Origin of the sequence: Nitritalea halalkaliphila LW7 (genome assembly GCF_000265075.1) — a bacterium.
Lineage (GTDB): Bacteria > Bacteroidota > Bacteroidia > Cytophagales > Cyclobacteriaceae > Nitritalea > Nitritalea halalkaliphila.
This window is the reverse complement of the sequence record NZ_AJYA01000022.1, coordinates 1-54,058: the sequence shown is the minus strand read 5'-3', so window position 1 is coordinate 54,058 and position 54,058 is coordinate 1. Positions and strand designations below refer to the sequence as shown.

The 54,058-nt window shown below is 47.4% G+C and carries 49 protein-coding genes and 4 pseudogenes; 31 read left to right on the top strand and 22 right to left on the bottom strand.

All coding sequences use genetic code 11. The annotated features are described in order from the left end of the window. Positions 1 to 94 precede the first annotated feature (94 nt). Positions 95 to 844, bottom strand: coding sequence for a DUF6733 family protein (locus tag A3SI_RS08790; RefSeq protein WP_009055182.1), 750 nt, complete (start codon positions 842 to 844; stop codon positions 95 to 97). Between the two features lie 339 nt (positions 845 to 1,183). On the opposite strand from A3SI_RS08790, the gene A3SI_RS08785 reads away from it, so the two are divergent. The 6 genes from A3SI_RS08785 to A3SI_RS08760 all read left to right on the top strand — a co-directional run bounded on the left by A3SI_RS08785 (position 1,184) and on the right by A3SI_RS08760 (position 10,747). Continuing rightward, on the top strand, positions 1,184 to 2,572 hold the full coding sequence (locus A3SI_RS08785; RefSeq protein ID WP_009055179.1) for a hypothetical protein: 1,389 nt from the start codon (positions 1,184 to 1,186) through the stop codon (positions 2,570 to 2,572). A gap of 475 nt (positions 2,573 to 3,047) precedes the next feature. After that, positions 3,048 to 3,677 (top strand): hypothetical protein, encoded by a 630-nt coding sequence (locus A3SI_RS08780; RefSeq protein WP_009055177.1) that lies wholly within the window; start codon positions 3,048 to 3,050, stop codon positions 3,675 to 3,677. Between the two features lie 160 nt (positions 3,678 to 3,837). Next, entirely contained in the window at positions 3,838 to 5,373 is a 1,536-nt protein-coding gene (locus A3SI_RS08775) for a M20/M25/M40 family metallo-hydrolase (RefSeq protein ID WP_040670523.1), read from the top strand. A 193-nt stretch (positions 5,374 to 5,566) separates the two neighbouring features. After that, entirely contained in the window at positions 5,567 to 6,724 is a 1,158-nt protein-coding gene (locus tag A3SI_RS08770; RefSeq protein WP_009055173.1) for an acyl-CoA dehydrogenase family protein, read from the top strand. Between the two features lie 281 nt (positions 6,725 to 7,005). After that, positions 7,006 to 8,685 (top strand): AMP-binding protein, encoded by a 1,680-nt coding sequence (locus A3SI_RS08765; RefSeq protein ID WP_009055171.1) that lies wholly within the window; start codon positions 7,006 to 7,008, stop codon positions 8,683 to 8,685. Positions 8,686 to 8,869: 184 nt separating this feature from the next. Continuing rightward, positions 8,870 to 10,747 (top strand): PLP-dependent aminotransferase family protein, encoded by a 1,878-nt coding sequence (locus A3SI_RS08760; protein ID WP_009055169.1) that lies wholly within the window; start codon positions 8,870 to 8,872, stop codon positions 10,745 to 10,747. Positions 10,748 to 10,767: 20 nt separating this feature from the next. Here A3SI_RS08760 and A3SI_RS08755 read toward each other — a convergent pair whose 3' ends face one another. Next, positions 10,768 to 11,280: a nuclear transport factor 2 family protein gene (locus tag A3SI_RS08755; RefSeq protein ID WP_009055167.1), complete on the bottom strand. Its 513-nt coding sequence runs from the start codon at positions 11,278 to 11,280 to the stop codon at positions 10,768 to 10,770. Positions 11,281 to 11,306: 26 nt separating this feature from the next. On the opposite strand from A3SI_RS08755, the gene A3SI_RS08750 reads away from it, so the two are divergent. Continuing rightward, entirely contained in the window at positions 11,307 to 11,732 is a 426-nt protein-coding gene (locus A3SI_RS08750) for a hypothetical protein (protein WP_009055166.1), read from the top strand. A 75-nt stretch (positions 11,733 to 11,807) separates the two neighbouring features. Here A3SI_RS08750 and trpS read toward each other — a convergent pair whose 3' ends face one another. Then, positions 11,808 to 12,779 carry a tryptophan--tRNA ligase gene (trpS, locus tag A3SI_RS08745; protein WP_009055165.1) on the bottom strand — a complete coding sequence of 324 codons (972 nt, stop codon included), beginning with the start codon at positions 12,777 to 12,779 and terminating at the stop codon, positions 11,808 to 11,810. Between the two features lie 73 nt (positions 12,780 to 12,852). Between trpS and A3SI_RS08740 the strand changes: the two genes are divergently transcribed. The 3 genes from A3SI_RS08740 to A3SI_RS08725 all read left to right on the top strand — a co-directional run bounded on the left by A3SI_RS08740 (position 12,853) and on the right by A3SI_RS08725 (position 15,849). Then, positions 12,853 to 13,965: a DUF1573 domain-containing protein gene (locus A3SI_RS08740; protein WP_040670539.1), complete on the top strand. Its 1,113-nt coding sequence runs from the start codon at positions 12,853 to 12,855 to the stop codon at positions 13,963 to 13,965. A 156-nt stretch (positions 13,966 to 14,121) separates the two neighbouring features. Further along, on the top strand, positions 14,122 to 14,379 hold the full coding sequence (locus A3SI_RS08735) for a YtxH domain-containing protein (protein ID WP_009055163.1): 258 nt from the start codon (positions 14,122 to 14,124) through the stop codon (positions 14,377 to 14,379). 774 nt (positions 14,380 to 15,153) lie between these two features. Next, a complete protein-coding gene (locus A3SI_RS08725; RefSeq protein WP_162098440.1) occupies positions 15,154 to 15,849 on the top strand; it encodes an SIMPL domain-containing protein in 696 nt (231 codons plus the stop codon). Positions 15,850 to 16,076: 227 nt separating this feature from the next. Here the strand turns inward: A3SI_RS08725 and A3SI_RS08720 are convergent, their stop codons facing one another. The 13 genes and pseudogenes from A3SI_RS08720 to A3SI_RS08660 all read right to left on the bottom strand — a co-directional run bounded on the left by A3SI_RS08720 (position 16,077) and on the right by A3SI_RS08660 (position 28,830). Beyond that, the gene (locus A3SI_RS08720) at positions 16,077 to 17,288 is read right to left on the bottom strand and encodes a hypothetical protein (protein ID WP_009055160.1); all 1,212 of its coding nucleotides are present in this window, start codon (positions 17,286 to 17,288) and stop codon (positions 16,077 to 16,079) included. Further along, on the bottom strand, positions 17,285 to 18,301 hold the full coding sequence (locus A3SI_RS08715; protein ID WP_238531682.1) for a hypothetical protein: 1,017 nt from the start codon (positions 18,299 to 18,301) through the stop codon (positions 17,285 to 17,287). The genes A3SI_RS08720 and A3SI_RS08715 overlap by 4 nt, the downstream gene beginning before the upstream one ends. Before the next feature lie 149 nt (positions 18,302 to 18,450). After that, positions 18,451 to 18,777, bottom strand: a complete 327-nt coding sequence (locus A3SI_RS20640; protein ID WP_009055157.1) for a hypothetical protein — start codon at positions 18,775 to 18,777, stop codon at positions 18,451 to 18,453. Positions 18,778 to 19,179: 402 nt separating this feature from the next. After that, positions 19,180 to 19,782: a DUF2911 domain-containing protein gene (locus A3SI_RS08705; RefSeq protein WP_009055156.1), complete on the bottom strand. Its 603-nt coding sequence runs from the start codon at positions 19,780 to 19,782 to the stop codon at positions 19,180 to 19,182. Positions 19,783 to 19,818: 36 nt separating this feature from the next. Then, positions 19,819 to 20,511 carry an SIR2 family NAD-dependent protein deacylase gene (locus A3SI_RS08700; RefSeq protein ID WP_009055155.1) on the bottom strand — a complete coding sequence of 231 codons (693 nt, stop codon included), beginning with the start codon at positions 20,509 to 20,511 and terminating at the stop codon, positions 19,819 to 19,821. Next, positions 20,508 to 21,842: an argininosuccinate lyase gene (argH, locus tag A3SI_RS08695; protein WP_009055154.1), complete on the bottom strand. Its 1,335-nt coding sequence runs from the start codon at positions 21,840 to 21,842 to the stop codon at positions 20,508 to 20,510. Before argH ends, A3SI_RS08700 begins: the two co-directional genes overlap by 4 nt. Continuing rightward, positions 21,839 to 22,911, bottom strand: a pseudogene (locus A3SI_RS08690) (M20 family metallo-hydrolase). The gene argH and the pseudogene A3SI_RS08690 overlap by 4 nt, the downstream one beginning before the upstream one ends. A gap of 22 nt (positions 22,912 to 22,933) precedes the next feature. Beyond that, entirely contained in the window at positions 22,934 to 23,734 is an 801-nt protein-coding gene (gene argB / locus A3SI_RS08685; RefSeq protein WP_009055153.1) for an acetylglutamate kinase, read from the bottom strand. A gap of 81 nt (positions 23,735 to 23,815) precedes the next feature. After that, entirely contained in the window at positions 23,816 to 24,763 is a 948-nt protein-coding gene (locus A3SI_RS08680) for an N-acetylornithine carbamoyltransferase (RefSeq protein WP_040670519.1), read from the bottom strand. 41 nt (positions 24,764 to 24,804) lie between these two features. Further along, the gene (locus tag A3SI_RS08675; RefSeq protein ID WP_009055151.1) at positions 24,805 to 25,965 is read right to left on the bottom strand and encodes an aspartate aminotransferase family protein; all 1,161 of its coding nucleotides are present in this window, start codon (positions 25,963 to 25,965) and stop codon (positions 24,805 to 24,807) included. A 9-nt stretch (positions 25,966 to 25,974) separates the two neighbouring features. Then, positions 25,975 to 26,946: an N-acetyl-gamma-glutamyl-phosphate reductase gene (gene argC, locus A3SI_RS08670; protein WP_009055149.1), complete on the bottom strand. Its 972-nt coding sequence runs from the start codon at positions 26,944 to 26,946 to the stop codon at positions 25,975 to 25,977. Next, positions 26,933 to 28,130, bottom strand: a pseudogene (locus A3SI_RS08665) (argininosuccinate synthase). Before A3SI_RS08665 ends, argC begins: the two are co-directional and overlap by 14 nt. Before the next feature lie 10 nt (positions 28,131 to 28,140). Next, positions 28,141 to 28,830: an N-acetyltransferase gene (locus A3SI_RS08660; RefSeq protein WP_009055147.1), complete on the bottom strand. Its 690-nt coding sequence runs from the start codon at positions 28,828 to 28,830 to the stop codon at positions 28,141 to 28,143. A gap of 432 nt (positions 28,831 to 29,262) precedes the next feature. Between A3SI_RS08660 and A3SI_RS08655 the strand changes: the two genes are divergently transcribed. After that, positions 29,263 to 30,816, top strand: coding sequence for an AbgT family transporter (locus A3SI_RS08655; protein ID WP_009055145.1), 1,554 nt, complete (start codon positions 29,263 to 29,265; stop codon positions 30,814 to 30,816). 77 nt (positions 30,817 to 30,893) lie between these two features. Here the strand turns inward: A3SI_RS08655 and A3SI_RS17370 are convergent, their stop codons facing one another. Further along, entirely contained in the window at positions 30,894 to 31,424 is a 531-nt protein-coding gene (locus tag A3SI_RS17370) for a hypothetical protein (RefSeq protein ID WP_050977458.1), read from the bottom strand. 195 nt (positions 31,425 to 31,619) lie between these two features. Then, complete coding sequence (locus tag A3SI_RS17365) at positions 31,620 to 32,477, bottom strand: hypothetical protein (RefSeq protein ID WP_156810238.1); 858 nt, start codon at positions 32,475 to 32,477, stop codon at positions 31,620 to 31,622. Between the two features lie 16 nt (positions 32,478 to 32,493). Here A3SI_RS17365 and A3SI_RS08640 point away from each other — a divergent pair, with 16 nt between their 5' ends. The 9 genes from A3SI_RS08640 (at position 32,494) to A3SI_RS08605 (ending at position 40,678) form a co-directional block, all read left to right on the top strand. Further along, complete coding sequence (locus A3SI_RS08640) at positions 32,494 to 33,609, top strand: oxygenase MpaB family protein (RefSeq protein ID WP_009055139.1); 1,116 nt, start codon at positions 32,494 to 32,496, stop codon at positions 33,607 to 33,609. Between the two features lie 117 nt (positions 33,610 to 33,726). Continuing rightward, positions 33,727 to 34,023, top strand: coding sequence for a DUF2752 domain-containing protein (locus A3SI_RS08635; RefSeq protein WP_009055137.1), 297 nt, complete (start codon positions 33,727 to 33,729; stop codon positions 34,021 to 34,023). A gap of 2 nt (positions 34,024 to 34,025) precedes the next feature. Beyond that, the gene (locus A3SI_RS08630) at positions 34,026 to 34,388 is read left to right on the top strand and encodes a TM2 domain-containing protein (RefSeq protein ID WP_009055136.1); all 363 of its coding nucleotides are present in this window, start codon (positions 34,026 to 34,028) and stop codon (positions 34,386 to 34,388) included. Between the two features lie 26 nt (positions 34,389 to 34,414). Beyond that, the gene (locus A3SI_RS08625; RefSeq protein WP_009055134.1) at positions 34,415 to 34,606 is read left to right on the top strand and encodes a hypothetical protein; all 192 of its coding nucleotides are present in this window, start codon (positions 34,415 to 34,417) and stop codon (positions 34,604 to 34,606) included. Further along, on the top strand, positions 34,603 to 35,370 hold the full coding sequence (locus A3SI_RS08620; RefSeq protein ID WP_009055133.1) for a DUF4097 family beta strand repeat-containing protein: 768 nt from the start codon (positions 34,603 to 34,605) through the stop codon (positions 35,368 to 35,370). Before A3SI_RS08625 ends, A3SI_RS08620 begins: the two co-directional genes overlap by 4 nt. Positions 35,371 to 35,591: 221 nt before the next feature. Beyond that, a complete protein-coding gene (locus tag A3SI_RS08615) occupies positions 35,592 to 38,570 on the top strand; it encodes a SusC/RagA family TonB-linked outer membrane protein (RefSeq protein ID WP_009055132.1) in 2,979 nt (992 codons plus the stop codon). Between the two features lie 14 nt (positions 38,571 to 38,584). Beyond that, the gene (locus tag A3SI_RS08610) at positions 38,585 to 39,583 is read left to right on the top strand and encodes a RagB/SusD family nutrient uptake outer membrane protein (protein WP_050977456.1); all 999 of its coding nucleotides are present in this window, start codon (positions 38,585 to 38,587) and stop codon (positions 39,581 to 39,583) included. Further along, complete coding sequence (locus A3SI_RS17360; RefSeq protein WP_156810237.1) at positions 39,525 to 39,917, top strand: RagB/SusD family nutrient uptake outer membrane protein; 393 nt, start codon at positions 39,525 to 39,527, stop codon at positions 39,915 to 39,917. The genes A3SI_RS08610 and A3SI_RS17360 overlap by 59 nt, the downstream gene beginning before the upstream one ends. A 59-nt stretch (positions 39,918 to 39,976) precedes the next feature. Continuing rightward, a complete protein-coding gene (locus tag A3SI_RS08605) occupies positions 39,977 to 40,678 on the top strand; it encodes a class I SAM-dependent methyltransferase (protein ID WP_009055131.1) in 702 nt (233 codons plus the stop codon). Here the strand turns inward: A3SI_RS08605 and A3SI_RS18195 are convergent. From A3SI_RS18195 to A3SI_RS08595, 3 genes are all read right to left on the bottom strand, one after another. Continuing rightward, entirely contained in the window at positions 40,647 to 40,850 is a 204-nt protein-coding gene (locus tag A3SI_RS18195; RefSeq protein ID WP_156810236.1) for a hypothetical protein, read from the bottom strand. The two genes, A3SI_RS08605 and A3SI_RS18195, sit on opposite strands and share 32 nt — an antisense overlap. Then, a complete protein-coding gene (locus tag A3SI_RS08600; protein ID WP_009055129.1) occupies positions 40,844 to 41,836 on the bottom strand; it encodes a PAS domain-containing protein in 993 nt (330 codons plus the stop codon). Before A3SI_RS08600 ends, A3SI_RS18195 begins: the two co-directional genes overlap by 7 nt. Before the next feature lie 356 nt (positions 41,837 to 42,192). Continuing rightward, the gene (locus tag A3SI_RS08595) at positions 42,193 to 42,714 is read right to left on the bottom strand and encodes a hypothetical protein (RefSeq protein ID WP_009055127.1); all 522 of its coding nucleotides are present in this window, start codon (positions 42,712 to 42,714) and stop codon (positions 42,193 to 42,195) included. Positions 42,715 to 42,952: 238 nt separating this feature from the next. Here A3SI_RS08595 and A3SI_RS08590 point away from each other — a divergent pair, with 238 nt between their 5' ends. The 10 genes and pseudogenes from A3SI_RS08590 (at position 42,953) to A3SI_RS18895 (ending at position 53,380) form a co-directional block, all read left to right on the top strand. Further along, positions 42,953 to 43,981, top strand: a complete 1,029-nt coding sequence (locus A3SI_RS08590) for a TolC family protein (RefSeq protein ID WP_040670515.1) — start codon at positions 42,953 to 42,955, stop codon at positions 43,979 to 43,981. Next, positions 43,969 to 44,256, top strand: a complete 288-nt coding sequence (locus A3SI_RS21585; protein ID WP_083836469.1) for a TolC family protein — start codon at positions 43,969 to 43,971, stop codon at positions 44,254 to 44,256. The genes A3SI_RS08590 and A3SI_RS21585 overlap by 13 nt, the downstream gene beginning before the upstream one ends. After that, positions 44,253 to 45,347: an efflux RND transporter periplasmic adaptor subunit gene (locus tag A3SI_RS08585; RefSeq protein ID WP_009055124.1), complete on the top strand. Its 1,095-nt coding sequence runs from the start codon at positions 44,253 to 44,255 to the stop codon at positions 45,345 to 45,347. The genes A3SI_RS21585 and A3SI_RS08585 overlap by 4 nt, the downstream gene beginning before the upstream one ends. Beyond that, a pseudogene (locus tag A3SI_RS08580) lies at positions 45,344 to 48,470 on the top strand (efflux RND transporter permease subunit). Before A3SI_RS08585 ends, A3SI_RS08580 begins: the two are co-directional and overlap by 4 nt. A gap of 447 nt (positions 48,471 to 48,917) precedes the next feature. Further along, a complete protein-coding gene (locus tag A3SI_RS17355) occupies positions 48,918 to 49,604 on the top strand; it encodes a protease inhibitor I9 family protein (RefSeq protein WP_162098438.1) in 687 nt (228 codons plus the stop codon). Next, positions 49,574 to 50,140 (top strand): S8 family serine peptidase, encoded by a 567-nt coding sequence (locus tag A3SI_RS17350; protein WP_083836467.1) that lies wholly within the window; start codon positions 49,574 to 49,576, stop codon positions 50,138 to 50,140. The genes A3SI_RS17355 and A3SI_RS17350 overlap by 31 nt, the downstream gene beginning before the upstream one ends. A 324-nt stretch (positions 50,141 to 50,464) precedes the next feature. Then, entirely contained in the window at positions 50,465 to 50,707 is a 243-nt protein-coding gene (locus tag A3SI_RS08570) for a hypothetical protein (RefSeq protein WP_040670513.1), read from the top strand. A gap of 92 nt (positions 50,708 to 50,799) precedes the next feature. Then, complete coding sequence (locus tag A3SI_RS08565) at positions 50,800 to 51,996, top strand: DUF4221 family protein (RefSeq protein WP_162098437.1); 1,197 nt, start codon at positions 50,800 to 50,802, stop codon at positions 51,994 to 51,996. 353 nt (positions 51,997 to 52,349) lie between these two features. After that, on the top strand, positions 52,350 to 53,138 hold the full coding sequence (locus A3SI_RS08555; RefSeq protein WP_009055122.1) for a hypothetical protein: 789 nt from the start codon (positions 52,350 to 52,352) through the stop codon (positions 53,136 to 53,138). 77 nt (positions 53,139 to 53,215) lie between these two features. Next, positions 53,216 to 53,380, top strand: coding sequence for a hypothetical protein (locus tag A3SI_RS18895; protein WP_156810235.1), 165 nt, complete (start codon positions 53,216 to 53,218; stop codon positions 53,378 to 53,380). Positions 53,381 to 53,611: 231 nt separating this feature from the next. Here A3SI_RS18895 and A3SI_RS23550 read toward each other — a convergent pair. Further along, a pseudogene (locus A3SI_RS23550) lies at positions 53,612 to 53,814 on the bottom strand (ATP-binding protein); the annotation flags it as partial. 51 nt (positions 53,815 to 53,865) lie between these two features. Between A3SI_RS23550 and tnpA the strand changes: the two are divergent. Next, on the top strand, positions 53,866 to 54,058 hold a 193-nt coding region (tnpA, locus tag A3SI_RS20620; RefSeq protein WP_009055121.1), incomplete at its 3' end, for an IS66 family insertion sequence element accessory protein TnpA.

Below are 54,058 nucleotides of genomic sequence, written 5' to 3'. Positions count from 1 at the left end.
AAAAATATATTAACACAAAGGGTGGTTTGGTTTGGGAAAAGCGGAGGGTGAAAGGAGACGGCGCTGTGCGGTTTATTTTGCGCGTAGCGCCAACCTAAAAACGAAACCCAGTAGCCAGGCGGTAAAAGGACTCGTTTCCTACATACAGGTCAGTGCCAAAGGTGAAGCGGACAAAGGCACCTCCTTTAGGGTCTTTAAACTGCACGTAGGCACCTAGCCACTGTAATTCTGTGGAGGCACTTGCGATGGCTGATCCCCCGGTGTTTATTAAATGCTCATAATGTGCCCCGAAAGAAAAAAAATCGGTGGCTTTATAGCCATAATAGGCCAGATAGTGCAAGTAGGAGAGGGTGGTCCCACCCAAAGGGGCTTCATTTCGCAGAGGGGCATAGTACCAGACAGCGGCCTCCCCCTCAGTTCTAGCCTTTTTTAGCGTAAGCGTTACATTTGGAACGATGCCATCCCCGAGGATACCTGCTCCATCAGCGCCCTTAGAAAGCAAGCTTCCGCCCAAGATGCCCAGTTGAGGGCTTATATAAACACCTTCTGCAGCCTGAAATCCGATACCCACACCGAACTCGGTCCAGTTACCCCAAGCAGCTCCTTCACCTCCAGCCCACATGATTCCATAAAAAGTCAGATCAAAGGTATCATTGAGCTTGTAAGCTCCAGAAAAATAGGGGTAGAAACCCCAAAACTGGTCTGAAAATAGGGTTACATCCAGAGTAAAGCGATCCTCTTCATGGGTTTTTTGCTGCGCAAATCCTGCGGATGTGCCTAGGCATAAGAAGCAAATCAAAAGGAGCGAGGCTCCTAAAATAAGGGGTGTAAAGTTGGTGTTCATTTTGTCCAGTAACTATTTTGCTGAGCATAAAGCCCCTATTTATTTTTTATTGGAGCGCAAAAATAACTTTGAAATGGAAAGAGCGGTAATGAAAAAAAATATTTTTTGAAATTAAATCCAGCGCTATAGCGATCTGCGGCAACTTGTTCTTTACTTTACCACTTGCTTTTGGTTATATTTCTGCGGGTTTATCAGCTATAAGCTTTATTTTAGAACGTTATAATTCTTAGGCGATGTCTTCTTTTTTTTCTTTTGCTAAACGTTTGGCGCTCAGTATAGGTCTTTTTTTTAGCCTCCAGTGGAATCGCTTTTACCCAGCAGGCTAAAGGCCTTTCAAAGGTGCAGTTCTCCTATCAGGAGGGTAAAGAGGTGGTCAGCATCCCCTTTTTACCTGTTTATAATCAATCAGGAGAGGTGGAAGCGTTGGCAGATGAAACGGGTACTGCACTTCTGCCAGTTGGTGAAATTTTTCTAATACAGAGTTTATTTTTTCGCGATACGCTCTTTCAAGTTCCGAATGTAACATCTTCTACCTTTTTTTTACAAGTAGAGGACCTTGCTTTGGAAGCCGTACATGTAACTTCCTTTGCGCAAGCGGATTCCCATGTTCAAGCGCTAAGTCAGTCTATGCAGAAGAAATATATTCAGACACCTCATCTGGGAACCTTCACTGGTTATTCTCTAGTGACGCAAAAGGGCCAAGTGCTTGATTTTTTCGAAGCAGCAGGATTGTCTTTGTTATCAGGTAATGTCAAATGGAAACCTTGGGATTTTTCTACGGATAATACTTCTGGTAGCGCTTATAATCGTTTTGTTCCTATGGAACAAAGACGGAGCTTTCACTGGACGCTCGCTGGCGATACCCTTCCGAGTAAGGCAGTGGACTATGAAGATCGTACGAAAAGTTATGTGCTCACCCCTTTTTATGCACGAGAAATCTACAGAGCCTTAGAGGTGTCGGGCCCTTTAGATGAGAAAAGCAGCGCCTATTATGCCTTCAAGTATGGTGCTGAAGGAGAAGAGGGTGTCATTTATTTTACGATAAAAGACCGCTTGAAAGCAGATGAAAACTTACCTGTCTTTTTGGTAGGGGAAGGAAAAATTTATCCAAGCAGCAGTGGGGATCGTGTAGAAAAGGTACGCTTCTCATTTTCAAGTTATCGGTACATAAATTTTGAGCTGGGCAGAACGCTGCGTAATCGTGAGATGAGCGGTCAGCTCGAGGTGATTTATGGACACAAGGAAAACCTGATCTATCCTAAAGAGATTTCCTTAGAGGCTAAATTTTTCGGACAGTTAAATCTAGGGCGCCCGCGGCCCTTTGAACCTGGCGAAGCGGTCAGTATTTCTGAAAAAATTTACTTGGAGGGATATACGCCTCTCGAAAAAGAGGAAGCTAAGGTCTTAAACGCTGCTATGGGGTACATAGGATTAGAAAGTATGGTGGCCTATGCCCCTGCTTATTGGTCGCTAGCTTCCACTGTCCCTAAGGAGCAGTTTAAAAAGATCGCAGCAGACCTGAGGAGGCGACTCCCCCTGGAACAGCAGTTTCAAGAAAATTCTGGAAAAAGACTACATCCTTTTACACAGCAAGAGGAAATGCGTGGGCGTAACAAAAAAGGCAAAGAGGGGGATTTCAGCGCTCAGTTTTTGGCCTATATAGAAAAAACGATGCCTGTCCTGCGTCAGCTTTGGATCGATGCCCAAAAGCCTTCGGCAGAAAAGTGACCGCGTGCAGATGCTTAAGGATTTTCTCTTGGACGGGCAGGAAAAAGTCTTTCCCCCTTGTTCATCTACTACGCTGCGCTACCATCATTAGCCCTGAGGATACCGCAGTCTCTCTGAAAAGCGCTCATTTTTAACCCCTTTCTGTTCGGTAGCGAACAGCGAACGGAGGTGAGAAATGTGGCCTGCGGCAAATAAAAATTTATTTTTTTAATTTTTTCTACTTTTCAGGCGGCCTTTTGGGCCACTTATGCATGCTTCTGCTGCATCATGCTGTCTCAAAATAGAACATGCCCCTGACCGCTTGTTGCATTTTTGTCCATTTTCGCTCTCCTGGCGCTCCGAGGCTAGCGTGCCAAAAAGTAGTAGCTCCTGTTGGCCATGTCCACGGCCAGACTCCCGCTATCCGCTGGCCAAAGATTCGCATATAACCTGATCAAACAAAGAGCTTATTCCAAACAATTTAAACAAGAGCCGCATGAAAACTTCCATCTTCACTTTCGCCTTAATCCTTTCTTTGGCACTACGTCCACTGGCTGCCAGCACATCCATTTCTTCATCCACTTCTGCTCATGATGCAGAAAAAGAAGCTAAAATGGAGCGCTTCGTAGAAGCACATTCACGCATTTACTGTTCGGTGGACCGACTGTATGTCCAAGCGGATGCAGCGCTCGGTGCTTTTAAGGTCGAAATTCTGAGCACTTCAGGACAGTCGATGGCCAAGCGCCATATTCACAAAAATCCAGGAGGAGTCGTACAGCCCTTTCGCTTTGCCGAAGGCAAAAACCAAGCTGCCCAGGTGCGCATCACACATCTCGAAAGTGGTGCACAGGTACTCCATCCAATCGCATTTAGAACGGTTCCACAAAAAGAAGCGGTGCAGGCAAAAGTGGAGTTAAGCGATCACGCGCAGTTTCAGGTGGTCATCGCCTCAGCAGGAGCGGTGCAGGTCGAACTGTTCCATGCGGATGGGCGACTACTCCATCAGGAGGTCGTACAGGATGGCGAAAAACGGGAGCGCCGGTTTCGTCTGAAGGGTAATCAGCTGCGCGGACATCAACTTGTCCTAACCCAAGCGGGAAAAACAAGTTTTTACCACACCTTTTAATTCCTATTGCTTCTTTCGCAGAAAAGCCAGGGCAACATACCGACCCTGGTTTTTCCTTTTTCTTTAAATTATATGAATGGTTGGTCAGATGTGAGAAGATTTTAGAATTTTGTCTTACCGTGTACTTCACACGTTTTTCACTAAAGATAACGCACATACAATGACACGATTAACACTTAGAGGGTATTTTTTACTCGCTTGCTGTATGCTGAGCAGTCTGGCTTTCGCCCAGGAAAAGCTGGAGCTAGATGCTGTGTACAAAATTAAAAATGAGGGCAAAACCAACTCTCAGGTAGAAGATTTAAGCTTTCACCTCACTGATTTTCTGGGCCCACGCCTTTCGGGTTCCACTAACTTGCGGAATGCACGCGAGTGGACTGCCGAGAAATTTAAGGAGTGGGGATTGCAAAATGTACGCATCGATAGTTATGGAGAGTTCGGCCGTGGCTGGGATGTAAAAAAGTCTTACATCGCCATGAAAGCGCCTTACTATGCGCAGATTATCGGTTACCCAAAGGCTTGGACCGAGGGCACCGCTGGCTTTATCGACTCAGAAGTAGTCCTGGTGGAGGTGAATAAAGCAGAAGATTTAGAAAAGTATAAAGGGCAGCTGCGTGGCAAAGCGGTGATGGTGGCTCAGGCCCCAGTTTCGCTGACTCCAGGCTTCGATCCGCAGGCGCGCAGGTTTACCGACGAGCAACTTGAAGCACTTAAAATGGTGAATTTAGGCGTCTTTCGTGGTCGCTACACCCCAGCACAGCTGGAGGCCATGCGTGCCCAGCGTGCCTTAGATGCGCAGCTGTCCAGCTTGCTTTTAGAAGAAGGCGTAGCGCTAAAAATTACAGGGACACGGGGTTCTTTTGGAACTGTTTTCCACACGCGCGCGGGTTCTTTTTCTACGGACAAAAAGCCTACGCTTCCTGAAATGGAAATCGCCATGGAGCATTTCGGCCGCATGCAGCGCTTACTCCAGAATGGTAAGGAAGTGCGCATAGAAGCGGAGATTCAGGTGGAGTGGTTAGACGATGATTATAAAGGCTACAATGTTTTAGCCGACTTTCCGGGTACGGACCGTGCACTTAAAGAGGAGATCGTGATGATCGGTGGCCACTTAGACAGCTGGCACGCTGGCACTGGAGCGAATGATAATGCTGCCGGTGTGGTGGTGATGATGGAAGCCATGCGTATTTTAAAGGCCATTGGCTTTCAGCCAAAGCGTACCATTCGGATCGCTTTATGGGGAGAAGAAGAGCAGGGACTTTTCGGTTCTAGAGGCTATGTAGAAAAATATGTAGCTAACCGCTCTACGAAAGAAAAGAAGGCAGAATGGGATAAAATATCCGCCTATTATAATATAGATAATGGGTCTGGAAAAATCCGTGGGATTTACCTCGAGGGAGACGATCAACTGGTCCCTATCTTCCAAAAATGGTTTACTCCTTTTCATGAAATGGGTGCTAACACGGTGACCACGCGTAACACGGGCTCTACGGATCACGTGGCATTCCAAGCAGTAGGCGTTCCGGGTTTCCAGTTTATTCAGGATCCGATCGACTATGGTATTGGGTATCACACGAACATGGACCTGTATGAGCGTATGCAGATGCCTGACATGCAGCAGGCGGCGATCATCGTAGCGGCGATGGTCTATCACACCGCACAGCGTGACGAGAAACTGCCACGTAAACCTTGGTAAGCGATAAGGCTGTAGCTAAAAAAAGCTGTTTCTTCGGAAGCAGCTTTTTTAGCTACTGGGGATCCTGCTTAAGGTAAGGAAATAAACGGCAGATTATTTTTTATATGTGCTAATTTCCTTATATTTATGCTTTTTAGGGCAAGTTCGTTCCCTAAAAGATAGAAAAAATTCCGCAGCTATAAACCCGATTATAATGAACAGTTTTCCACGCAGCATGTATGGCGAAGAACACGAAATGTTTCGCCAGTCCGTACGGGAGTTTATCGCCCGTGAGATCATTCCGCATAATGCAGAATGGGAGAAGAATAAAATGGTTTCCCGCACCTCTTGGGAAAAATTAGGTGAAAATGGGTTCCTTTGCCTTCAGGCACCTGAGTCTTATGGAGGCATGGGCATCGATGATTTCCGCTATAATGCCATCTTCGTGGAGGAGCTGGGCCTCAGCGGTTGTGCAGGGCCCGCCATCGGGTACCCACTGCATAGTGATATCGTGTTTCCGTATATTTTGCACTATGGTACCGAGGCCGCTAAGGCACGCTACATTCCAGGTATGGTGCAGGGTAAATTAATCAGTGCAGTGGCCATGACGGAGCCGGGCGCTGGGAGTGACCTCCAAAATATCCGTGCCACAGCCGAAGACAAGGGCGATCACTATCTGATAAATGGTTCGAAAACGTTTATCACGAACGGCTACCTAGCAGATGTGGTCGTGGTGGCCGCTAAAACAGACCCGACTAAGGGAGCAAAGGGAATCAGCTTGTTTATCGTCGATAAGGATATGGCAGGCTTTAGTAAGGGCAAGCCCTTCGAAAAAGTAGGACTACATGCTCAGGATACCTGCGAACTGTTTTTCGAAGATGTACAGGTGCCTAAGGAGAATCTTTTAGGAAACGTAGGGGAGGGCTTTAAATACCTGATGACCGAACTCGCACAGGAGCGCCTGATCGTGGCCTTTGCAGCGCTGGCGCTGGCCGAGTTTACCTTCCGCGCCACAGTAGACTATGTGAAATCTCGTCCGGCCTTCGGCAAAACGGTGGCAGATTTCCAAAACACGCGATTTAAGTTAGCCGAGATGTCCGCCAAGCTGGAGCAAGCGCGCATCTACTGTGACCAGCTCGTGCTCATGCACCAAAACAAGCAAGTAGACGCGGCGATGGCTTCTGCTGCCAAGTACACCATGACCGAGCTGCAGTGCGATGTGGCAGATGAATGTGTGCAGCTACATGGTGGTTACGGTTATATGTGGGAGTATCCTGTCGCACGTGCTTATGCGGATGCGCGGGTACAACGTATCTATGCAGGAACAAATGAAATTATGAAGGAACTGATAGCTCGAAAGGTCCTGCAGTAGGCCCTATTCGGGAGGAGCACAGGAGCTTGTAAGCGCTTATCCTTTTTGCTTTTATCCATGCTTGAATGAAAACCTCTTGCCAGAAGGCGGAGGTTTTTTTTGGTCCCTGGGTTTTTGCATGCGGGTAGAGCAACGAGTGGAAGATAATTTTCAAATCCATTTCGTCCATTTTTGCGTTAGCTAAAGAAAAATGGGCCCCGTAGGCCTGAATTCGATACTTTTTCCTATATTGGAAACTGTTTACTGCTTATTAAGTGTCTAAAACCCAAAATACAGGAGGAATGGAACAATATCCGTGGTTGAAATTTTATCCCAAGTCCGTCGATAAAGAAGTTGACGTTCAGGCCTATACGTCCGTAACAGCACTTTTCGAAGAGTCGGTGCGCAAGTTTGGCGCTGCTACTGCCTACGAGTGCATGGGCAAAACAATCAGCTTTAATGAGCTGGATACGCTTTCCCGCCAGTTCGCGGCCTTTTTACAAAATGATTTGAAATTAAAAAAAGGTGCCAAAGTAGCCATTCAAATGCCCAACTGTCTACAGTACCCGGTAGCCATGTTTGGGATTTTACGTGCCGGAATGGTAGTCGTAAACACCAATCCACTCTATACGGCCTCAGAAATGAAGCATCAGTTTACCGATTCACAGGCAGATGCTATCGTGATTTTGGCAAACTTCGCTTTTAACTTAGAAAAAATCCGCAAGGATATCCCTGCCAAGCATGTGATCATCACAGAGTTAGGGGATCTACTCGGGGGATTAAAAGGGGGAATCGTCAACTTCGTCGTGAAGTACATCAAGAAGATGGTCCCTACTTATAGCTTACCGGGTGCGATTCGCTTTAAAGAGGCTTTGGCCAGGGGCCAAAACAGTACATTCCAGCCTACCGAGATGGGGTTAGGTGATGCCGCCTACCTACAGTATACCGGGGGCACTACTGGGGTGTCGAAGGGAGCGGAGCTTACGCACGGAAATATCGTGGCGAATATGCAGCAGATTTCTTCTTGGATGAAGCCGAAGCTAAAGGAAAAAGAAGAAATCGTCATCACTGCGCTGCCACTTTATCATATTTTCGCTTTGACAGTGAACTGCCTGGCGATGCTGAAAATCGGAGCGCATAATGTTTTAATTACCAACCCACGCGATATGCCGGCTTTTATTAAGGAGCTGGGCAAGCATAAATTCTCTGTGATTACCGGGGTGAATACGCTCTTTAATGGCCTCTTAAACCAAGAGAGTTTCCGTGCTTTAGACTTCTCCGGCTTGAAAATTACCGTGGGGGGTGGCATGGCTGTGCAGAAGGCTACTGCTGAAAAATGGCAAGCGGTGACGGGTACGCCTCTGGCAGAAGGATATGGCTTAACGGAGACCTCGCCCGTAGCAACTTGTAACCCGATCGATGGAACAGAGCGCATCGGAACTATCGGGGTGCCTTTACCGAATACAGAGGTAAAAGTAATCGACGATGCAGGGAATACGCTAGGAACGGGAGAAAAAGGGGAGCTCTGCGTGAAGGGCCCTCAAGTCATGAAAGGCTACTGGAACCGACCAGATGAGACCGAAAAGGTGATGGATGGAGAATGGTTTAAGACGGGTGATATCGCCATTATCGATGAGGATGGCTACGTGAAAATCGTCGATCGCAAGAAGGAAATGATCCTTGTCTCTGGCTTTAATGTCTATCCAAATGAAGTAGAAAATGCCTTAGCCTCTCACGAGGGGGTGTTAGAAGTGGGGGTAATCGGTATGCCAGATGAAAAATCTACCGAAAAAGTGGTGGCCTATGTGGTGCCAAAAGGAAACCCTACCGAAAAAGAGTTGATCGCTTTCGCGAAAGAAAACTTGACCAACTATAAAGTACCGCGTGAAATTTATTTTACTGAGGAGCTGCCGAAGTCGAACGTGGGCAAAATCCTGAGACGTAAAATTAAGGAAGCGCATGAGGCCAAATTAAAGGCATAAAAGCTATAGCAGCTGCATGCCTGCGGCTTTTAAAAGGGAGGGTCTAAGCGAGGCCTTCCTTTTTTTATACATGGCTTGAACGTGAGTCAGTATTTTTTGAACAGTAGTCAATCCCTTATTCTAGTCCAATCCCTGCCTGCTTTTCTTGAAATTTCGTAGTATTGTAATGATAAGAATAAATCCCATGAGCAATAGAGAACTTCCCTGGACGGTGCTGCGCCAGACCCTAGCGAATATGCCTGCTGACTGGCTCACCCTTACCACGCACCGCCTGGATATTTACCAAGAGAGTCAAGCGAAAACAGCCTTTTTAGATGCTTTTCAGGCTTTAGTACAGACGGATCGACTGGATACAGAGTCATTAGCGCAGCTGCCTACTGCCTACGATTATATTCGCTTAGGACATCCACTGTCCTGCCTGCTGGAGTGGGCACTGATGATTCCCGTAGGTGGCCAAGCCGCGCATTGCATAAGCTTCGCTTCTACGACTATGCCTTTTTTGGCCATTTTACGTCAAAACAAGTTGCTGGGCAAGGCGACGCGCTTACTGCATACCGGGACACTTCCGATTCAGCTAGACCCACACACTTTAAGACAAGTCTATGGTTATTCCTTTGAGCTGGAACAGCTAGAAGTAGGGAAGGAGCCAAGACCATTTGCGGGAACCACGGTATGGTACGAGGAGCAGCCTCAGCTGGTTCCTTTTCAGGAGCGCGGCGGCTGCGCTATTCAGCTGATGCAGGTGCAGGGCTTAGGGACAATCGTCTGGCTGGCAGCTGAAGAAGTGCAAGACTATTCCGCAGAAATCCAGCATGTGCGCCGTAGAGAGACCATCGCCATGACACCCCAGCAGAGCTTGTGCGCGCTTCAGCAGCTTGTAGGGGAGCGTGGACCAGTTCCTTCCGAACTAGAGCAGCGCGCGCAGCATCTCCCAGTTTTGGAGCAACTTGTCCGAGAGATTACGCAGAGCCCTTCGGGAAAGCCCCTTTTCGCTTCGAGTGGTTTGTCCATGCAGTATGCCTTAATGATGGGCCTGGTGGCACATGCCCAGGAGCACTTTCCCGAGAAGCAAATTGCCTTCGTGGTGCCGCCCAACTGCTACGGAGGAACGAACGATCAGGCACGTCGGGTGGCGGCTCTTCTGCCTCAGGTGGATATAGTGGATTTTCCAGTAGATGGTAAGCATGATATGGTCAGCAGCCTGCAAACCATATTAGCGCAGCTTGCGGCGGTAGACGCGGTGCCTTACGTGATCGCTGAAATCCCGACAAATCCGCGCGTGGAAGTTCCGGATCTTGAGGCCCTGGCTGCCTGCCTGCTACAGCCACAGTTCACACCTTCTGGCACCGCTGCGGTTCCTGCGGTCTTACTGCTTGACCAAACCTTCTGTCCGAATGTCCCCTTTTTAAGTGAGAGCAGCCCACTTCATGCGGTGCCGACGCTTTCCTATGTCAGCGGCTCTAAGTTTCCCAGTGGAGGTAGGTGTACGGCCGCCTATGCCAGTGCGAATCCTGCCGCAGAGGAATACATGCCCCTAATCGAGCAGCAGCTCCTACTCTGCGATAATGGCGCTACCCTGCAGCAGCTAGAAATCCTGCGTGAGCAGTTGCCGAGCATGCTAGAACGCATCCAGAAGGCCTATGAGCAGACCGCAGCTTTCGTCGCCTTTATTCGAGAGGTTTTGCCGCAAGCGCATATACATTTTGTTTCCGAGGCGCTGGCGCAAAGGGGCTTTCGTCCCTCTGTGTTCTCTTTAGACTTGCCCACTCGTGGAACGCGTCCAGAAGAGCGCGAAGCCTTCAAGCGTGCCTTAAACTTGCGGCTCATCGAGCGCATGATCCGAGAAATTCCTGAGGAGAGCAAGTATTGTGTGAGTTATGGGCAGCTGAAGGGCTGTTACTGGACTATTCCTGCCACCTCTACGCAGGGTACTACGAAGGAGGAGGACAAGGACTATATCGCCCGTGTGGCCGTGGCGCCCGTGTTTAATTTAGCGCGGCATCAGGAGGTTTTTGCTGCTTTCGTGGAGGAACTGCGCGCAGAAGGAGTCGTCAGTAGCTGAGGGGAGACTTGTGGAGCCCCTTATTTGGTCACGAAGCGGTACCGGATGCTGTAGATTTGCTGTTCGTCGAAGTCAAATGCGAAGCGCTCCTTTTGTACCTTCGCGTTTGGCTGCCGCTGCAGTTCCTGCTCCACGATCCAAGTGCCTCCGCGCTCCTGATAGATGGAGAAGGTGACGCTCATTTCCGGCATGCGGGAAAAAAAGCGACTGTACAGCGCCGTAAAATCCGCACGTCCCGCCACGATAAGCCCACCTTCTACATCGAGGAGTTGAAAATCTTCATGCAGGAGGTGCGCCATGGCTTCAGCATCTTGGGCTTCGAAGGCTTGGCAGTAAGCGTGTAGGATTTTAGGGGTCTGCGGTTTTTTTTGGCCGAAGGCCGGAGCGGATAAGCAAAAAAGGAGAGCGGCTACCCAGCTAATAAAGAATAGTTTAGGTAGGGTAGAATTCCTGTCCAAGTAGGCTTGGGCCATGGGAATGCCTTGCTCCGCCGTTTGGATAGCCTTAAGGGAATGGTTAACTTGCGCTCGCATACAGCAGCAAGATACATCTTAGATTTATGGATTACAACAAAATGAACGAGCTCCTGCGCTCCATCGTCGAGAAGCGTATTCAGTTGAGTAAACTCTCTTATGCCGATGAGGCGTATGATGACATAGAGGAGGAGATGCAGGATTTAGAGGATGATTTTAATGAGGAGTACGAGCCGGTTTTCCAGAAGGCTTTTGAAGAAATTTATAAGACCCTAGGTTCTGATAACGATATTTTACTTCCTTCAGCTTATCTAGCGAATAAGTATACAGCCATGCTACCCGATGCTCAGGGACTGGTAAATTATGAGGTGAAGGGCAAGGAGGGTGTGCCGATCGAATCGGAGCAGTTCGATGGGCAGGATGTGCGCCTGGTTTTAATTCCGAATCCGACGCGTATCGCCATGCAGATTAACGGCATGACACTGAAGGTGCTTTGGACTGGGCGTGCCTAGGAAGCCGCCATGGTAAAAATAAAGGGAGCCTCACATCGAGCTCCCTTTTTTATGGCTTTTGACTAGAAAGTAGTTTTAAAACCCAAGGAGCTCACGAACCTCGCTTAATTTTTCACGAGCTATCGTGCGGGCACGCTCTTCTCCCACCTGTAGCACGCGGTCTAGGGCGGTTTTATCTTCCATATAATGGGCGAAAATGCGGCGTTCTTCGGCGAAGCGCTCTAAAATAAGATCTAGAAGGGCTTTTTTCGCATGTCCGTAACCGAAATTCCCTCCTTCGTATTGGGCCTTCAGTGTAGCCGTTTCCTCAGGGCTGGCGAGCAGTTTATAAAGCTTGAACACGTTGCACGTTTCCGCGATTTTCGGTTCTTCTAGCGGCGTGCTGTCCGTCACGATGCTGTTTACGCTCTTCTTCAGCGCTTTTTCTGGTAGGAAGATGTCGATAAAGTTGTTGTAGGACTTGCTCATCTTTTGGCCGTCGATGCCGGGGATGATCATTACCTCCTCGCTGATACGAGGCTCGGGAAGGACGAAAAGCTCTTGGCCCAGTTTATGATTCATGCTGCTGGCGATATCGCGCGTCATTTCGAGATGCTGCAATTGATCTTTGCCGACAGGCACCACGTCCGCACTGTAGAGTAAAATATCTGCGGCCATCAGGACGGGATAGGTGAACAGACCCGCGTTTACATCTGCGAGGCGATCGGACTTATCTTTAAAACTATGCGCATTTGCCAGCATCGGGAAGGGCGTGAAGCAGGACAGGTACCAGGTCAGCTCTGCCACCTCCGGTATGCGCGACTGTCGGTAGAATACGGATTTTTCGGTGTCTAAACCGAAGGCAAGCCAGGCAGCGGCTACGGCATCTACGTGCTCACGTCTGGTCGTGCCCTCTTTAATGGTAGTAAGGGAGTGAAGGTCAGCGATAAAGATGAAGGAATCGTTTTGCTCCTCTTTGGTTAAGGCCACCGCAGGTAAAATCGCGCCGAGGATATTTCCTAAATGCGGCCTGCCGGAGCTTTGGATACCCGTTAAAACTCTTGCCATGATGCTTAATTTTTTTCGCGCAAATTACATAATAGTTGACAGAGTCGCCTACTTTTTTCCGTTATTTGCCCTTATGAAGCGAAAAATCACCCTCTTTTTTGTGTTTTCATCTGCCCTGTTTACCCTGTTTTCGGGTGGGCTTTTGGCCCAAGAGGCTCCCGAAAGGTTGCCTCTTTTTTGGGAGAAGCAGGTACTCTCTTTGGGTACCTTTTTAGCGGAAGAAGGTCCTCAGGTGCTGACCTTTTACGGCTTAAACCAGCACGATCAGGCCATTGCTTTGGAGGAAGTAGTGAGCGACTGTGCCTGTTTGCAAGTCCGTTTTGCACGCGACAGCGTGGCTCCTTCGAAGATAGCCGCCTTGGAGGTCACCTATACTCCTGATTATCAAGTGGGAAGTTTTATGCATCAGTTGCTGGTGAAAACCTCAGCCGATGCGGAAGGAGACACCTTGTATGTACAGGGTCGATTAGTGCCCCTCGTTTCGAACGCGGAGGAGGTGTACCGGGCGCGGCAGGGCGAGCTGGCTTTTAGGAGTTTACCTTTAAATTTAGGGCGTGTTTTTACGCATGAGCCCACCGAGTATCGGGTAGATGTCCATAATTTCGGGAAGAGTGCCCTCATGCTGTCGGAAGTGCAGCCGCTACTCCCTGAGTTCCTACAGGTACGTATCGTAGGGGATACGGTGGCCGCAGCCTCTCGGGCGCTTCTAGCCATAGCCTATGATGGTGCCATGCGGAATGATTTGGGCCAATTTTCAGAGCAGGTAGCGGTTTTAATACGAGATGAAACGGGCCAGCAGGACACGCTCCGAATCCCGTATTTAGTGACTGTTTTAGAGTACTTTGAACCTGTTCCGAGCTCGATGCAGGATATCGTTCCCCGCTTGTTGTTGTCCGAGACAGCAGTAGACCTGAGGCAGGTGCGCGCAGGATCGATCGTAGAGCGGGAGCTGGAATTTGAAAATGTAGGGCAGGAAGAACTTGTCCTCCGTAAAGTGATGGCGAATTGCACTTGCTTAGAGGTTGAGGTGGACGAAATGATTTTGGCCGGGGGCCAAAAAGGACGCCTAAAGCTGCGATTCGACACCTCTGGACGGAAGGGTATCGACCATAAGGAAATTTATGTGTTTTCGAATGACCCGATTCGTCCTGTGCAGACCATTCGGATAAAAAGTAGCTTGCAGTAGGGCTCTCGGATAATTGATTGCTGATTTTGCAACGATTTATTCGGTTTATGCGTATTTAATAATAGAAACGGAGATATTTCTTGTCAATCTTTCAGTTGGCATGTTCTTTGTTACTTAATTATTAAATGTTTTTTCAAATTTAAACCATAAAAGAAGATGAGCTCTACAAAATTTCTATTAGGCGTATTATTAGGTGCAGCTGTTGGCGTACAAGCCGGTATTTTACTTGCTCCAGATAAGGGGAAAAATACGCGTAAGAAGCTAACCAAGCAGGGTGAAAAATATTGGGACGAAGCGAGTGATAAATTAGGTAGCTTGCTTGATGGTCTAAATAAAAAGGTAGACGAGGTGAGTGGAGAAGTAGACAAGCTCGCTAAGAAAACAAAAAATGAAATCGAGAAAGCTGTAAAATAATAGCATTTGCTGCATAATGAAAGAGAAAGACCGGAACTCCGGTCTTTTTTTGTTTACAACCAGCAGTAGGTAGTGTAGTCTAGCTCGCCATGCAGCCGCGCCCTTGTTGCTACCTGTGGGGCATCCAGCGACAAGCGATGCGAATCGGAATGAAAAGCGTTTGTTGTGTTAAGGCAACGCCGGAACTAAGCTCAAGGGCCACGACGGGGCTCAACCTGTAGCGTAAGCCAAAAATTCCTTCCGCTAGGGGGGACTGTCTCGAATTTTCTTCAAAGGTATTTAAAGAAGAATATCCCAGTCGCATCCTGAGAAATGGAGATAGGGTACGCTGAAAAGGATGTATTTCAGATTGAAGAGCGACCCGAACTAGTGTGTTTTCGGGAAAATACGCATAGCCCAGGCCGATACCTAGGGAGGCCCACTTTTTGGTCTGTATTCCTAACCCTAGATCCAAAGCGAAACTAGAGGATCCTTCTAAGGGAAAGCCCGACCAGTTAGGACCTGGGTCGACATCAAAAGTCCGCATATAAAAGCGCTCAGTCCCTAATTCGAGTTGGTAAAAAATAGGACGCTGAGCATGTACACATGTAACCAGAAGTAAGAAAAGTAGGAGGCATGAGGCTGTTTTCGCGTAAAATAACATAAGGTAGCGCGTACGGATAGGAAAATAAAGAAAAGAAGATGTTGGATTAAATAATCATAAAATTTCGTCTAATGTATTTATTTTTTCCAGTATTTGTGTATCTTCCATCCGAATCTTTTTCTAAAAAAGCTATGAAACGACTTTCTTTTCTATCCCTTAGCCTCCTAGGCTTCTTTTTATTTACTGGCTTTGAAGTATTTAGCCAGTATCACCCGAATGACCCTCGTGTGGAGGTAACGGGAGTAGCCTTTAAAGAGCTGATCCCCGATCGTTTATTCTTCGACATTACGCTGTCCGAAAAGGATGCGCGCACCAAGATGAATGCCCTAGAGCGAGACCTACAGCGTGCCCTCAGGGATGCAGGCGTGGATGTGGAAAAACAGCTGAAGGTAAAAGATGCTTTTGGAAGTTTGGAGTCCCGCTTGTTGCGCAAAAATGAGGTACAAAATACCAAAACTTTTGAGTTGGAATTAAGAACCGCTGCAGATTTAGACGCTGTTTTAACTCAGTTGTCTGAAAAGAAAATAACCGAAATCGTCTTAAATAGAATGGAGCATAGCGCCATTAATGAGGAACTGCTGGAACTCAAAAAAGAAGCGATTATGGACGCTAAAAACAAAGCGGATGTACTGGCTGCTACCCTCAGCCAGCGGGTAGGTGCTGCGGTCTACATCGTAGATACGTCCATGCCTTCGACGGTGATACGAATGCGCGGAACTTCTTCGCTAAAAATGATGGCAGATATGGAGGAGCTGGCGCTTTTAGACATCAAGCCGATTCGTTTAGAGTCTCGTCTGAATGTGCATTTTCGCCTTTTGGCCGATTAAGTTATTGGCCGAAGGCCAAAGAATCACGAGTTGAAGTGAGAAAAGTCCTCATGCATCCATTTGGACCATGAGGACTTTTTTTCTATGTTACCTTGGCCTATCACTTAGACAGGTAGTGCAAATTCATTCCAGTATCAAAATATGCATGTAACAATAAGCATTTGTAAGGATTAGTGGGTTTCTGCCGAAAGCGTCAAGTTGAGGATAAGATTGCTGAGTGCTAGCCTCTACCAAGCCAGGTCATAAGATTGTAGTGTTTTTAGCGTTTCTTGTATATAGGCAGAATTTTTCTCCAAGTAATCTTTGGTTGCAGCGTCATTGCTTTTGAATTTTTCAGGGTACGTGTAACTGTCCTGCACAAGCTTTAGTGACCTATTTTTTTGGAAGGCAAATGTTGCCCCAGAACTGCTTAGAAGCCTTGAAAATAGCTCAGGATTATAGACATAATCTGGATTTCGAGTATAGATGCCATACGAGGTGAAGAGCCCATCCTTTTGTGAGCGATTTAAATACTTTTCTGGAAGTGATACCGTTTTCGGGAAATCATGAACGACACAACTGATGTCAGTAACCTCCTTTTCGTCATAAATTTTAAACTCTAAATTGGAAAAGAATGCCACATCCTGATCTTGAATAAAGCTGATTTCACCTGACAAATCATAGACGGTGCCTTCTGGGGATTTAAAGGGCTGCTTGTTTATGGTTATTTTTTTAATGCTGCCATCTGCATGAACATGCACATCTGCACGAAGGTCGGCTATTTTGAATATCTCTGCATCTTTCTGGGTAAGTTTAGCTAAGTCCCATTTCGAGTGCTTTGATTTAAGAATATCGAGAAGTAAGTCCTGGGTAAATGTCGATGCTAGCGCCATTTTAGACTTAATGGGTAGCTCTAGTTCAGGTGCTAAATGAAGGGTACTTATCTGTGCCAAAAAACTCATGTACCCCATGTGAAACCTATCATTTTTTTTACTTCGATCCTTCAAGCCACCTAAGGTTAATAAACCAAAGCTCTCCCATTGGTAATTTGGATTGGATTCGCTCATAAAGCTTTTCACTATATGAACATTGTCTGACATGATCTCTATTTGCTTTTTTACCTGGGTGATGAGTTCACTGTCACTATAACCCTTTATTTCTGACTCGGCCATTTCGATCACCTCGGGCGTAAGTTGAATAATGTTGTCTTCTGCTTTCAGGTCTGAAAGGCAGAATTTCCGATCTTCATAGCCAAGGTACCGTATCGTATACGCACAATGCTCCTCTTGGTGGTCAATGGTCACCTTTCCATACTTGTCACCTATGCGTACACTATTAGTAGTCCCTATGGACAAAGTGAAAAAAGGAAGAGGCTGCTGCTGTTCATCAACTACCGTTACCACCTGAGGTAAAACCTCAAACGAAATAAAAAGGATCAAAAATGTAGCGAATACCCTCATAGTTTTAGTTTAAATTTATATATGCCCAATACATCATTTTCTTCATCTATTAGCCCATCTGCGTAGTAAAAATCCCCGATTTTACCCAGTACTTGAAATCTTTCCGGTACCTCCACATCCCCTATAAGTACGCGGTTGTGGTATATCTGTAGTCTAGCAGTTCCCTGATCGATTCCCAGAGGATAATACGTCCTAAAGGTAATATGCGCTTCCCTGTCATGGTGTAGAAAATGATAAAAACCTGCCCGTTTTAAATCAGCTCTATAATTGTCTATTGCATCTGAAATGGTAGTGGTTTTTGGATAACTCGTATGCATGTTCATGCCCGCTACTCCAAATTTATACAACAGCTTACCCTCGAGATCATAGGCGTGTAGCAGAGGATCGATAGCAAAGGAAAGGAGAATGCCATCTTTCCTAGTGCTGAAAAATGAAAAATCAAAATTGGGAACAAATTTTTGGGTAAGATATTCAGGAGACCTTGTTACCATTCCTTTTCCAATTCGCTTAGTTTCCAAATCATACTGACCCAATACATAGACACTTTTGTAATACTCCTCGGAGATATAGCCGTTTAATTCTGGGTGGCTCATCGACATGGGAATTAGGATCTCATTCGCTTGCCTGTTATAGTGAAAGGGTGTGTTGTAGCCATTGCCCTTATGCTCGATTTCATATAAACCGAGCATCTCCGCAGTAGGATTATTGAGCATGTCCTCATAAGATTCGGCGTAATCCCATGCTAGTGGATAAGCAGCTACTTTTTGAAAATTATCATCAAATGCTACCAGTTGAAAATTATCAAGAATTAGATGAGATCCATCTAAGGAATAGGGGAGAAAGCCATGAATGGTGTTTTGATTGTTTGGCCCTTCTCCCTTTCCTAGGTAGCTGCCCTGTAGGGCTCCTTTTTTATCATAGACCGTGACGGTACTGAAAATCTGATCTATGAAGAACACTTGTTCACGGGCAACTTGCAAGAAGCCTACTCCTGAAAAATAGTCTTTTTCCAATAGCAAGGTATCCAGGGTAAAGTGCTTATTCTGATGTTTTGTTCTTGAAATAAGGGTACAGCACTCTGCTCTTTAGGTCCACATCCCAGGCATAAAAGAAAGAGTAGCAGGTAAAGAAAAATTTTCATGTTAAATGGTGTAAAGAATGGTTAAACTACTAGAATGCTTAGATGCATCTGAGGATAAAAGCATAGCTTGAATAAAATTGTAAAGGTTAAAAGGCTAAAGCATTTCGCTTTAGCCTTTATGAAATTAACTTGGCGGACAGTTTGAAGCAGATAGAGAACAGTCTCCTTGACCACATCTTGCGTGTATAGATATAGCGTTCCCTCCATAGCAACCACCATATTTACATCTGCATATGTTCTCCTCTGGCGGGGTAGCCAATCGGGTAGGACAATTGTTTGACTCGAAAGTGGATTAAAACTTAAAAAGCCTAACCCAAGCGCAAGTAAAGTTATTTTTACTTTTCTCATGATTCCAAAATTTAGAAGATAACAAATTGATTAAAAAGCTTTTAGCGCTAAAAACTTGTTTAAGTTACCCACCCCCCGTTAAAAGTCAAGTATTGCTTAAAAAATATATCAGGAAAACTTTTAATAACTTGATTATCAGAAGGATAAAAAAATCATTTTGTGTATTGAGAAAGCAAAAAAGTGTCAATGTATTGTTCTTTTTTGAGTTTGTGTCATCATTATTCTGGTAAAGGTGTCGGATGCTAAGCTGTGTTTGGCTAAAAATTGGATGGTATGGGGTATCTGTTCCGGTTTGCTTGTACGTATCTCTGAAAAAAGAAAACCCCAAGATCTCTTTCTGAAGAGAAATCGGGGTGCTTGATTCGGTCAACTTTGCGAAAGATAGCTCTAGGCGCCTTATTTTTAGCTATTTTCGACTGCGAGACGAAAGCCTCGCTCAGCCCAAGCAAAGCGGATTTCTCCTTTCGTATCAGAAAGTGAAACTACTTCAAAACGCAGCTGCTCCACACTGTTTTCTGGCATCTCGTTGTCTAGTGTAAAGCGTGCGATGTCTTCTGACTCATCATACTCATCCGCAAGGTGCTGCTCATAGTTGCTGTTTAAAATCACCGTCCAGCCAGACTGTCCCGGTATCGTGAAGAGCGCATACTTGCCCGCAGGGATTTTTTTTCCCTCGATGCTGACAGGAACATCGAACGAAATACTGGTTGCTGTGTGCGCACCAGTCACCCAGACTTCGTCCCACGCAACTAGGCCGCCATAAATTTCTCTCCCACGTACACTTGGCGCCGAATAATCGATATGAACATGATTTTTACCGATATTCGCCATGGCAGCTGTACGCGGACTTTTCGCATTAGAGGCAGCACTGTGTGCAGCATGGTCATGATGGGCATGGCTATTGTTTTCTGCCACCTGCTCTTCCGTACTTGTTTCGGCGCCACCGGAACAAGCGACAGCAAATGCCAAAAGGCTCATAAAGCCATAAATCTTATATTTTTTCATTTTCACGAAGGATTAAGAGGTTCCTTAACCAGAGTTCTAACGGAGCTTTAGCAGTTGGGTTTTTAAAATCGGAGCCATGGCGCAGGCGCTGCCCTCCAGCGGGATGCAGTTTTTCGGTAAGCGTACATCCGGAATCTGGCGGTCGACGATAAAAACCGGGATGCCGGACGGCGTTTCATAGAGCAAGCCCGCAGCAGGGTACACTTGCAGGGAGGTCCCGATAACCAAGAAAATATCTGCCTCACGGGTAATCGCCAGCGCATCCGCATAAGCGGGAACAGGCTCCCCAAACCAAACTACATAAGGGCGCAGCTGCCCCCCCTGTGGGCAACAGTCTCCTAAGGAAATGGGCGCTCCTTTCATCGAAACGATGTAGTCAGGGTTCAGGGTACTTTGGACCTTGTCCAATTCCCCGTGCAGGTGCAGTACGTGACTCGAGCCTGCCCGCTCATGCAAATCGTCTACATTTTGTGTGATGATATGCACGTCGAAATCTGCTTCCAGTTCTACCAGTAGCTGATGAGCAACATTAGGCAGTACTTCTTGCGCCTGCTGGCGACGTTGATTATAGAAGGTTAGCACCAGTTCTGGGTTAGCTGCCCATCCTTCCGGAGTCGCCACCTGCATGACATCATGCCCCTCCCAGAGGCCATCGCTATCTCGAAAGGTCTTTAGGCCGCTTTCCGCTGAAATGCCGGCACCAGTGAAGACAACAAGCTTCTTTTTCATGTCAGCAGGGCGCTCAGTGCGCGTTTAGCGGGTTCGAAGTCAAAGCGCTGAAGGCCCGCTCGAAAGTCGGCGCTGATTTCTTCTAAGCATAAGTTGCCGATACTGCCAGCATGCACATGGTCTACGCGACTTTGATCCACGGTAAAGGCATCGTTTTCGATCGCCCGCCCCACTTGCTTGTAAGCATCGCGGAAGGGCAGCCCCTCTATTACGAGCTTGTTGACCGCTTCCACAGAAAAAACATGCTTGTAAAAGGGGTCTTGCAGGATGTCTGCCTTTATTTCGATATGTTCCAACATATATCGGCTCATTCTCAGGCAGTCTTTCAGCGTTTCGATGGCAGGAAAAATCCCTTCTTTAAGCAGCTGCAAGTCGCGGTGATAGCCCGTCGTCAGGTTGGTCAGCAGCAGCTGGATCTGTCCGGGAAGTCCCTGAAGCTGATTGGTTTTAGCCCGGATTAGCTCGAAAACATCGGGGTTTTTCTTGTGGGGCATAATGCTAGAACCTGTAGTAAGCGCATCCGGGAAACGGATGAACCCAAAATGCTGATTCATAAATAGAATCGCATCTGCGGCTAGTCGGTTCAGCGTCGCTGCTACCCCGCTTAGGGCAAAAGCCAACTGGCGTTCTGTTTTTCCTCGGCTGTTTTGTGCGTTCAGCACATTATAATGCATTTGGCGGAAGCCTAATAACTCCGTGGTGCGTGCACGATTAAGGGGAAAAGAAGAGCCATATCCCGCCGCTGATCCCAGGGGATTTTTATCCACCAGGCGATAGGCAGCATGGAGCAGGTCGAGGTCTTCGCTCAGGCCTTCGGCAAAGGAGCTAAACCAGAGCCCAAAGGAGGAGGGCATGGCCAGCTGGGTGTGCGTATAGCCGGGCATGAGATCCCCTGCATGGCGAGCCGCTAGTGCCTGAAGTAAATCGAAGAGGGCTTCCATTTCCTGTACGACATCAGCGATTGCCTGCCGATAAAAGAGCTTGAGATCTACGAGCACCTGATCGTTACGAGAACGTCCAGAGTGCAATTTTTTTCCCACGTCACCAAGTCTTTCAGTCAGAAGAAATTCTACTTGGGAGTGCACATCTTCCACGCCGGGAGCGATCGAAAAGGTGCCTGCCTGAATTTCGGCATAGATGGCTTTTAGGCCTGCATCGAGGGCTTGCCACTCCTCTTTTTCGAGTAGGCCGATTTCCTGTAGCATGCGGGCGTGGGCGATGGAGCCTAGCACATCCCATGGGGCCAGGAGAGCATCGAATTCCGGGTCTCTTCCTATGGTAAAGCGATCTACTGCAGCAGAAGCACTGCTGTCTTTTTCCCAAATTTTCATAAGCGTACGCGCTGGTAATAGTCTAGTAGTTGGATATAGCGGGATATCCCCGCTTCGATTTCATGCAGGTATATGTATTCATCGGCGGTGTGCGAGCGAGCCGAGTCGCCGGGTCCTATTTTTAGGCTTGGAAAGGGAATAAGCGCCTGGTCCGAGAGGGTAGGGCTCCCATATTTTTCGATGCGCAGTAGGTCTAAAGCGCGGTGCATGGGATGGGAAAGCGGCAGTTTAGAGGAATTTAACCGCAGAGAACGCGGTACCAGTTCGGCTTTCAGGCGTTCGCGTAATTCCTCGATGACTTCCTCTAGCTTGTAGGCGTCGGTAACGCGTACATCGAGCGTGTACGTGCAGCGGTCCGGTACCACATTATGCTGACTCCCCGCTTGGATGACTGTGGCGCTGACCTTACTTTTTCCTTAAGTAAGGGGAGGTTTTTTTAAATTCAAAAGAGCGGATGAGTAGCAGGTCTTCCAGTGCTTTGTATAAGGCATTCTCTCCTTCCTCTCGTGCGGCATGCCTGCTTTTCCATAGACAGTGGCATCTAAAACGACCAGCCCCTTTTCTGCAACGGCTGCTTTTAACCGGGTGGGCTCACCGACGATGGCGATTTCACAAAGGGGCAGCTCAGGAAGGATGGATTGGATGCCGCCAGTGCCGCTGATTTCTTCTTCTGCTGTCGCAGCCAGGACCACATTAAAGGGCTGCTATCGGCACGCTCATTCCATGTGAGAAAGGTAGCGATTAGGCTGACGAGGGGACCTCCGGCATCGTTACTTCCTAGACCAAAGAGCTTTCCATCTGCTATCGTCGGCGAAAAAGGATCTCGTGTGTAGCCTGCATTAGGCTTGACGGTGTCATGGTGGGAGTTCAGTAAAACGGTGGCTTTTTTGGGATCAAAAGCCTGTGGAAAGGCTAAAACATTATGCCCAAAGCGCTTTAGGGTGACTGCAAAGCCGCTCAAATAGTGTTCGATGTGCCGAGCAGTTTCTCCTTCTTCTCGGCTAAATGAGGGTGTTTGGATTAAAGTTTTGAGGAGGCCGACAGCCTCCTCATAATAATTATTTTTCATGCATCACTGAAAATCATTTGTGCTAATATAGGTCGTAGCGATGATTTTCGATAATAGTTCCAGATAATTTTCCTTTGGCCGCGAGGCTTAAGTTTTCGGCCTTCCCGATCCAGACATGGTTGACCCCCATCTGCAAGGCAGCGAATGCATTGTCTAGTTTCGGAATCATGCCCGAGTGAATGACCGATTCCTGCTTGAGCTCTTCGTAGATGTCCTCGTTTATTAAAGGAACAATCGAAAAGTCATCATGCTCTTCTAGGAGCACACCGGGCTTGTTGAAACAGAAGTATAGATTGACTTTATGTTTCTTCGCCAGGGAGGTGGCGATGTGGGAGGCGATCCCGTCGGCATTGGTGTTCAGAAGCTGTCCCTGCTGGTCATGCGTGATGGCTGAAATCACTGGAATCATATCGTTTTCCAGTAACAAGCTGAGTAGGGCAGTATTCACTTCCTGAATATCTCCTACGTAGCCATAGTCGATTTTTCCGACGCCTCGCTTTTTTGAACGGATCAAGTTACCGTCTGCACCGCTAAGGCCGAGGGCATTTATGCCGATCGCTTGAAGCTTAGCCACGATGTCCTTATTGATCAGGCCAGCATAGACCATGGTTACGATGTCGAGAGTGTCAGCATCCGTGATACGACGCCCATCGATCATTTTCGGCATCACGCCGAGGCTTTCGCCAAACTTAGAGGCCATAATACCTCCTCCGTGTACCAAAATTTTCGGTCCAGGGAAGTGCGCGAGCTGCACTAAAAATTCGGCTAATTTTTCTGGGTAATCGATGACATTACCTCCGATTTTAATTACGCTGATTGTCATACGTGTGGTTGTTAATAGGTTAGATGATGGTATATAGGTTTCATCGTGTGGGTTCAGCGATAGGTCTGGGCAGGTTTCCGTCTAGCCGATTTCCCGAAGGATTTCAGCCAGCACCGCCTGAGCGGCATAGATGCGGTTTTCAGCTTGCTGCTGCACACGGGCACGTGGCCCATCCAGTAGCTCATCTGAAAGCTCCACATTTCTTCTTACGGGCAAGCAGTGCATGATTTTCGCCTGAGGAGCTTGCGCTAAATGCTTCTCACGCAGCATCCAGTCGGGATAACTGCCCAGAATTTTTCCGTAATCATTAAAAGAAGACCAGTTTTTTACATACACGAAATCGGCACCTTCCAGTGCTTCCGCCTGATTATGTGTGATGGTGGCCCCCTGTGTAAAGGCAGCATCTAAGGCATACCCTTCAGGATGTGCGATCGTGAGGTCATGCCCGCAGCCGAGCGCCCATTCTGCGAAGGAGTTCGCCACCGCATGCGGAATCGCTTTAATATGTGGTGCCCAAGTGAGCACTACCTTTGGTTTTTTAAGCGCATGTTCTTGGATGGTGATCATGTCCGCAAGGCTCTGTAGAGGATGCCGTGTGGCACTCTCCAAACTGACCACAGGGATACCTGCATAGCGAATAAACTGATGCAAGACGAAGTCGGTAACATCTTCTTCCTTCTGCGTCAAGCTCGGAAAGGCCCTTATGGCCAAAACGTCAAAATAAGTACCTAAAACCGCCGCTGCATCCTTAATGTGCTCTACAGTGTTGGTGTTCATGACAGCACCCGAACGCATCTCGAGGGCCCAACCTTCCTTGTCCATGTTCATGACGATAGGCTCCATACCTAGATTTAAGGCAGCGATCTGTGTACTCGCACGGGTCCTCAGGGAGGGGTTTAAGAAAATACAGCCGATACGCTTTCCTTTACCCAGAAGTGCATCTGCATGGGGGTTTTGTTTATAGTGTAGGGCCGAAGCGATGAGCTTCTGTGCCAATGATTCGTTTTCAAATCGAATAAATGTCTGCATACAATTTTTAATTCCTGTAACTGTGGCGGCTTCGCCACTTATTATTTGGAAATCACCATTTCCGCAGCCGGTTCTCCCAGCACATTTCGGAACGCTTCGATAAACGAAGATAATTGATTTATTTTAATATTTAAAGGAGGAAGCAAACGAATTGTAAATTTTCCTTTCGCACTACCTGTAAATATTCTGTGTTTATGGATTAATTCAGAACGCACCTTGCTGGCCTCTTGTTCACAGTCGATGCCGATCATCAGGCCACGGCCCCGAACCTCTTGGATCCCGGGTATTCCGCTCAGCGCCTCTAGCAGATAGTCACCGCTGCTTTGCGCCTGCGCCACCAGCTTTTCCTCTTCCATCACCTCGAGGACAGCTAAACCCGCCGCGCAGGCGAGGTGGTTCCCCCCAAAAGTGGTGCCCAGCATACCATGTTTGGCCTGAATGTCCGGGTGCACGAGGACGCCACCGATGGGAAAGCCATTGCCCATTCCTTTTGCGATGCTCACCAAGTCAGGCTCCAAGCCTTCTACCCACTGATAGGCGAAAAACTTGCCGCTACGACCGAAGCCTGCTTGGACCTCGTCGAGGATTAATTTCGCACCGTAGGTTTTGGCCAGTCGGCCAAGGCCTAAAAGAAAAGCGTCTGAAGCCACATGAATGCCACCTACTCCCTGTATGGCTTCGATCAAGATGGAAGCGATGGACTCCGTCTGTAGGCAGCGTTCGACAGCCTCCAGGTCGCCATAGGGTAAAATGTGGGCATCTGCACGCTGGTTCGAAGGGGCGATGATGCCGGGATTATCCGTCAGCACCACGGCTCCGGCAGTGCGTCCATGAAATCCCCCCGTAAAAGCGATGTGACCGGCCTTGCCCGTAGCGAAGGAGGCGAGCTTTAAAGCGTTTTCATTCGCCTCGGCCCCGGAGTTACAGAGAAAGAGCGCATAATCTTCCAGCCCGCTCGCCCGTCCAAGGGCCGCTGCATAGGCTTCCTGAATGGGGATATGAACTGAGTTGGAGTAAAAACCTAGCGCCGCCACTTGTTCCTGAATACGCGCCACGTAATGCGGATGACTGTGTCCGATCGAGATGACGGCATGGCCCCCGTAGAGGTCGAGGTATTCCTGACCTTCGGCATCCCACAATAGGGCGCCTGCTGCGCGAACGGGCGTGATCGGCAGTAAGGGATAAACATCGAAATTTTTCATGGTACTCGTTTAGAATGCGCTGGCTTTTAGGTGTAATCCGGTACGTTCGGGCAGGCCGAAGGCCAAATTCATGTTGTGCACCGCCTGGCCACTGGCTCCCTTTAGCAAGTTGTCTATGGCGGCATAGACCACCAGCTGGCCGGCTTTCGCTTGGACGTGCAAGATTCCTTTATTCGTGTTCACCACCTGTTTTAGGCTGATGTCCTGCTCGGAGACATGCGTGAAGGCGGCGTCCTTATAGAAGTCTGCGTAGAGGGCGTGGGCTTCTGCGGTGCTTCCGGAAAAGGGAAAATAAGCCGTGACCCAGATGCCTCTGGTAAAATTCCCGCGGTAGGGAACAAAGAGCAGCTCAGGTGCCTCTTCCTTACGGATATAACGAAGGCTTTGGCGGATTTCTTTTAAATGCTGGTGGTCAAAAAGCTTGTAAACGGACAAATTATTATCCCGATAACTGAAATGTGCCGTTTCGGATAGCTTTTTACCAGCTCCAGTACTGCCCGTAAGTGCAGTGACATGTACAGGCGCTCCCTGCAGTAGGCCTGCTGCCGCTGCGGGCAAAAGGGCCAGCTGGATGGCTGTGGCGAAACAACCGGGATTCGCGATGCGCTGGGCACTGGCGATACGCTCGGCATTTAATTCGGGAAGGCCATAGACGAAGTCATCGGATTCATCTCTGAAATCGGTGCTCAGGTCGATAATACGTGTCTGAGGATCCCAGCTTTGGCTGTGCACGAAGTGCTTGCTTTCCCCATGCGGAAGGCCGAGGAAAACCACGTCCATACCGCGGACGTCTGTATCGCCTGTAAACTGCAAGTCGCAGTCTCCCAGCAGGTCGGGATGCACCTCGGCTACGGCCTTACCCTTTTGACTGTTGCTATGCACTTTTATCAACTCACAGTGCGGGTGATGGACCAGCAGGCGGAGGAGCTCTCCGCCTGTGTATCCTGCTGCGCCGATGACGGCGGTTTTAATTTTCTTCATGCTGGCCGAAATTTACCTGGTGGAAAATGGCGGTTTGATTCCCTAAGATACGGGTAAAGCCTTTCACATCCTGGGCAGTATAGCCCTTATTCATTTCTCCATAGCTGCCGAACTTGGCGGCCATAAGATCATGCTCAGACTGAATGCCCTGAAGTTCAAATCGGTAGGGGTGGAGGGTGACCGTCACCGTTCCGCTGACAAAGGTCTGGGTGTCGGCGAGCATGGCCTCGATGTTCCGCATCACTGGATCGAGGTAGTGCCCCTCGTGGAGATGGTTGCCATAAAATTCGGACACCTGATTTTTCCAGAAAAGCTGCCACTTGGTGAGGGTATGCTTTTCGAGCAGCTGATGTGCTTTTATGATGATAAGTGGCGCGGCAGCTTCGAAGCCTACGCGTCCTTTAATGCCGATGATGGTGTCGCCTACATGAATATCTCTGCCGATGCCGAAGGGCGCTGCCAGCTCATGGAGGGCTTGAATGGCGGCTACAGGGTCCATTTTTTGGCCGTTTAGGCCGACGACTTCGCCTTTTTCGAAGGTTAAGGAAATCGTCTCCGGGCTGTCTTTGGTTTTCGGCGTGGGCCAAGCTGCTTCGGGTAGTCCGAGATGCGAGCTTAGCGTTTCTTTCCCACCTACGGAGGTGCCCCAGATGCCCTTATTAATGGAATAGGCTGCCTTTTCGGCGTTCATTTCGATGCCATTTTCTGCCAGATAAGCGATTTCAGCTTCTCGGCTAAGTTTTAGATCCCGGATAGGGTGATGATTTCGATATCTGGAATTAGGGTTTGGAAGATCATGTCGAAGCGCACCTGATCGTTTCCCGCTCCTGTGCTACCATGTGCGATGCAGGTGGCACCGATGGAAAGGCGTATTCGGCCAGGGTTTTGGCCTGCAGGATACGCTCAGCACTGACGGAAAGGGGATAGGTTTGATTTTTGAGCACGTTTCCGAAGACCAGGTATTTCAGCACAGAGGCGTAGTAGGTGGCTGTAACGTCGAGGGCAGTGAAGGAAGCGATGCCGAGGGTGGCCGCTCTATTTTCGATGGTGCTAAGTTCTTCTGAAGTAAAGCCTCCGGTGTTAATAAGTACCGCATGCACTTCATAGCCCTTCTCCCGAGAAAGGTGGAGGGCACAGAAGGTGGTATCTAAACCGCCGCTATAGGCTAAAACTACTTTTTTCATGATGGCGTCCTTAAAAGATAGAAAATGTTTTTTGTTTGGTTTTTTTGTATTTCAGCAGGATGGCCTGCTTGATTTGTACCCAGCGCTCGAAGAGTTTCAGGTTGTTTCGGAAATCGGGGCGCAATGCTTTTTTCTCCTTCTCCTGCTTGGTTTTGGCCGGGTCGAACAGCATAGCGGTACAGAGGCAGTTTTGGCGCTCCTTCATGCGTAGGATTTCGATGTTTACGCAGCTCTGACAGCCTTTCCAGAAGGCTTCGTCGTCCGTCAAGTCACTGTAAGACACAGGAATGTAGCCCAGGCCACTGTTTATTTTCATTACGGCAGGACCGGTGGTGAGGCCGAAAATTTTCGCTTCGGGGTATTTTTTGCGGCTCAACTTAAAGATTTCTTCCTTGATTTTTTTCGCTAAACCGAACTTCCGGAATTTGGGCGCTACGATAAGGCCAGAGTTGGCCACGAATTTTTCGTGTCCCCAGGCTTCTATGTAGCAAAACCCCGCCCACTCGCCCGTATCCGTGAGGGCGATAATGGCTTTCCCTTCCTCCATCTTCGTCTGGATGTAGGCAGGCGTACGCTTAGCGATGCCCGTTCCCCGAGCTTTCGCAGAGTTTTCCATCTCATCGGTGATGGTGGTGGCATAGTCGATATGCTTAGAAGTAGCAGGAATGACCTGAAATTTAGGTGCTTGCGTGATTTCCATGGTGAAAATACGGGCTGTGAAGAAGTGTAAAGGAAATAGAAATGACGATAAAACGAAGCAGGATCTACCACATAGGTGATCCATTAAAATAGAACAGGGACTATGCCCTGAGGGTGGTCCTCAAGCGGAGTACAGAAAAAATAGCACTTTCCTGCAGCTTCGGCTTACGAAGCGCCACGCGAAACGCGCTAGCTGAGGAATATAAGATTTGTGCTTTCATTTACACCACAAAACTGCCACCTTTATTTTAGAAAAACAAACGTATGAAACGAAAATCTCCTTTTATTCTGCTGATTTTTTATAGAAGCAAAGAATTTTCCTTTGTAGCGCTTTTGGTTAGCTGTAGCTCCCGTCCAGCCCGCCTGCCAGCCGATTTTTGCTTTCTGATTTTTGGATGTATTTTAGCATTTTACTCTTTACACCAAGTACCGAATGGCAGAAACGCATACCCCCTCCACGAATCGGCTGCTGGACCGCTTCCTAGATGTTATCGAAAAGGCTGGCAACAAGCTTCCTGATCCGGGCATCTTATTCTTGCTCTTAATGCTCATCACCTGGGGCTTGTCTGCACTGCTGGCTCCCTTTGATTTCGGGGCCGTGGATCCGGGCAGCGGAGCAGAAATCCGAGTCCAGAACCTGCTAACGGCTGAGCGATTGGCGCTGTTCTTTTCCACCATGACGGCCGTATTCATCAACTTTGCCCCCTTAGGAGTCGTCCTGCTCGCCATGCTCGGCGTAGGTGTAGCGGAGCATTCGGGCTTTATAAATGCGGGCTTGAAGCTGGTTTTGGGCGTTACGCCTAAGCTGCTCTTGACCCCGATTCTGGTGCTGGTAGCCATCGTCTCACACACGGCTGCAGATGCCGGTTACGTGTTGGTCATCCCACTCGGAGGCGTCATTTTCTATGCGGCAGGGCGCCATCCCATCGCGGGTATCGCTGCAGCTTTCGCCGGAGTTTCAGGAGGTTTCTCTGCTAATTTTATTCCCTCCAGCATCGATCCACTGATTCAGTCTTTTACGCAGGAGGCCGCACAGGTGCTGAATGCCACCATAGAAATTAATCCGCTAAACAATATCTTTTTTACAGGCGCCTCCTCCATGGTGGTCATCGCCGTGGTCTGGTACTTGACCGATCGGGTCATCGAGCCGCGCCTGCGTAACATGCCAGTAGATGCAGATTTAACGGATATTCCAGCCATGGACAGCCTCTCTTCGCGCGAGCGCAAAGCCTTCTGGACGGCACTTAGCGTGATGCTTTTGGGGATTTTAGCCCTAATCGCTTGGGTTTTTCCAGAAGATTCCGCCATGCGGGCGCCAAATGGTGAAATCACAGCAGGAAATGCCCCGCTTATGGGCGCCATCGTCCCACTGATTTTCTTGTTGTTCTGGATCCCAGGTGTCATTTATGGGTTTCGCTCAGGGGTATATGCGTCCATGAAGGATGTGGTGGGCTCTATGAGCAAAGCCATGGGAAGTATGGCACATTACATCGTTATGGCCTTTTTCTGCGCACTCTTTATTAAAGCCTTTACAGATTCCCGCATCGGCGCTCTCGTGGCACTGAAAGGTGCTGAGGGCCTGGAAGCACTACGCCTCCCCGGACAGGTGACCATCGTGGGGATCGTTTTTTTAACCGCCTTTGTGAATTTAATTGTAGGTTCGGCTAGCGCCAAATGGGGCCTGTTAGCACCCATTTTCGTGCCGATGCTCATGCAGACGGGCATCTCGCCAGACTTGACGCAGGCCGCCTATCGCGTAGGAGACTCCGTTTCGAATATCATCACGCCGCTACTGCCTTATTTCCCGCTCATCGTGGTTTTCTGCCAGAAGTACGTGAAAAAAACTGGGATAGGTACCTTGGTTTCGGTCATGCTTCCCTATTCATTGGTTTTGTTAGTGGTCTGGACCCTATTTCTATTGCTTTACTGGTCTTTAGGAATCCCCTTAGGTATTCAGGCCTCCTATGAGTATGTGGTGGGGGGCTAAAGCCTATTGCATACATGCTTTATTTTAAACTGTGCGAAGCATCTTCTGGTAAAAAATTAAGCCCGTGTAGCAAAAGGTTACTTGGTGTTAAGTACAAGCATGCCAACAGCTGTAGCAATTCCAAAACTTAGTAAAGTTCCAATTAAAATATATTCGGTTAGCTCTCTTTCCTTTGACTCTTTAAGATCACCAAATCTAAACACAGATTTTGCAGCCAATAAAAAGCCATTACCCTCCCAATTATCCGTTACCACAAAAGTAAAGACAAAAATTCGTTCCAGTATGCCAATGTATTTACCTGCGCTTTGTAAAGACGCTTCACTAGCCTTATGTAACGCTTTCGACCAGCCTGATAGCATTTCGCGTATCAGTACGCCTGAAACTACAGTAATAAACAAGAGGGCGACAGCGTAAATCCAAATGGTAACGTTTGCAAACCAATAGCTAAAAGGTATGTCTGGCTCGTAGTAAAAATTCCCCCTAACTAATTTCCAATCTTGTGGGCTACTTCCCCATGTGGATAACAGCCTCTTCATTGGTACTAACCACTTTTCTTGATTAACCAATCGTCTGGATCCAACTACGTCTCCTGTTATTACTACTTTCATTGTTTAAATATCGCTGTAAAAGACGATAATTGAAAATATCGTGTATTAGAAGGATAGAACGTAATCACCAGCGTCAAATGGGCTCGATAAAGCGTTTTGGACATAATGCTCGCCAAATTATTCGATCTTGTTTAAGGATGCCTAGCTTGGAGGGATTAAAAAACTAGATGCAAATGAAGTTAATGAAGATTGTTCTTACATTCCCCTTACTCCTTTCCACTGAATGCTAAAAGGCCTGCTTTTTCCTGTACATGAAATCCTGTAATTTCCGAGACGCCTAAGGCATCTACCTGCTGAGTAGCGTCCAGTCGGCATCCTTTTCATGGCGGTAGTAGAGCCCTCTGCATTGGCGGCTAAAAGCAACTTCGGACTCAGCCAGCGGTAGGCAGTAGTGCCTTCCGGCATGCGTGTATAAAGCGCTGGAATAGCATTTTCGACTATCTCCAATACAAAAAGTTGATCCCCCTCCAGGTAACTGATGTGCGTGGACTTTGGCCGGTAGGCCAAATGGGAAAGGGCCTTAGTGGCCAGCAAAATCGGATTTTCACGCGAACGTGCATACAGCGTACGCGGCTGCTCACCCCCTAAGCTTAGCACGGCATGGTTATCGTACCAACAGTAATCCAGCAGCGGGTGCAGGTCGTCATAGAGCAGTTCCGGCTCAGCCAAATTAGTCGGGTAAAGGTAGAGGCGCTGCAGGCCTTCTTCGTCCTGCGTCAGACTGCTCACATAGAAGCCGCAGTCGGTCATCTTGGGAAGCGCCTCCTGCCGGTCCTTGGTCATGCTGATGTTTGTAAACTTGTTTTTATCGAGGGAATAGAGGATGAGGTCCGCCTGACCGCTTTCGTCCTCGGCTGAAAAAACAATCTGTGTTTTATTTATAAATAAAGGTTCGCTGTCTTTAGAGGCCCGCGATGTAAGCTGCCGCTGCTCTTCCAGTGCTATGCGCACCTTTTTCCCCGAGCTTTTTAGGGGAAGCGTGTAAATGTTTTCTTGAGCCAGCGCACAGAAGCCCATTAAAAATGCGCTGCAGACCAAAAGTGTTTTTTTCATATCAGATGTAAGGGTCATGAACAAAGGTACTGCTTTGGGTTATATTTTCGTGAGTATGTACAAAAATTATACCGATGCGCGCCTGCAGGATGCCCGCCAAAAAGGGGATCCATTAGCGGATGCCGCCGTAGAAGCCCTGCTGGCTCAGCCGGCCTGTATCGAGGAAATAAATGCCGCCACCTCCTGGTGGAAAAGCCCGCCGGCGCACTGGCCTGAGCCGCTGTGTGCCCTGCATGCAGCGTTTTGTGCGCGTCCATTTCCCGTGCAGGAGGCTGCAGTGCGCGAGGCGCAAGCGTTTTTTTATCGGCAACATGCCTGGTACTTGAGTTTGTTGGGGCTCTATTCCTTGCCCTACTGTTATGCCTTCGCCGACGGTGCGCAGGTGCTGGTTCGGTCTAAGCGCATCACCGAGGATATCGGCACTCGTCTTACAGAAACGGCCCTTTTCGTATTAAACAGCTTTAAGCCAGGGAGTTTTTTAGAAGATGAAGAAGTGCTGCTGACGCTTTGGCGCGTGCGCCTCATCCACGCCTTTAGTCGTTATTTCATTCGGCGCTATGCCTGCGACTGGCAGGCCGAATGGGGCACGCCCATCAATCAGGAGGATCTGATCGGGACGAACCTGGCATTTTCGCTGATCGTCATGCGGGGGATGGCAAAGGTGAATGAGTTTCCAGGGGACAAAACGTACCGTGCCCTCCTGCATTACTGGAAGTTAATCGGCTACTACCTGGGGCTGGATGTGGAAACCTACTGGCCCGAAGACCCGAAAGCGGCTTTTTGGCTGGAAAAACAGATTAGGCGGCGTAACCTACGGCCCTCTGCAGCGGGAAAAACCCTGATGGATGCGCTGCAGGGCTATTACAAAACCCAGTTTCAAGATCCCACCTTGCTTGCGATCAGTCAGCAGCTCTTGCGTTTTTTCATGGGGGATGCGGCGGCAGATGCGGTCGGACTTCCACAGACGGGCCAACTGCCCCCTGCTGCTTACAAGGCGGCGCTTCAGTTAAATTTCATTCGTGAGGGGCGCACTTACAGTGGATATGCAGGGCTTCGGCAGGATTTTTTGCGGCAGAGCCGCAAACGCCTCGGTCAAGAAGTGGCCCTACGGCTGCCTGTTCCCGTACACTAAAACTGTCCGTTTTTTGTAAAATCGTACGATTTCGGACACTTTTATTTCTGTAAAACCTCTTCTACGCCCTGAAATGGGCGTTTTTTGTTTTGGCATTTTTTTAGAAAGTAGATTGGCATGGAGAAAATACGCAAGCGTTGGCATCCGGCATTTGGGGAAATCGGTTTCTGGGTTTTGGCCCTAATCGGTATCGCCTGTATAGACCCCAGTGGGGAGGCGCATACCAGCCTATGTCCGCTGGCCCTTACCGGACTGGATTTCTGTCCGGGCTGCGGCTTGGGTCGAAGCATGCATCTGCTGGCAAGGGGGGAAGTAGCGGCCTCCTGGGCCATGCATCCGCTGGCAGGCTTTGCCTACGTAGCGATCGTATTTCGCTTCGTTACACTGATTCGATTTTACTTAAAATTTAACTAATTATGGCGAATGTATTGAGACACCTCCCAGAACTGGAGGGTATGGAATTAGGCTACGTGCAGGGCCTGATGCAAGGAATGTCGGATGAGAAGGCGCAACTTTTCGCGCAGGTCTATCGCACGAAACGGCGTGGGAGTGATATTATTTTGGTGCTTTGCCTGTTGGGTTTTGCGGGATTCGCGGGGCTACATCGCTTGGCCACACAAAGTATCCTCCTGGGCATCCTGTACTTTTTCACTTTGGGGCTGTGCTTCATCGGTACGATCGTGGATTTGGTCAACTATCGAAGCATCGCCTATGAGTACAATATTAAAATGGCCTACGAAACCTTAAATGTTCTTCAGCTAACGGAAGACATGAATTAATCTCTACACCGTAACCCTTTCACACCATGAAAAAAAGCATTCTCCTTTTCCTTCCCTTCCTGCTATTCGCGATGAGTTGCGATGAGCTCCTAAATGAAATGGCCACCAGCTTTCAAGAGCAAGAAATCGATGAAAGTTTTGCGGATGTACGTGCGATCCAGGCAAATCTGGCCTATGGCGCCTTTATTTATCAGGCGTTCCAGGAAAGACAGATGTGACCCTTTCCGGCACCTTAGTCTACCCAGAAGAAGCCGAAGGACAGTGGACGACGGAGCTGAAAGACGGTGTGTTGTACATAGATTTTAAGTTGGGCAGCTTCACCGTTTTCGGTTGGGGTGGTCTAGACCGTCCGGATAAGGTGGTGCGTATAGAGGGCCCAGAATACCTCCGCTTAGAGGCCAAAATTGGGAGCGGTTCTTTCGATGTGCGCGACCTGAGTCATGAGCGTATCGAGCTATCAGTTTCGAGTGGTACGCTTAGCGGAGAAGTGCTGACGGCCGATCGCTTGGAAATTTCCTGTTCTTCGGGTGCTGTGAAGTTCGAGGATATCGAGGCAGACGTAGAACTGCAGGTGGGAAGTGGTGCGGCACAGCTTCGTGGTGTTCAGGGGCGTCTACAAGCCAAGGTGGGCAGCGGCGCACTTCAGTTAAAGGATATTGCGGGTGAAAGTGAGGTGGCGGTGAGTAGCGGTGTGGTTAACTTGCACAATATGGGTGCTTTAAAAGCCTTAAAAGTAAGCTCAGGTGTGTTAAATGGAAAGGAAATCACCTTTGCGCCGGGAGGCGCGGAGCTACAGGTTTCGTCTGGGCTGGCCTCACTTCAAGTCGATGCACTGACGGCTTATGATTATGATTTACAGGTGAGTTCGGGTAATTTGCGCGTGGGTCAGGAGCGCGCAAATGGCAAACGTCTGGAGCTTTCTCATGCTGCCGGGGTGTCGGTGCGCGGGAAGGTTAGTTCCGGAAGTTTAACCATCAAGTAGTGTCCTGTAAAGAAAAGAATATTTGGTAAAATAGCGCTTCTCCTATTTTGTGGGGAGGCGCTTCTTTTTTTGCTCCTTTATACTAGAGTTTGCCGAAATAATTGGCGTATCCTTTTTCTTTTATTAAAAATTAATATAACTTCAAACCGTTGAATTAAAATTAACAATAACTAAACATCCAATTGATTAACCTTAATCCATTTATCTCTTAAAGATCAGTTATGAGAAAAGTTTACTTGTACGCCCCACCGAAAGGCGGGCTGTTGTTCAGCTTTCTGCTCTTGGTCTGCTGTTTCATGGGAACCTTGCAGGCACAGAATGCAGTGACGATCAGCGGAAAGGTGTCTGATGCACGGACGGGGGAGGAGCTCATCGGGGCTACTATCTCTATTCAGGGGACATCCATAGGTGCTGTTACCGACTTAGATGGGCGCTATGCGCTCTCTACCACGCTGGGCCAAGAGTCGTTTACGCTGGTCGTACGCGCGATTGGCTATAGCAGCCAGAACCAGGTGGTCACACTTGGGAATCAAAGTGCCTTTACCTTTGATTTTGAGTTGACGACGGACGTGATGAACTTAGATGAGGTCATCATCACGGGAGCTTCAGCGGCGACTTCACGGCGGCAGCTAGGGAATGCGGTTTCGACCGTCAGTTCGCGGGATTTAGCCGAAACGGGGGGGATCGCGGTCGATCAGGCCCTGCAGGGAAAAATCGCAGGGGCACTTGTGCAGCAAAATTCAGGAGATCCTGCAGGTGGTATTTCGGTACGTCTGCGTGGAACCAGCACGATTACCGGGAGCTCAGATCCGCTTTACATCATCGACGGTGTCTTGGTTAATAACAATAGTAATGAGCTGGTCGACATCGGGGGCGCTGCCCAAAACCGTTTGGTGGACATCAATCCGGCGGACATCGAACGCATCGAGGTGCTGAAAGGGGCTGCAGCGGCGGCCATATATGGTTCGCGCGCCAGTAACGGGGTGGTGCAGATTTACACCAAACGTGGAAAAGTGGGCAAGCCGCGTTTTAGTTTTTCCACTGCTGTACGTGTAAATGAATTGCGTAAGCAAATTCCCTTTAATGAGGTGCCTTTCGATTGGGTGAATCCTGGAGATAGAAATAATTTAGAAACTTTCCCTGTGGAGCGCTTTAACCTGCAGGATGAGATTTTTAGAAGAGCGGGCGGGACGGAAAACAATCTTTCTGTGAGTGGTGGCTCGGATAAGACAACGTATTTCGCTTCGGTCTCTTATTTGAATAATGGTGGAATCGTGAAAAATACGAATTTCGAGCGTATCGGCGCACGTCTTAACGTGGACCAGACGGTAAGTGACTGGTTGAAATTCAGTTTTGGCCTGAATTATACGCGTTCGGAGAGTCAGGATATGCCCAATGGAGGAATTAATGCTGTGGACGGTGCGATTACTGGGTTTCTCTTTTCGAATAACCGGGTAAATCCGCGGCCGAATGCATCGGGTGTTTTCCCGGTGACGTCTCTTTTGGTTCCCCGTACCAATCCTGCCGAAGCTGTCGCGCGATTTGACTATGGGCAGCGCACGAATCGGGTGATTACCAATTTCACCCTGAATGCGAACCCATCCGAAAAGTGGAACATCACCTATATTTTGGGTTTGGATTATTACAATCAATCTGCGTTCGGTTTTATCCCTGTGGGCAATACATCTTCCAATGCCTTAGGCTGGGCCACAAGAGGAGACGCGAATGTGACACAGTTTAATAATGATTTGAATATCAGCTATGAAACCATGCTGACACCGGCTATTCGTTCCACTACGATTGCTGGAGGAACCTGGCAGCAAGACAATTTCGAGCGCATCGGTATTACCTCCGATCGTTTAGCTCCGACCGTTCGAACGGCAGTGGGCGGGACGATCATCAGTGCGATAGATGTCCGTTCGGATGTTTCCTATTATGGGGCCTTCGTGCAGCAGACTTTTGGGATAAAAGAAAAGCTTTTCGTGACGGGTGCCTTGCGTTATGATGGAGCATCTGTTTTCGGGCCTGAGGAAAAAATTCAGTCGTACGGAAAGGGCTCGGTCTCCTATAATCTTTCGGAGGAAAACTTTTTTAAGGAGACCTTTGGCAGCAGGATTTCTAATTTTAAACTCCGTGCCTCTTATGGGCAGGCGGGGAACCTGACGGCGATTGGTGCCTTCGACCGTTTCTTGAATTATAATCCTTTGGCGATCGGTGGTTTGAGTGCTGTAGTTCCTTCTACGCTACTGGGTAATGATGCCTTAGCGCCTGAAATCATGAATGAGTTCGAGTATGGAATCGATGCCTCCTTTTTCGGAGATCGTTTGGGCTTCGAATTTACGGTGTTTAACCAGCAGATTACGGACTTGCTTTTACAGCGAGAAGTGGCTACTTCGACGGGATTTGCTACACGCTTCGAAAATGTAGGCAAGATGGAAAACCGAGGAATCGAGCTTTTGGTACGTGCTAATGTGATGCGTAATCGAGATTTCAACTGGGATGTTACCACCACCTTCACGACGAATCGAAATGAGGTGACCCAAGTGGTGGGCGATAGAATTATATTGCCAGGCAGCTTTGGAACCTCGGCGGTTATCGAAGGACAGCCGATCGGGGTGTTTTTCCAAGGTTTTTATGATCGTGACGATGCAGGAAATATTCGTCTAGATGCTAACGGCCTGCCGCGAAGAGGTGTAAACCCAGATGGAACGAATGTACGTGTCATTGGAGACCCCAATCCGGATTGGTTCGGCTCGGTGATTAATGATTTCAGCTATAAGAATTTCACTTTCCGCGTGCAGTTTGATGCTGTTTGGGGATTCGATGTGTTTAACTGGAATAGACGTCTTTTGGATAATGCTATTTTCGGTGGTGGTGAAAACGCTGGTCGTGAGCTCCTCGGAGAGATACCGAAAGGCACTGGAGGCGTTCAGGCAGGGATTTTTGAGGAGTTCGTAGAAGATGGCTCCTTCGTGAAGCTACGGGAACTCGCTATCGGTTATAACTACCGACCTAAATCCGGTGCTATTCAAAACGTTCGCTTTAATCTGGTAGGTAGAAACTTGATTTCCTTTGACTCTTATAGCGGTTGGGATCCAGAAGTGAACACGCCAGGTCAAAGTAATGGGGTGCGTGGTTTTGATTTCGGTGCCGTGCCGATTCCACGTACGATTCAGTTAGGTGTCAATCTAAGCTTTTAAATGAGATGAGTCGCATGAAAATACATACTAAAATTTCCTTTTGGGGGCTGGTTGTAGCGGTTTGGATGACAGTGCTACCAGCATGTCAAACAGACTTTACCAATCCCAATGCACCTACAGATGCACAGGTGCTGAGTTCCCGTGATGGTTTACTCAACTTAGCTGTGGGCGTTCGCGTGCTGTATGCCACTTCCGGTGTGCGCTTTATGGTAGAAAATAATGCGGTTACCGCACGAGAAGCTGCCATTACCACCACTTTCATCAATATGATTGAGTTAGAAGATGGGGGAGATGCCCTAACAGACTTTAACACGAACGTAGAAGGACTGTGGGCTTCGATGCTGCGGGTGATGGGTGCCTGTGAAGACATCGTCGCTGCCGTGGATGAGGTGGAATTACTGGCCAGTACGCGGAACAATCTACGGGCATACGCCAATATCTTTCGTGCCATGGCCATCGGGGCGCTGGCGCAAAACTATGCTGAGGTAGTCATCCAGACCAATCGGCAAAACGAAGCCAGCTTTGTCTCTCGCGGGGAGGCCTATGCCGAGGCGATTCGCCTCTTAGAGGCAGCGTTAGCAGATCTTCAGGGAGACCCTTCGCCTGAAGTGGCGGCTATTTTGCAGGGCAATTTAAACCTTCAAGACATTGCAAATGCCTATTTAGCACGCTTCCGCCTATTTAATGGTAACTATGAAGGAGCCATTCAGGCCGCTGCACAGGTAAGCCCTCAGCGTACTTCTGTCTTTACTTATGATCAGCTGAACCAAAACCCCATTTGGGCACGCGTTATCCAGAATAATGTACCAAACTTCCGGCCTATCGACCATTTTGGCTTGCCAGAAGGCTTACGTCCTGAGGCAAATGACGGACGCCGCGCCTTTTATTTAGCACCATCGGAGGATATTAACATCAACGGCTTTCCTATAGAAGGCTTGAGAGGTTTCTTTGAAAATGATAATAGCCCGATCCCCGTCTATCTCCCAGGAGAAATGGCGCTCATTACTGGCTGAGGCGCATATCCGCAAGGCGAGCCCGGACCTTAATGCTGCTGTGGAAGCACTCAACCAAGTGCGTACCAAAACGAATGATCCGTTCGGCCTTAATGCCGGCTTAGCGCCCTACAGCGGACCGATGACGGCCAGCGCTTTATTGGACGAGGTCTTTATCAACAGACGTGCAGAGCTCTTTTTTACGGGCGTAAGCTTGGAAGACAGCCGTCGCTTTAACCGACCAGAGCCACAGGGATCACGGGTGTTTACCGATGAGCGAAATCGTAACTTCTATCCCTTCCCTTTGCGCGAGCGCAATAACAATGCAAACACACCAGCGAACCCACCCATTTAAGCGGTCGCATCACCCCAGGGAGCTCATGAATCGGGCTCCCTTTTTTTAAAAAATAAATTATGGAAGATAAACCTATTTTAGCCGCATGGGAAAGACATGCCGAGGATTGGCTGAAATTAATCGCGTCTGAAGGCATCGCATCCCGTCAGGTGACGAATCCAGCCATACTCGATTTTGTATCCGAACAGGCCGCGGGAAAGGTGCTGCTGGACATCGGATGCGGCGAAGGTTGGCTCAGTCATGCGCTCCGCGCAAAAGGATTTACTTGCTTTGGCTTAGATGGTACGAAGGCACTCGTGGATGAAGCGAATAAAAAAAGTAAGCAGCAACATTTTTTTCATCTCGATTACGCGCAACTTGAGGAGAAGCTTTTGGCCAGGGGGCTTGAGACCTGGGAAGAGCTTTTGGGACCAAGGAACCTACCCAGTACCTTTCTTTTTAACTTTAGCTTGTACCATAGGGGGACAGGAAGCCTGCTAAAAGCCATCCACTCCTTTAGTCCGCCCGATAGCAGGGTTCTCATCCAAACGCTGCATCCGTTTGCGATACTGCAGCAGGAAAAACCCTATGCTGTACACTGTCTGCCTGATGCCTGGAAAGGACTGCCTGGAAAATTTCAGCAGGGACATGCCTTTGAAATGTTAACCTTCGAAGCGTGGACAAACCTTTTTGCAGCCACTTCTTGGCAAATAACTGCGCTTCGAGAGCCAGTACGTGAGGGGAAACCTGTTAGCGTACTTTTTTCGCTAAAGAAGGTATAGTTTCAGAATAAAGAGACTGCTCATTTGCTTGCATGCCTTCTTGGTTGCGGAGTAAATGCACACTTTCCTGCAAGTGTTGGTCGATAAATAGCGTATTCTCACGAAGTGCGGGTACGATTTGAATGTCTTCTAACCGCGGGGAGAAACCCATCCCATCCAAAACATCTAACAAAGCGAGGATTTTCGTGAGGGCTCGCGCAGTCGATGCGCATGGAACCAAGCCAAATCATGTAAAAGATCATTTTGTCGGCTAAGCTGTTCGAGCTGCTGCCGGGCATCTGTGATATCGCGTATAAACCAGACAAACCAAACCTCTTCTTCATGCTGTAAGCGCTGGATGGATACATCCATAAAGCGTTGATCCCCTCGTGTTTCGAGTACGACATAGCCGGAGGCCGACTGTCCTGTTCGAAGACGATCGCGAAGCTTTAGGAGAGCTCGGTCATCGGTGAATTGTTGGGCAAACTGCTGAAAACAAGTTCCTTCCTGAACCTGAAAAAGCGTAGAAGCATGCGGATTGACACGTAAAAAACCATCCATTTCAGCATTTAGCAGCATGATGGGTGTCTTCACATACATGAAGGTTTGATTAAGCTGCTCGAGCTCCCGCTCAAAGTTTTTCAGTTGAGTAAAATCTGCTGCAAACCCTGTCACTCCAACAACTTTTCCCTCCTGAAAAATAGGTTTTAACTGGTGGTCTATGTAGGAAATACCATGTGCATGTGGAAAGTGTTCGATGGTCTTCACCGTCTCACCTTTTAAGGCACGCTCATACAAAGATCGATAATATAATTGACCGGGAGCTTGGCTTTCTGTGTCGATGACGCGATCTCCCACATTAAAATGCATTCCTGTAAGACGCTCAAAACGCTCCAAATAGGCCTGATTCGCATACAAAAGGCGAAAATCGCAGTCAAGTGCCCAAAAACTTTCAGAAGTACTCTCTAAAATCGTTTCCTTCCAAAAACTATAGGGTACAGATGACTGCTGAAGGGATGCCTCTTCTCCTTCGATAAGATCGCTGCCTTTTTCAGAACAGTGTGCTAAAAATGCTTCTGGCAGAGCGGCACTCCACAACCAGTACTCCTTTTCATGTACTTCACAAGCAAAAGGGCTGATTTCCCAAGTAAGCCTCTCTACGGAGGTAGAGAAAGGCAACTGACAATTTGTTGCTAATTCAAAAGGCGTGAAAGCATTCTCTCGCTCTGATAAAAATATCTGAAAGCTATCAAAAATTGACGAGCCAAAAAGGGATTTTACACTCGTTTTTTTACTTGCGGGCTCGAAGAAAAACGTGCAATTACTGTCTAGTAGATGCCCACTGGCATCAAATAGAAGATAGAGCTGTCGGCGTATGTGCCGCAGGAAATCGGGTAACAATGGAGCGTGCATGCGTATTTATGGTTCAATTTTCCCAAAAGTAGGAAGAATGATTCACATAATACGCATGCTTGATCCTATTTTAGTTGGGGAACCTAATTATTAAGGAAGAATACGCGAAGAACTGTTCCATTTTACACCGCCTGGTCAATTGGAATGTATCCAAAACGACTGCTCTGCTCCGAATCCACCAAGTGGAGGAAAATAAGCTCTAGCAGCTGAGCAACTTCCTGCACCGAGCCATCCCCGAGCTCTTGTAGGACATTTTCATTAGAAGATGTAATTTGACCGGAGGTCAGACATAACTGAGCGTCCACTAGGCCTTCAACAGCCAGCATTTCTTCACGGATTTGGACGCGAATAGTGTTGGTATGATCCCAATCAAAACGATCGTGAAATGCATCGGAAACTTGGAATACCACAAGCCAGCCACCTGCTGACTTTTGAATGGAATGGATGGCTGTAATGCCAAAAGTCTCCAACAGAGGGTTATCGATAGGACCTGGGCGCAATTCCGGCCGCAGCTCAGTAGGTGGAAGATCGGGAGCTGTAATCGCTGGCGCCTCTAAAAAGACAGGAGTTTCCACCTCCGTACAGCAGGTGAGGACAAGCATACTGAAACCCAAGATAAACATGCGTGAAAAAGAAACGTACATAAAAAAAGTAGTAAAGTTGAAAATAATTAAAGCTGCAAGGTAAGCCCTCCGATCGGGAAAAGTAGGAGAGGAAACGACAAGAAACGCTTACGACGTCGCCACTACACACATTTCTCACCCTATTTAAACACAGGTTGGGAAACAAATCCCGATTTTTGATGTTTAAACATTTAATTTCAGTGTATTTATGAGGCTTTTTCGTGCACTATTTTTATATTTCGTCTGCTGTAGTTGCTATTTGGCCACCACGTTATCGGTTGTTGCTCAGGAAACGTATGACTTAGAGGCTCTCTTTACGCATGCGAGTACCCAGCTTCCTCAGCTGCGCATGGCACGCTTAGAAGAAAAGATTCAGCTGACCGAGCAGCAGGTAGCGCTCGCCGGCTGGTGGCCCCGTGTTGGCGTAGAAGCCGATTATTTTCGCTTCTTCCAGCAACCTGTAGCTATCTTTCCAGACTTTAATAATCCCGAGTCAGGTCAGTTTCAGGAGGTAGAAACGGGCGTACCCTTTAATTCCACGGTAAATGCCTTTCTCGAACAGCCGCTATTGAATAACCGCCTCATCCAGGCCAAGCAGCAGCAAAGCGCTGTCGAAAATGCCCAGCGTGCCCAGCTGGAAACCCTCCTCGCGAACCAGCAAAAAGAAATTGCGCGTGCCTTCTATTTGGCCTTGGAGGCGCAAGAAGAAATTTTGCTCCGTCAGGAGGACCTTACCCGACAAAAACGCCAATTACGAGATGCAGAGGCACTCGTTCGAGCAGGTTTACGCGATCGTACCGACATCAAGCGTGCGGAAATCGCACTTTTACAAACTGAAGCGGCGCTATTTGAAGCAGAACAACAAGAAAAGGCAGCTAAAGATCTTTTAATCAGTCGTGTAGGTTTAGATCCTGAGCAGAAGTTTACCCTCCAAGCCGATCCCCCCAATACCCTGCTCGAACCCGAGCTTGCTGCGGAGCGCTTCAACTGGCGAGACCGCCCCGAATACCGCTTTTACCAAGCAAGTTTAGAGCAGCAGCGGGTGAATTTGGCCTTCGCTAAGAGACAATTTCTTCCCGAAATCTCAGCTTTTCTCAATTACAACCTGCTATTTCAGACGCCTAACGGCCCAGAACTCTTTAATCAAGCCTTTCCCAATTCACTTACAGGCTTTCGCTTTAGCCTACCGCTGTTTACCGGAAACGAAAGAAATCTACGCATTCGACAGGCGCGATTTGCGGCGGATCAACAGAATGAAGCACTCCGGCAGCTGGAATTAGACTCCTAGCCGAGGAGGGGCAGGCTAGCGCTAATTATCTAAGCGCTTATAAGCAGTTAGAGACCCAGCGTAAAATCGAATCCCTCGCTCAGGAGGTTTTCGAAACGATCCAGCTGCAGTACGAGCAGGGCATCGTGAATTTCCTAGAGGTCATACAGGCAGAAACCGATTTGGCCACCGCCCGTATCACCGCCCTAAATGCCTTTTACCGCTTTAAAACCGCCGAATGGGAGTTGCGCCATGCTCGCGGCACCTTGGACCTAAACCGCTTTTTGAACCTATGAATCCACGTTTTTCTCTTCTTTGCCTCCTTTTTATCGGCCTGAGCGTCAGTTTTTCTTGCTCGGAACCACCGGTGGAATCTAGTCCCACGCTAGTGGAAGTAGCCCCTGTGGAACAGACCTCGCTGCGACGTACCTACCCCTTTTCCGGCACGGTGCGGGCGCTGGAGGAAATCGAAATTCGCGGAGACGTGGCAGGCTACATCACGGCCATTTTTGTGGAAGACGGTGCGCGTGTGCGCAAAGGAGACCGCCTCTTCGAAATCGATCAAAGCAGGTATCAGGCCGGAGAAGCAGTGGCGGAGGCCAATCTGGCCATCGCCAAAGAGACATTAAACCGCGTTCAAAAAGATTTTAAACGCTACGAAGAGCTAAAAGAGGCGGAAGCCATCGCGACCCAGCTTTATGACGATGCCCGCATCGCACTTCGGCAGGCTGAACTCGAGGTGGAGGCGGCTACGGCAGCTTTGCGCACCGCGCAAACCGACCGGGCCTATGCCAATATACGGGCCCCCTTTACGGGAACAGTGGGCTTTAGTGAGGTGCGCCTGGGAACCCTCGTACGCCCGGGGGAAACCCTACTCACACGCCTATCATCGGATGATCCCATAGGCGTGGATATTTATCCCGATGCAGCCCTTCTGCCACTGATGATGCAGTGGAAGGAAGCAGGGGAAGCCATAGGCCTGCTTCGGCTTGGAGATCAGAACTACCCGGAAAAAGGACGCATCAGCACCATAGACCGGGCTGTGGATGAACGTACCGGGACCATCCGCGTTCGCCTGCTCGTGCCCAATCCTGAGTATCGCCTGAAACCAGGACTACCCCTGAAGGTCCAAGTGCCTGAATTCGAGGAACGAAGTCAGCTGCGCATTCCACTCACCGCCGTAAAGGAACAGATGGGAGAGTTCTCGGTCTTTGTCCTTCAGGAAGATAGAACCGTGCGGGAACAAAAAATCAAACGCTCATTTCAGGCGGAGGGCTACATGATCATCGAGGAGGGATTGACCGAAGGTCAAAAAGTCGTCGTCAGCGGCGTGCAAAAGCTTCGTTCCGGTGATCCAGTGCGTATAAAAGAGGAGGAGGCAGCATGATCGCAACGTACTTCATTCGTCGCCCAAAAACGGCTATCGTTTTTTCACTTTTCATCACCCTTTTCGGTGTATTGGCTATTTTACGCCTGCCTGTGGCGCAGTATCCTTCCATTACGCCACCCGTGGTGCAAGTGACGGCTACCTACACGGGGCGGATGCAGAGACCATCGAGCAAACAGTGATCACGCCCCTCGAAACGGAAATCAACGGAACGCCGGGCATGGCCTACATCGAAAGTACGGCCAGTAGCGATGGACGGGTGACGCTGAATGTGACCTTCGAAGTGGGTACAGATGTGGATATCGCCGCCGTAGAGGTCCAAAATCGCGTCGCTGTGGCCGAGGCGCTACTCCCGGAAGAGGTCCGTCGTCTGGGGGTTACCACCAAAAAGCGAAACCCAAGCATCCTCCTCATTGTCTCGCTGTTTTCGCCAGAGGGGTCACACGGCATCGACTTTATCAATAATTACATCAATATTTATGTAAAAGAGGAGCTCCTCCGTGTGCCGGGAGTGGGGGACATTTTCGCTCGAGCAGAGGATTTTAGCATGCGCATCTGGCTGGATCCTGAAAAAATGGCGGCCATAGGCGTGGGCGTGGATGAGGTGCTCGGCGCTCTGCGGGAACAAAACATTCAGGTGGCAGCCGGACGAGTGGGCGCTCCTCCACAAGCAGATGCACAGGCCTTCGAATATACAGTATTTACAAATGGTCGCTTGCAAGAAGTCGAAGAATTTGAGCGGGTTATCGTCAAGCGCAGTGCAGATTCTCAGGCGCTGGTCTTCCTAAAAGATGTGGCCCGCGTGCAGCTTGGGCGCTTTGATTATGCGACCAACAACTTTACTGACGGCCTCCCCGCAGCCTATTTGTTGGTGTACCAGACCCCGGACAGTAATTTGTTGGACACAGAAGCGGGCATCCGAGAGACCATGGAGCGTCTGAAGGAGCGCTTTCCACCCGATTTGGAGTATGTGATTCCCTTCGAGTCGGCGTCGGTGGTGCGAGCCTCCATTAATGAGGTAGTGAAAACCCTCTTTTTGGCGCTAGCCTCGTCTCCGTCGTCGTTTTCTTATTTCTGCAGAACTGGCGTGCGACGCTGATTCCGCTGCTGATTATTCCTGTATCCATCATCGGAACCTTCGCTGTATTTTTGCCTCTGGGTTTCACGATAAATACCCTCACGCTATTTGGCTTTGTGCTGGCCATCGGTATCGTGGTAGATGATGCCATCGTCGTGGTAGAGGCCAGTTTAGCCCTGCTGGAGTCAGGAAAGCGTAGCGTAAAGGAGGCGGTGGAGGAGGCCATGGGCCAAATATCAGGCCCGGTCATCGCCATGTCGCTTATCGTTGCAGCCGTTTTTATCCCAGTAGGCTTTATCCCGGGAATTGTGGGACGCTTGTACCTACAGTTTGCCATGGCCATCGCCGTATCGGGCTTGATCAGTGGTTTCGTGGCACTTTCCCTTACTCCTGCCCTATGTGTTATGCTCTTAAAACCTATAAAAAAAGAGGAAAAATCTGTTCTTGCTGGGTTTTTTACTGCCTTCAACAGGGGCTTTGATCGCTTTCAAGGGCTTTTTCAGTCCGGCATGCGACGTGGACTGCGGCGTACTCCGATCGCCCTCGGTGTTTTAGTGCTTTTGGCCTTAGCCACAGTCGGTATGTTCTCCCTGAAAAGCACTGGATTTATTCCTACCGAAGACGAAGGCCGCCTCTTCATTACCTTCGAACTTCCTGAGGGTGCCTCCACGCGCCGCACTTTGACCGCTATTCAAAAACTCATGGAGTACCTCGATGAGCAGGAGGAAGTGCTGCATTATTCAGGTGTAACCGGTCTAAACGCGGTCAACTTTGCCACCAAAACCAGTGCGGGAACGGTATTTACGCAGCTGCAACCCTGGGATAAGCGAACCGGTAAGGGGCAGGGAGCCTTCACGGTGAAAGCGCGCATGGAGCGAGAGCTGGCGACCCTTTTGCCGGAGGCCAATGTGGTCATCATCGCGCCCGCCGCTATTCCGGGTTTAGGGAGTACGGCCGGCTTTACCTTTAACTTGCAGGCCTTAGATGCCACGGGCAGTGTGAAGGACTTTGAAAATAACCTGCAGGCTTTTCTGGCGGAACTTCGAGAGGATGAGGCCATCGGCAATGCTTTTTCCTTTTTCAGTGCTTCCACACCGGCGCTGCGCTACAACTTAGACCGAGAAAAAACAGCTGGTTTGGGCCTCAGCATCGGGCAAGTGTATGAGGCCTTGCAGGTCTATTCGGGGAGTTTGTATGTGAACGACTTCATTTTATACAATAGGAATTTCCGGGTAATCGTACAGGCGGACAGCGCTTTTCGTCGCTCTGAGGAAGATTTGCGGCGACTTTTTGTCCAAAGCCCCGATGGGAGCAGGGTGCCGCTGAGCAGCTTGTTCGAGGTGGAGCGCATCGAGCAGGCGCCCTTGATCACGCATTTTAATCTTTTCCGCTCGGCAGCCATTAATGGAGAAAGTGCCCCCGGAAAAAGCTCGGGAGATGCCATAGCGGCCCTGGAGCGGCGGGCGGCAGCGCTACTTCCGGCTGGATATAGCTACAGTTTTTCAGGTATCAGCCGGGAAGAGGTGGCGGCCGGATCGGCTACCTTTTTTATCTTTACCTTATCCATTTTGATGGTGTTCCTCTGTTTGACCGCCTTATATGAAAGCTGGAGCCTTCCCTTCACTGTGTTATTTGTCTTGCCTGTGGGGGCTTTTGGCGCCATTTTGACCTTGTTACTTTTCCCTTCCTTGGATAATAATGTGTACGCGCAGATAGGCCTGCTCACGCTAGTCGGCCTGACGGCCAAAAATGCCATCTTGATCGTGGAGTACGCGAAGGCGCTCGAGGAAAAAGGGGAGGGGACACTTCGCGCTGTATTGACCGCCTTCCAACTGCGTTTCCGCCCTATAGTGATGACGTCTCTGGCCTTTATTTTTGGAGTTTTACCTTTGGCTTTTGCGACAGGTGCAGGTGCCTTGGCTCGGCAGACGATCGGCTGGACAGTCTTTGGCGGCATGCTCGCAGCGACTTTACTGACCCTGGTTTTCGTACCTACACTCTATGTGGTAATCGCGAAGGGGCGCGGTTCCGGCAAGGCAGCATGAGGTTAAAATCCTTGCTACTACGGTAAACCAAGTATGTTTTAGTGCCAAATTTTACTTGGGTAAAGGGTATTTTTGCAAAATATACTATGTGTTCGTATCAAAATAATTTTTGGTTCATAAACTAAATTACTTCCATCCAAGGATTTTAGGCAGAAAGTCTGGTGTTTTCTGGGTAAAAACGCGCTGCTGTAGCTAGAGAGAAGAAAAAAAATCGAAAAAATATTTTGCCTTTTATGGGCTAATAAATGCTTTTTATCTGCATTATTCTGTTTTTAGTCCTTAATTAAGGCTTTAATTTCATTTTTAAGCGAATAATTCGTTTGGAATCGGTTTTAAATTTTTATTACTTAGAGAACCTTTTTGCAAAAAGCCCATGTACAAAATTTTATTTCAACTTAAATCATCTTACGAATGTGTTTGAAACATTTATCTAAACCAGCCATAGGCTTGGCCTTTTTAGCTTTTATTGGTTTTAGCTGTACAGAATCTCTTTACCCGGAGGATTCACTAAGTGAGACGGCGCTAGTAGAGGCAGACCCGAATAAAAAAATTATCCCGAACCAGTACGTGGTGGTGCTCAAATCGAATACCATGCAGACTGTTGACATGTACCAATCCCGCAAAAACCCTGATGTTCGTGATGGGCGCGAGGCGCTTTATGAAAGTTTCCGTAAGGACATGAAAGAAGAGGTGCAGCAAGCCTTCCGACTTCGTGAGGAGCAGGTGTTGGACGTGTATGGCGCTGCTTTAGTCGGCTTTTCTGCTCAGCTGGATGAAGCGCAACTTGCTGAGTTACGTGCCGATGAGCGCGTAGACTTTATCGAGGAAGATTTCGAAATAGAACTTTCCTATTCAGTAGGCATGCCAAGTTACTTTGACATCGCTGCACCTATGCAGACAGGTCAGGTAACCCCGTGGGGCATCACGCGAATCGGTGGTGCAGTGAATGCAGCAGGATTAAACCGCTGGGCTTGGGTGATCGACTCGGGTATTCAGTTAAACCATCCTGACTTAAATGTTAATACGCAGTTTGCGCGTTCTTTTGTACCGGGCGTCACTTCCGCGACTGATCAAAATGGTCATGGCACCCACGTGCCGGGACGATCGCTGCCATCAATAATAATTTCGGTGTAATCGGTGTTGCGGCAGGTGCAACAGTCGTTCCAATTCGTGTTTTCGGAGCTACAGGGGGATCTGCTAACTCTGTGATCATCGCGGGAATCGATTATACAGCGCAGAATGCTTTAGCGAATGATGTGGCCAATCTCAGCTTAGGAGGACCCGCTTCTTTAGCCAGCGATAATGCGGTGCGTAACCTAGCGAACCAAGGTGTTTTCGTTGCTATCGCTGCGGGTAATGAAGCGCAAAATGCAAACAATGTTTCTCCGGCGCGTGCCACAGGAACACGCTTGTACACGGTTTCGGCTTTCGACATCAACAATAACTTTGCGTCGTTCTCCAACTTCGGGAATCCTCCTATTATCATCTCCGCTCCTGGGGTGCAGATTAACTCCACGTGGATTAATAGTGGCTACCGTGCTATCAATGGAACGTCTATGGCTACGCCGCACGTAGCGGGCATTTTGTTAGCAAACAATGGAACGCTGCGCTGGTCAGGATTTGTGAATAACGATCCGGATGGCAATCCAGACCGTATGGCGAGAAGATAATGCTCCCCATACGAATAGGTATCTAATTTAATTTGGTATAGTTTATTTCTTTAAAGGAGTGCCGGCGGGGTCGCTAGGCACTCCTTTCTTTTTTTTCTTATCTTTTCGATCGTTATGGTTATTTAAATGACATGTATGAAAAAGTTTCATTGAAAATCAGACACTTACTTTAAATATTTCAAAAAAATCTAAAACTAAGCTTGCAAATAAAATTTGGGGGGGTATATTTAGTTTGAAAATTTATTCATCGGCCGAGTAAATAGTTTTTCATTTACCTATTTCTAACCTGCTTGAAGTATTTTTGGAGCTTAACTTACAAATTAAATGAAAAATTTAGCAAAGTTAATGTTTGGTTTATTGATGTTGGTAGGTTTTTTTGCCCCACTCAGCATCACGGCGCAAGGTACAGATTATGAGTGTGTTCTTTTTGAAGGCAGTCAGTCTGGCTCAGATGCTTCTGTTTTGGTTTGCGATGGATTTACAATTGTATTTTCCTCTATAACAGATTTTGGGGCATGTCAAGGCGCTGCTGGTAATTGCTCTGGTGGCTATTCAAATACGCCATAGAAATGTATTGACCCGCTTTTTGATCTGTAATTCTCTAAGCGGGTCTTTTTTCAACAAATTGAATGTTTTTGATGACCAAAACTTTAAATTCTATGAGGTTCATAAAAATAGATATTTGGCATGGTGTAATTTTTCTATTTTCCATGTATAATGTATCATGCAATGAAAAAGGTCAAAAGGATAATGTAAATAATGTAGAAGAATACTTAACATCAAGCCTGACTATACCTTTAGATTCAATTTCAAATTTTGAGTTCAATTTTATTCAATCTATCAATTCTGACGATGGCGAAGAACTTGTAAATCTCAATAAAATTGCAAACACTTTAGATTTTTATAAGGTGGAAAATGGTGAATTAATTTCTCGGATTTTTTTAAATGATGATGAGAAGTTCGGGAGATTTACTCCTCAAGGGTTTTATTATCACAATGAAGATTCGATTTTTATTTTTCCCCAAATGACTTTGAATGGGACTTTACTATTAGATAAAAATGGTGAAATCCAAAAAAAATACCTTCTCCCAATCCCTGAAGATTCAAATCATCCTTTGGCGCTGAATCATCCATCCGTGCCTTCATCTCCGACTATATATCATGAGAATAAACTTTATGCAGCTATCGGATCGCTAAAGAGTTCAAGTCATGGAAACGGAATTGATCCAAACACTAAGATATATCTGGTTGCCGATTTGTTGAATAATGAAATAATAATAAACAATACATTAAAGTACCCCAAATCATATCACAACAGATATACAACAAATCACCATATTACCTTGCTTAGAGAATATGTCAAGAATGAATTTATTATTAGTAGTTACCCTCTTCTTGATTCCTTATATATTCATGATATGGATTTCAATCTTCTTTCAACAAAAGTTGCAAAAAGTAAATTTTTCGAAGGTTTTAAAGAAATCCCTAAAAACACACCTGTAGAAAATTACACAAAGTATATTGTTAGTGAAAGTTCCTATGGAAGATTAATCTACGATCCTTATAAGAAATTATACTATAGATTTGTTTTGATAGGAAGGTTTTTCGATGAAAATGAAGATTCTGAGTCAATTTCTTCCAGAAAAAACAATTTTTCAGTACTTGTTCTCAATAAAGACTTTGAACTGCTAAATGAAATAGTCTTTCCAGGCTCCACCTATTCCAATTACTCTGCCTTTGTTGGAAAAAAAGGACTATATCTACCCAAAATAAATAGCTACTATAAAAATTTATCAGAAGACTACATTACTTATGACATCTTTGATTTTGAAAAAAAAATAGTATATCAATTTTAGTATTAATCTGTTTATTCAGTTACTCTTGCTATAATAAGGAAAAAGAATTGCGAGGAATTGATGGATTTAAGGATGCTTTTGGAATAGCCACCGAGAGCAGATTTTTATTAGTTGATATTGATATATGTTCAAATTGTATGGCTACATCTGTTATAACTGCAAAACAACATCAAAAAAAAACCAAAAAACCAGTCTATATAAGCGTGCATTCAAAAATCTAAAAAAAATTCAAACAAATTTAAAAATCAAAACAATCGATCCTCAACTAACCTTATGGGATAGCACTGGTTTATATAAAACATTTAGAATAGAAAACTTATATTTTTATAAATAAGGTCTAAATCCAAACTATCATGAAAGTAAAATCAAAGATCATCCTTCTTACCTTTTGTATTGCTTACCTGTCTTGCCAAAGTAATAGTACAGTACCTCTTGAAGAGTTAAAGATTGATTTTTCTTCAACACAAAAAACGATAAACGAAAGCTCTAGAAAAATAACTGCATTTTCACCTTCCTATTTTAAGATAAGGGACAGAATTGTTATTTATTACCCAATTAAATCTGAGGTCTATATCATGAATCTTGAAGGTGAACTATTAGAAAAAAAAGAATACGGAAAACTAATTAACCCATATACTGTAATTGAATATTCAAAAACTGCATCAGCATATAAGGAAAATTTATACCTTTTATTCCATGATCATATTACCATATTGAATATTCACACATTAGAAGAAAAAACCATAGCTTTCAAATTTCCAAAATCACCGTCAGAATTTTCTCACTTCCATTTTATTTCTGAAGATGAATTCCTACTTAGTTTGCATGAACTTAAAAAAGAAAAATCAGAATTATCATTTTACAAAGGCAACTTGAAAACAGGCACTTTTGATTTGATAATCAATGAAAGAGTTGATGGTTTAAATCCTCCTTTTGGTGCAAGTAAAATATTCCATGATCAATTAGCTTTTGTAAAAATTGATGAATCAAAAATTAGGTTTTTTGATTTTTCAGGAAATTTACAAAAAGAGACAAAATTTGAGACACCTTCGAAATACACTTTTCGAGAAACCCTGTTTTTTATTCCAATGAAATCCATTCAGCTCCTGATTTACCATTTAGTGACAAATTTACTGATTTAGACATATTCGACGATAAACTATACCTCACTTACAAACTCTTTACTGACAATATTAAGAACAAGTATCAAAACACTGCCATGATGATGGTATATGATTTGAAGTCTAATATCAAGAAAGAATTTGAACAGCCTGTCGGATATTACATGATGGCAGGAAATGGCCAGTTTTTTAGTTTGATTGAGGATAATGGTCGAACTATTTTAGAATATAAAATTTTAAAGAATGGATTCAAGCTGGAATAGAAAAGGCTTAATTCAATCTTATGCTTTTTTATACGTTGTAATTCCTACTATTTTTAAATCTTCATTTATTAAAATAATTGTGTAACTATATCTATTCCCAGAATCATCATTGATCCATATTTCATTAGGATTTTGAAAAACTACTAGAATGGTGGATATTTCGGTCTGACCATGCCAGTCATTTCGGTCAAACCGTGCCACTTTGAAAGATCGCTTAAAGTAGGTTAATTTTTATTCATTTTTCAAGACTCCCTTCCTTAAAGATTCTCCTTTGAGATCTATTCGATGTGAGGAGTTTACCAGTCTGTCCAATATAGCGTCTGCAATAGTTCCTTCCCCAATGATGTCATACCATGCTGAGACGTGCCAAGGGATGAAACAATGGTTGAAGTCTCATTGAATCTGTCGTCGATAACATCCATCAATAGTATCCGTTCGACGAACCCCATATTTTCTGTAGGCGAGGGATTTTGTAGTCTTGCGGAATGGAAAGAAGAGATAAAGCGTTTTACCAGGAGCTTTACCGGGAATGGCTTAGCTCTGGTTTAAAGAAGTCTGTGTTTGCTGCAAACCGTGGGATTAATCGAGCTACGTTCTACTACTGGTGCAAAAAGCTAGAAGTAGTAAGTGAGCCGATTTCCGAGCCATTCACAAGCTTTAAGCGCCTTGCAGCTTTGG

What these genes read in the sequence shown, in the direction of transcription:
- argH (WP_009055154.1), bottom strand. Translation starts at nt 21,842, where the DNA reads ATGAAAATTTGGGAAAAAGACAGCAGTGCTTCTGCTGCAGTAGATCGC.
- A3SI_RS08640 (WP_009055139.1), top strand. Translation starts at nt 32,494, where the DNA reads ATGAACAAAGGTACTGCTTTGGGTTATATTTTCGTGAGTATGTACAAA.
- A3SI_RS17360 (WP_156810237.1), top strand. Translation starts at nt 39,525, where the DNA reads ATGATAATAGCCCGATCCCCGTCTATCTCCCAGGAGAAATGGCGCTCA.
- A3SI_RS08755 (WP_009055167.1), bottom strand. Translation starts at nt 11,280, where the DNA reads ATGCGAGCGCAAGTTAACCATTCCCTTAAGGCTATCCAAACGGCGGAG.
- A3SI_RS08610 (WP_050977456.1), top strand. Translation starts at nt 38,585, where the DNA reads ATGAAAATACATACTAAAATTTCCTTTTGGGGGCTGGTTGTAGCGGTT.
- A3SI_RS08635 (WP_009055137.1), top strand. Translation starts at nt 33,727, where the DNA reads ATGGAGAAAATACGCAAGCGTTGGCATCCGGCATTTGGGGAAATCGGT.
- A3SI_RS20640 (WP_009055157.1), bottom strand. Translation starts at nt 18,777, where the DNA reads ATGAGAAAAGTAAAAATAACTTTACTTGCGCTTGGGTTAGGCTTTTTA.
- A3SI_RS08700 (WP_009055155.1), bottom strand. Translation starts at nt 20,511, where the DNA reads ATGAAAAAGAAGCTTGTTGTCTTCACTGGTGCCGGCATTTCAGCGGAA.
- A3SI_RS08555 (WP_009055122.1), top strand. Translation starts at nt 52,350, where the DNA reads ATGAAAGTAAAATCAAAGATCATCCTTCTTACCTTTTGTATTGCTTAC.
- A3SI_RS08615 (WP_009055132.1), top strand. Translation starts at nt 35,592, where the DNA reads ATGAGAAAAGTTTACTTGTACGCCCCACCGAAAGGCGGGCTGTTGTTC.
- A3SI_RS17370 (WP_050977458.1), bottom strand. Translation starts at nt 31,424, where the DNA reads ATGAAAGTAGTAATAACAGGAGACGTAGTTGGATCCAGACGATTGGTT.
- A3SI_RS08595 (WP_009055127.1), bottom strand. Translation starts at nt 42,714, where the DNA reads ATGTACGTTTCTTTTTCACGCATGTTTATCTTGGGTTTCAGTATGCTT.
- A3SI_RS08725 (WP_162098440.1), top strand. Translation starts at nt 15,154, where the DNA reads ATGAAACGACTTTCTTTTCTATCCCTTAGCCTCCTAGGCTTCTTTTTA.
- A3SI_RS08660 (WP_009055147.1), bottom strand. Translation starts at nt 28,830, where the DNA reads ATGGAAATCACGCAAGCACCTAAATTTCAGGTCATTCCTGCTACTTCT.
- A3SI_RS08780 (WP_009055177.1), top strand. Translation starts at nt 3,048, where the DNA reads ATGAAAACTTCCATCTTCACTTTCGCCTTAATCCTTTCTTTGGCACTA.
- A3SI_RS08760 (WP_009055169.1), top strand. Translation starts at nt 8,870, where the DNA reads ATGAGCAATAGAGAACTTCCCTGGACGGTGCTGCGCCAGACCCTAGCG.
- A3SI_RS08765 (WP_009055171.1), top strand. Translation starts at nt 7,006, where the DNA reads ATGGAACAATATCCGTGGTTGAAATTTTATCCCAAGTCCGTCGATAAA.
- A3SI_RS08770 (WP_009055173.1), top strand. Translation starts at nt 5,567, where the DNA reads ATGAACAGTTTTCCACGCAGCATGTATGGCGAAGAACACGAAATGTTT.
- A3SI_RS08630 (WP_009055136.1), top strand. Translation starts at nt 34,026, where the DNA reads ATGGCGAATGTATTGAGACACCTCCCAGAACTGGAGGGTATGGAATTA.
- A3SI_RS08675 (WP_009055151.1), bottom strand. Translation starts at nt 25,965, where the DNA reads ATGAAAAATTTCGATGTTTATCCCTTACTGCCGATCACGCCCGTTCGC.
- A3SI_RS08565 (WP_162098437.1), top strand. Translation starts at nt 50,800, where the DNA reads ATGAGGTTCATAAAAATAGATATTTGGCATGGTGTAATTTTTCTATTT.
- A3SI_RS17365 (WP_156810238.1), bottom strand. Translation starts at nt 32,477, where the DNA reads ATGAAAAAAACACTTTTGGTCTGCAGCGCATTTTTAATGGGCTTCTGT.
- argC (WP_009055149.1), bottom strand. Translation starts at nt 26,946, where the DNA reads ATGAAGAAAATTAAAACCGCCGTCATCGGCGCAGCAGGATACACAGGC.
- trpS (WP_009055165.1), bottom strand. Translation starts at nt 12,779, where the DNA reads ATGGCAAGAGTTTTAACGGGTATCCAAAGCTCCGGCAGGCCGCATTTA.
- A3SI_RS08585 (WP_009055124.1), top strand. Translation starts at nt 44,253, where the DNA reads ATGAATCCACGTTTTTCTCTTCTTTGCCTCCTTTTTATCGGCCTGAGC.
- A3SI_RS08735 (WP_009055163.1), top strand. Translation starts at nt 14,122, where the DNA reads ATGAGCTCTACAAAATTTCTATTAGGCGTATTATTAGGTGCAGCTGTT.
- A3SI_RS08570 (WP_040670513.1), top strand. Translation starts at nt 50,465, where the DNA reads ATGAAAAATTTAGCAAAGTTAATGTTTGGTTTATTGATGTTGGTAGGT.
- A3SI_RS08790 (WP_009055182.1), bottom strand. Translation starts at nt 844, where the DNA reads ATGAACACCAACTTTACACCCCTTATTTTAGGAGCCTCGCTCCTTTTG.
- A3SI_RS08740 (WP_040670539.1), top strand. Translation starts at nt 12,853, where the DNA reads ATGAAGCGAAAAATCACCCTCTTTTTTGTGTTTTCATCTGCCCTGTTT.
- argB (WP_009055153.1), bottom strand. Translation starts at nt 23,734, where the DNA reads ATGACAATCAGCGTAATTAAAATCGGAGGTAATGTCATCGATTACCCA.
- A3SI_RS08625 (WP_009055134.1), top strand. Translation starts at nt 34,415, where the DNA reads ATGAAAAAAAGCATTCTCCTTTTCCTTCCCTTCCTGCTATTCGCGATG.
- A3SI_RS08750 (WP_009055166.1), top strand. Translation starts at nt 11,307, where the DNA reads ATGGATTACAACAAAATGAACGAGCTCCTGCGCTCCATCGTCGAGAAG.
- A3SI_RS18895 (WP_156810235.1), top strand. Translation starts at nt 53,216, where the DNA reads ATGATGATGGTATATGATTTGAAGTCTAATATCAAGAAAGAATTTGAA.
- A3SI_RS08680 (WP_040670519.1), bottom strand. Translation starts at nt 24,763, where the DNA reads ATGCAGACATTTATTCGATTTGAAAACGAATCATTGGCACAGAAGCTC.
- A3SI_RS08605 (WP_009055131.1), top strand. Translation starts at nt 39,977, where the DNA reads ATGGAAGATAAACCTATTTTAGCCGCATGGGAAAGACATGCCGAGGAT.
- A3SI_RS08705 (WP_009055156.1), bottom strand. Translation starts at nt 19,782, where the DNA reads ATGAAAAAATATAAGATTTATGGCTTTATGAGCCTTTTGGCATTTGCT.
- A3SI_RS08655 (WP_009055145.1), top strand. Translation starts at nt 29,263, where the DNA reads ATGGCAGAAACGCATACCCCCTCCACGAATCGGCTGCTGGACCGCTTC.
- A3SI_RS08720 (WP_009055160.1), bottom strand. Translation starts at nt 17,288, where the DNA reads ATGAGGGTATTCGCTACATTTTTGATCCTTTTTATTTCGTTTGAGGTT.
- A3SI_RS08775 (WP_040670523.1), top strand. Translation starts at nt 3,838, where the DNA reads ATGACACGATTAACACTTAGAGGGTATTTTTTACTCGCTTGCTGTATG.